The organism is Pseudobacteriovorax antillogorgiicola, assembly GCF_900177345.1.
GTDB classification, from domain to species: domain Bacteria; phylum Bdellovibrionota_B; class Oligoflexia; order Oligoflexales; family Oligoflexaceae; genus Pseudobacteriovorax; species Pseudobacteriovorax antillogorgiicola.
This window is the reverse complement of record NZ_FWZT01000020.1, coordinates 1-57,671: the sequence shown is the minus strand read 5'-3', so window position 1 is coordinate 57,671 and position 57,671 is coordinate 1. Positions and strand designations below refer to the sequence as shown.

Annotated in this window: 51 protein-coding genes and 1 pseudogene (1 of these 52 running past the window's edge); 22 read left to right on the top strand and 30 right to left on the bottom strand. The window is 47.2% G+C overall.

The window, feature by feature from the left end; translation table 11 throughout:
* From B9N89_RS22365 to B9N89_RS22350, 4 genes are all read left to right on the top strand, one after another.
* Window positions 1–271 carry the end of a hypothetical protein gene (locus B9N89_RS22365; protein WP_132322907.1) on the top strand. 524 nt of this gene lie to the left of the window's left edge, so the window shows 271 of its 795 coding nt (coding positions 525–795); its start codon lies off the left edge, out of view; it ends in the stop codon at window positions 269–271.
* Window positions 272–508: 237 nt separating this feature from the next.
* A complete protein-coding gene (locus tag B9N89_RS22360) occupies window positions 509–1,237 on the top strand; it encodes a hypothetical protein (RefSeq protein WP_132322909.1) in 729 nt (242 codons plus the stop codon).
* A complete protein-coding gene (locus B9N89_RS22355) occupies window positions 1,234–1,518 on the top strand; it encodes a hypothetical protein (protein WP_132322911.1) in 285 nt (94 codons plus the stop codon). Before B9N89_RS22360 ends, B9N89_RS22355 begins: the two co-directional genes overlap by 4 nt.
* A 218-nt stretch (window positions 1,519–1,736) precedes the next feature.
* Window positions 1,737–4,112: an ATP-binding protein gene (locus B9N89_RS22350; protein ID WP_132322913.1), complete on the top strand. Its 2,376-nt coding sequence runs from the start codon at window positions 1,737–1,739 to the stop codon at window positions 4,110–4,112.
* 26 nt (window positions 4,113–4,138) lie between these two features.
* On the opposite strand, the gene B9N89_RS22345 is transcribed toward B9N89_RS22350, so the two are convergent.
* A complete protein-coding gene (locus tag B9N89_RS22345) occupies window positions 4,139–4,663 on the bottom strand; it encodes a hypothetical protein (protein WP_132322915.1) in 525 nt (174 codons plus the stop codon).
* 273 nt (window positions 4,664–4,936) lie between these two features.
* On the opposite strand from B9N89_RS22345, the gene B9N89_RS22340 reads away from it, so the two are divergent.
* From B9N89_RS22340 to B9N89_RS22330, 3 genes are all read left to right on the top strand, one after another.
* The gene (locus B9N89_RS22340) at window positions 4,937–7,288 is read left to right on the top strand and encodes a hypothetical protein (protein ID WP_132322917.1); all 2,352 of its coding nucleotides are present in this window, start codon (window positions 4,937–4,939) and stop codon (window positions 7,286–7,288) included.
* A gap of 174 nt (window positions 7,289–7,462) precedes the next feature.
* Window positions 7,463–8,455 (top strand): discoidin domain-containing protein, encoded by a 993-nt coding sequence (locus tag B9N89_RS22335; RefSeq protein WP_132322919.1) that lies wholly within the window; start codon window positions 7,463–7,465, stop codon window positions 8,453–8,455.
* Between the two features lie 2 nt (window positions 8,456–8,457).
* Complete coding sequence (locus B9N89_RS22330; protein WP_143478243.1) at window positions 8,458–9,657, top strand: hypothetical protein; 1,200 nt, start codon at window positions 8,458–8,460, stop codon at window positions 9,655–9,657.
* On the opposite strand, the gene B9N89_RS22325 is transcribed toward B9N89_RS22330, so the two are convergent.
* Window positions 9,596–10,774 (bottom strand): helix-turn-helix domain-containing protein, encoded by a 1,179-nt coding sequence (locus B9N89_RS22325; RefSeq protein ID WP_159455562.1) that lies wholly within the window; start codon window positions 10,772–10,774, stop codon window positions 9,596–9,598. The genes B9N89_RS22330 and B9N89_RS22325 overlap by 62 nt on opposite strands.
* 154 nt (window positions 10,775–10,928) lie before the next feature.
* Window positions 10,929–11,084 carry a hypothetical protein gene (locus B9N89_RS31500; RefSeq protein ID WP_159455561.1) on the bottom strand — a complete coding sequence of 52 codons (156 nt, stop codon included), beginning with the start codon at window positions 11,082–11,084 and terminating at the stop codon, window positions 10,929–10,931.
* Between the two features lie 690 nt (window positions 11,085–11,774).
* Between B9N89_RS31500 and B9N89_RS22320 the strand changes: the two genes are divergently transcribed.
* Together B9N89_RS22320 and B9N89_RS22315 are read left to right on the top strand one after the other, a co-directional pair.
* A complete protein-coding gene (locus B9N89_RS22320; RefSeq protein ID WP_132322925.1) occupies window positions 11,775–12,386 on the top strand; it encodes a hypothetical protein in 612 nt (203 codons plus the stop codon).
* Between the two features lie 161 nt (window positions 12,387–12,547).
* Window positions 12,548–13,969, top strand: coding sequence for a hypothetical protein (locus B9N89_RS22315; protein ID WP_132322927.1), 1,422 nt, complete (start codon window positions 12,548–12,550; stop codon window positions 13,967–13,969).
* Here B9N89_RS22315 and B9N89_RS22310 read toward each other — a convergent pair.
* The 3 genes from B9N89_RS22310 to B9N89_RS22300 form a co-directional block, all read right to left on the bottom strand.
* Window positions 13,960–14,421, bottom strand: coding sequence for a hypothetical protein (locus B9N89_RS22310; protein WP_132322929.1), 462 nt, complete (start codon window positions 14,419–14,421; stop codon window positions 13,960–13,962). The two genes, B9N89_RS22315 and B9N89_RS22310, sit on opposite strands and share 10 nt — an antisense overlap.
* Before the next feature lie 10 nt (window positions 14,422–14,431).
* The gene (locus B9N89_RS22305) at window positions 14,432–15,565 is read right to left on the bottom strand and encodes a hypothetical protein (protein WP_132322931.1); all 1,134 of its coding nucleotides are present in this window, start codon (window positions 15,563–15,565) and stop codon (window positions 14,432–14,434) included.
* 74 nt (window positions 15,566–15,639) lie between these two features.
* Entirely contained in the window at window positions 15,640–16,866 is a 1,227-nt protein-coding gene (locus tag B9N89_RS22300) for a hypothetical protein (protein ID WP_132322933.1), read from the bottom strand.
* Window positions 16,867–16,960: 94 nt separating this feature from the next.
* Here B9N89_RS22300 and B9N89_RS22295 point away from each other — a divergent pair, with 94 nt between their 5' ends.
* Genes B9N89_RS22295 through B9N89_RS22285 form a run of 3 tightly spaced genes read left to right on the top strand, consistent with a single transcriptional unit; the run spans window position 16,961 to window position 20,455 of the window.
* The gene (locus tag B9N89_RS22295; protein ID WP_132322935.1) at window positions 16,961–17,308 is read left to right on the top strand and encodes a hypothetical protein; all 348 of its coding nucleotides are present in this window, start codon (window positions 16,961–16,963) and stop codon (window positions 17,306–17,308) included.
* 57 nt (window positions 17,309–17,365) lie between these two features.
* Entirely contained in the window at window positions 17,366–18,919 is a 1,554-nt protein-coding gene (locus B9N89_RS22290; protein ID WP_132322937.1) for an exo-alpha-sialidase, read from the top strand.
* 12 nt (window positions 18,920–18,931) lie between these two features.
* Window positions 18,932–20,455 carry an alkaline phosphatase gene (locus B9N89_RS22285; RefSeq protein ID WP_132322939.1) on the top strand — a complete coding sequence of 508 codons (1,524 nt, stop codon included), beginning with the start codon at window positions 18,932–18,934 and terminating at the stop codon, window positions 20,453–20,455.
* Between the two features lie 54 nt (window positions 20,456–20,509).
* Here the strand turns inward: B9N89_RS22285 and B9N89_RS22280 are convergent, their stop codons facing one another.
* From B9N89_RS22280 to B9N89_RS22265, 4 genes are read right to left on the bottom strand one after another with little or no spacing between them, the layout of a single operon-like run.
* The gene (locus tag B9N89_RS22280; protein ID WP_200820767.1) at window positions 20,510–21,778 is read right to left on the bottom strand and encodes a TRAP transporter large permease; all 1,269 of its coding nucleotides are present in this window, start codon (window positions 21,776–21,778) and stop codon (window positions 20,510–20,512) included.
* A 9-nt stretch (window positions 21,779–21,787) separates the two neighbouring features.
* Window positions 21,788–22,297 (bottom strand): TRAP transporter small permease, encoded by a 510-nt coding sequence (locus B9N89_RS22275; RefSeq protein ID WP_132322941.1) that lies wholly within the window; start codon window positions 22,295–22,297, stop codon window positions 21,788–21,790.
* Window positions 22,298–22,300: 3 nt separating this feature from the next.
* Window positions 22,301–23,269, bottom strand: coding sequence for a TRAP transporter substrate-binding protein DctP (gene dctP / locus B9N89_RS22270; protein WP_132322943.1), 969 nt, complete (start codon window positions 23,267–23,269; stop codon window positions 22,301–22,303).
* A gap of 12 nt (window positions 23,270–23,281) precedes the next feature.
* On the bottom strand, window positions 23,282–24,241 hold the full coding sequence (locus B9N89_RS22265; RefSeq protein ID WP_132322945.1) for a TRAP transporter TatT component family protein: 960 nt from the start codon (window positions 24,239–24,241) through the stop codon (window positions 23,282–23,284).
* A gap of 386 nt (window positions 24,242–24,627) precedes the next feature.
* On the opposite strand from B9N89_RS22265, the gene B9N89_RS22260 reads away from it, so the two are divergent.
* On the top strand, window positions 24,628–26,367 hold the full coding sequence (locus B9N89_RS22260) for a sensor histidine kinase (RefSeq protein WP_132322947.1): 1,740 nt from the start codon (window positions 24,628–24,630) through the stop codon (window positions 26,365–26,367).
* Here the strand turns inward: B9N89_RS22260 and B9N89_RS22255 are convergent.
* Entirely contained in the window at window positions 26,364–26,936 is a 573-nt protein-coding gene (locus B9N89_RS22255) for a peroxiredoxin (RefSeq protein WP_132322949.1), read from the bottom strand. The genes B9N89_RS22260 and B9N89_RS22255 overlap by 4 nt on opposite strands.
* Before the next feature lie 287 nt (window positions 26,937–27,223).
* Between B9N89_RS22255 and B9N89_RS22250 the strand changes: the two genes are divergently transcribed.
* Window positions 27,224–28,342, top strand: coding sequence for a hypothetical protein (locus B9N89_RS22250; RefSeq protein ID WP_132322951.1), 1,119 nt, complete (start codon window positions 27,224–27,226; stop codon window positions 28,340–28,342).
* Between the two features lie 19 nt (window positions 28,343–28,361).
* Here B9N89_RS22250 and B9N89_RS22245 read toward each other — a convergent pair whose 3' ends face one another.
* From B9N89_RS22245 to B9N89_RS22225, 5 genes are all read right to left on the bottom strand, one after another.
* A complete protein-coding gene (locus B9N89_RS22245; RefSeq protein WP_132322953.1) occupies window positions 28,362–29,564 on the bottom strand; it encodes a fatty acid desaturase family protein in 1,203 nt (400 codons plus the stop codon).
* Between the two features lie 101 nt (window positions 29,565–29,665).
* Complete coding sequence (locus B9N89_RS22240; protein WP_132322955.1) at window positions 29,666–30,946, bottom strand: HTTM domain-containing protein; 1,281 nt, start codon at window positions 30,944–30,946, stop codon at window positions 29,666–29,668.
* A 6-nt stretch (window positions 30,947–30,952) separates the two neighbouring features.
* Window positions 30,953–32,059, bottom strand: a complete 1,107-nt coding sequence (locus B9N89_RS22235) for an imelysin family protein (RefSeq protein WP_132322957.1) — start codon at window positions 32,057–32,059, stop codon at window positions 30,953–30,955.
* On the bottom strand, window positions 32,059–33,456 hold the full coding sequence (locus B9N89_RS22230) for a di-heme oxidoreductase family protein (RefSeq protein ID WP_132323017.1): 1,398 nt from the start codon (window positions 33,454–33,456) through the stop codon (window positions 32,059–32,061). Before B9N89_RS22230 ends, B9N89_RS22235 begins: the two co-directional genes overlap by 1 nt.
* 35 nt (window positions 33,457–33,491) lie before the next feature.
* Window positions 33,492–34,676 (bottom strand): imelysin family protein, encoded by a 1,185-nt coding sequence (locus tag B9N89_RS22225; protein ID WP_132322959.1) that lies wholly within the window; start codon window positions 34,674–34,676, stop codon window positions 33,492–33,494.
* A gap of 336 nt (window positions 34,677–35,012) precedes the next feature.
* Between B9N89_RS22225 and B9N89_RS31495 the strand changes: the two genes are divergently transcribed.
* Together B9N89_RS31495 and B9N89_RS22220 are read left to right on the top strand one after the other, a co-directional pair.
* On the top strand, window positions 35,013–35,183 hold the full coding sequence (locus tag B9N89_RS31495) for a DUF6435 family protein (protein WP_159455560.1): 171 nt from the start codon (window positions 35,013–35,015) through the stop codon (window positions 35,181–35,183).
* A 217-nt stretch (window positions 35,184–35,400) separates the two neighbouring features.
* Window positions 35,401–36,081 carry an START domain-containing protein gene (locus B9N89_RS22220; RefSeq protein ID WP_132322961.1) on the top strand — a complete coding sequence of 227 codons (681 nt, stop codon included), beginning with the start codon at window positions 35,401–35,403 and terminating at the stop codon, window positions 36,079–36,081.
* A 25-nt stretch (window positions 36,082–36,106) separates the two neighbouring features.
* Here the strand turns inward: B9N89_RS22220 and B9N89_RS22215 are convergent, their stop codons facing one another.
* The 7 genes from B9N89_RS22215 to B9N89_RS22185 all read right to left on the bottom strand — a co-directional run bounded on the left by B9N89_RS22215 (window position 36,107) and on the right by B9N89_RS22185 (window position 44,705).
* On the bottom strand, window positions 36,107–36,940 hold the full coding sequence (locus B9N89_RS22215; RefSeq protein WP_132322963.1) for an SDR family NAD(P)-dependent oxidoreductase: 834 nt from the start codon (window positions 36,938–36,940) through the stop codon (window positions 36,107–36,109).
* Between the two features lie 126 nt (window positions 36,941–37,066).
* Window positions 37,067–37,270, bottom strand: coding sequence for a hypothetical protein (locus tag B9N89_RS22210; protein WP_132322965.1), 204 nt, complete (start codon window positions 37,268–37,270; stop codon window positions 37,067–37,069).
* 164 nt (window positions 37,271–37,434) lie between these two features.
* Window positions 37,435–39,978 (bottom strand): ATP-binding protein, encoded by a 2,544-nt coding sequence (locus B9N89_RS22205; protein ID WP_132322967.1) that lies wholly within the window; start codon window positions 39,976–39,978, stop codon window positions 37,435–37,437.
* Window positions 39,979–40,096: 118 nt separating this feature from the next.
* Window positions 40,097–40,783: an inorganic pyrophosphatase gene (locus tag B9N89_RS22200; protein ID WP_132322969.1), complete on the bottom strand. Its 687-nt coding sequence runs from the start codon at window positions 40,781–40,783 to the stop codon at window positions 40,097–40,099.
* Window positions 40,784–40,993: 210 nt separating this feature from the next.
* Entirely contained in the window at window positions 40,994–42,097 is a 1,104-nt protein-coding gene (locus tag B9N89_RS22195) for an ABC transporter ATP-binding protein (protein ID WP_132322971.1), read from the bottom strand.
* The gene (locus B9N89_RS22190; RefSeq protein WP_132322973.1) at window positions 42,094–43,707 is read right to left on the bottom strand and encodes an ABC transporter permease; all 1,614 of its coding nucleotides are present in this window, start codon (window positions 43,705–43,707) and stop codon (window positions 42,094–42,096) included. The genes B9N89_RS22195 and B9N89_RS22190 overlap by 4 nt, the downstream gene beginning before the upstream one ends.
* Window positions 43,704–44,705: an extracellular solute-binding protein gene (locus B9N89_RS22185; RefSeq protein WP_132322975.1), complete on the bottom strand. Its 1,002-nt coding sequence runs from the start codon at window positions 44,703–44,705 to the stop codon at window positions 43,704–43,706. The genes B9N89_RS22190 and B9N89_RS22185 overlap by 4 nt, the downstream gene beginning before the upstream one ends.
* 229 nt (window positions 44,706–44,934) lie before the next feature.
* Here B9N89_RS22185 and B9N89_RS22180 point away from each other — a divergent pair, with 229 nt between their 5' ends.
* The 4 genes from B9N89_RS22180 (at window position 44,935) to B9N89_RS22165 (ending at window position 47,516) form a co-directional block, all read left to right on the top strand.
* A complete protein-coding gene (locus tag B9N89_RS22180) occupies window positions 44,935–45,294 on the top strand; it encodes a GntR family transcriptional regulator (protein WP_132322977.1) in 360 nt (119 codons plus the stop codon).
* Window positions 45,291–45,983: an ATP-binding cassette domain-containing protein gene (locus tag B9N89_RS22175; RefSeq protein WP_132322979.1), complete on the top strand. Its 693-nt coding sequence runs from the start codon at window positions 45,291–45,293 to the stop codon at window positions 45,981–45,983. Before B9N89_RS22180 ends, B9N89_RS22175 begins: the two co-directional genes overlap by 4 nt.
* Entirely contained in the window at window positions 45,980–46,810 is an 831-nt protein-coding gene (locus tag B9N89_RS22170; RefSeq protein WP_132322981.1) for a hypothetical protein, read from the top strand. Before B9N89_RS22175 ends, B9N89_RS22170 begins: the two co-directional genes overlap by 4 nt.
* A gap of 319 nt (window positions 46,811–47,129) precedes the next feature.
* A complete protein-coding gene (locus B9N89_RS22165) occupies window positions 47,130–47,516 on the top strand; it encodes a nuclear transport factor 2 family protein (RefSeq protein WP_132322983.1) in 387 nt (128 codons plus the stop codon).
* A 78-nt stretch (window positions 47,517–47,594) separates the two neighbouring features.
* Here the strand turns inward: B9N89_RS22165 and B9N89_RS22160 are convergent, their stop codons facing one another.
* Window positions 47,595–48,422 carry a substrate-binding periplasmic protein gene (locus tag B9N89_RS22160; RefSeq protein ID WP_132322985.1) on the bottom strand — a complete coding sequence of 276 codons (828 nt, stop codon included), beginning with the start codon at window positions 48,420–48,422 and terminating at the stop codon, window positions 47,595–47,597.
* Window positions 48,423–48,994: 572 nt separating this feature from the next.
* Here B9N89_RS22160 and B9N89_RS22155 point away from each other — a divergent pair.
* Window positions 48,995–51,655 (top strand): 7TM diverse intracellular signaling domain-containing protein, encoded by a 2,661-nt coding sequence (locus B9N89_RS22155; RefSeq protein ID WP_132322987.1) that lies wholly within the window; start codon window positions 48,995–48,997, stop codon window positions 51,653–51,655.
* A 4-nt stretch (window positions 51,656–51,659) separates the two neighbouring features.
* Here B9N89_RS22155 and B9N89_RS22150 read toward each other — a convergent pair whose 3' ends face one another.
* From B9N89_RS22150 to B9N89_RS22130, 5 genes are all read right to left on the bottom strand, one after another.
* A complete protein-coding gene (locus tag B9N89_RS22150; protein WP_159455559.1) occupies window positions 51,660–52,193 on the bottom strand; it encodes an OmpA family protein in 534 nt (177 codons plus the stop codon).
* A gap of 392 nt (window positions 52,194–52,585) precedes the next feature.
* Window positions 52,586–52,783, bottom strand: a complete 198-nt coding sequence (locus tag B9N89_RS22145; RefSeq protein ID WP_132322991.1) for a hypothetical protein — start codon at window positions 52,781–52,783, stop codon at window positions 52,586–52,588.
* An 18-nt stretch (window positions 52,784–52,801) separates the two neighbouring features.
* Window positions 52,802–53,512 (bottom strand): hypothetical protein, encoded by a 711-nt coding sequence (locus B9N89_RS22140; RefSeq protein WP_132322993.1) that lies wholly within the window; start codon window positions 53,510–53,512, stop codon window positions 52,802–52,804.
* A gap of 139 nt (window positions 53,513–53,651) precedes the next feature.
* Complete coding sequence (gene purE / locus B9N89_RS22135; protein WP_132322995.1) at window positions 53,652–54,173, bottom strand: 5-(carboxyamino)imidazole ribonucleotide mutase; 522 nt, start codon at window positions 54,171–54,173, stop codon at window positions 53,652–53,654.
* Between the two features lie 8 nt (window positions 54,174–54,181).
* Entirely contained in the window at window positions 54,182–55,384 is a 1,203-nt protein-coding gene (locus B9N89_RS22130; protein ID WP_132322997.1) for a 5-(carboxyamino)imidazole ribonucleotide synthase, read from the bottom strand.
* 513 nt (window positions 55,385–55,897) lie between these two features.
* On the opposite strand from B9N89_RS22130, the gene B9N89_RS22125 reads away from it, so the two are divergent.
* Window positions 55,898–57,205: a hypothetical protein gene (locus B9N89_RS22125; RefSeq protein ID WP_132322999.1), complete on the top strand. Its 1,308-nt coding sequence runs from the start codon at window positions 55,898–55,900 to the stop codon at window positions 57,203–57,205.
* A 156-nt stretch (window positions 57,206–57,361) separates the two neighbouring features.
* Here B9N89_RS22125 and B9N89_RS32480 read toward each other — a convergent pair.
* A pseudogene (locus B9N89_RS32480) lies at window positions 57,362–57,577 on the bottom strand (alpha/beta hydrolase family protein); the annotation flags it as partial.
* Window positions 57,578–57,671 lie beyond the last annotated feature (94 nt).

The window sequence follows — 57,671 nt, the reverse complement described above, 5'->3', positions numbered from 1 at the left end:
AAGCAGCTTTCCATACTTGAGCTTTCAGTGGAAGAAAGAACTTTGCTTGTCTCTAGAGGAACGCCAGCTACCTGGAGATACAGTAGACCTGAGTTCAACTCAGATATGTCGGCAGCTTATGGATATGAAGACCGATAGTATCAATGAAATCATAGGCGGGCGACAGCAGGGAACTGGCTGTATCCCATACGATGGCGAGATCATGGTATCCGGCGCCGACGTGCTCACCACTGCCTTTGCATTTACGGCCCTCAATACCAAGCGACTCTAAGCTCTCATGGCTGTTGGGCCCGTAGCCAGCAGCCACCTCCTTTCCCGCAAGTTTCACGAAGCAAAGTATGCAAAAGGCCTAACTTTATTCAACAGTTCCCAATAAAATGATTGCCAGTAATCAATCTGATAACATTTTACAAAAAGTTTCCATTTTTGCATTTTATTTCAATGCCTAGAGCGCTTAGTATCACGCTTCTTCGAAAGTTTTTACGTTTGGGTAGAAAGGAATCCAAAGATGCTGATCGACGCCGTGATTCACGCCATTGAGACATATCTTGCCGGGCATCCCAGTCGTAGCCTCCGCAACCTTTCGAGGCGAAGTGGAGTGAGCTATTCGACCATTCGTCGCTTGATGCAGCGGGAGGTGATGCAACCATCTATCGAGAACACGGTGGTTCCGATTCTTAGCGTCTTCATGTCGAGCCAGAACGTTGCTGCTGTCATCAAGGAGTATGGCGGCTCCCTAGCTACAATGTGGGATCAGAACAAGCGCACCTTTCAGCAGTCCCAGGGCATTGACTGGGAAGACATCGATTATCAGATTATTCTCGAAGCCAGGCGTTCCGAAGGAGTCACAAGGGAAGCGATCTGTAGCCGCTACGGTAAACTCATTGGTGCTCCACGGCTAGAGTATCTGCTCGATCAAGGGGTCCTCAGGCTCGACAATGGCAACTACTTCGCCAGCAGTGACTTTGAACTCGATCCTAGCCCCATTAGCATCCTAAAAAAAATTCGTGCCATCGCCAAAAACTTCGATACCCAACACCTTGGCAAGGGCGCATTCTTCGATTACTTTGCCGGTTCAGTATCACAAGATGGCTTAGAAAGAATCCGCACTGCCGCCCGCCGATTTGTAGCTGTTCTAGAGGAAGAGGGTGCGAAGGATGTTTCCCAGGATAACGAAATTATGGTATCAATTGGGTTAGTCGCTGACTTTCTTGAAAATGAGGACAAAGCACCATGACAAGACTACTAACCATTGCCTTGCTATGCCTACCTGCGTTCAGCTACGGCGGCAACGAGCATTCAAGTGGCGGCCTAATGCTTGCCTACCCTGAATACAATGTCACCCTTGAGCTTGACCAACCAGATTTCCGAGAAGCGCTACGGGAAAGTATTCTACAAGAAACCGTCACCATCAACGAAGAGGTTCTCACGGTGGATTCGGTATCCATCTCTGATCAAGTCATCAAGGCGAGACAGGGTGATCAGGCCCTATTGATCCGCACTAAACTAAACGACTAGCCACCTGTTTTTGGAGAAGGGCTGAATCATTTTGCCCTTTTCGAAATCAGTCCCTATCTCCAGCACCCGTCCCCCCTGAGCCGCAGATTCGTCCCAAGTAAGATTTTTAAATCATGATATTTATTTAACTTAGTTGATGATTAGGAAATAAAGCCCATACTTTTCGTTCTTATGCCGAACACTTGCTTTGTCTTGGCCAGAGCAAAGGTTGCAGATAGATGTTTCGATCACAACAAAGCATATCGCAAAAACTCATCACATTTTGTGCCATCGTATCAGTGGTCGGGTTTGGTCTAGTCTTTCTTTCATCACTGATCCAAAACTATCGATCCAACTTAGAGCTAGCCCAGCTGAAGATGATTGAGCAGGTAGATGTCATCGAAGAGCACATCTCAGATCAGATTGAAGGGAAAGCCAAAGATGTTTTATTTCTAGCTCAAATCCCGGCAACGATCCAGATTTCGCAACTAATTGCCAGCAATCGGGAAAATATAGACCGAGACCCACAACTGAGTTATTGGACCCAGCAGCTAGGTACTACATTTGCAGCCATGCTGAAGACCAGGCCCTCTTATCAACAGATTCGCTATATTGGGCTAAATAATAGCGGAAGGGAGGTCGTCCGTGTCGATCGCAACGGCTCGGAATTCAAAGTCATTTCAGGCGACGCACTTCAAGAGAAAGGCGATCGCTACTATTTTAAAGAAGCCCTTAAGATTGAACCCGGCGATGTATATATTTCTCGGATCGATGAGAATTACGAAAATGGTGAGGCCACTGGCGTTTGGACGCTAAGACTGGCAACTCCAGCCTTCCACCAGGGCCAAGCGGTCGGTATCTTGGTTGTAAACAGTGAATTTTCTTCCATCTTCCGCGGCATTGAGCGAGGAGGCATGGGAGCTTTTTCCTATACAATTTCAAACTCTGAAGGCAAGATTCTTTTAGCTAAGGGCCAGGGAAGCTCGTCTCAAAATCAAGACCAAACGCCCTTTAGCAGTTCCCAGTTGCTTAAAAGTTTTGTTCTTGGAGTCGATGAGATTCCAGAAAACAAACTCACCCTGCTTAGTGAACCAGATGCCAGTTTTATTAAGCGACGCTTCAAGCTATCGGCGTTTGATTCAGAAAATTATGTCAACCTGGGAATATTTTTACCTCACAGATTTCTGTTTTCAAGCTTAGGGAACCGCTTGCTTTTACCTGGCATATTTTGGACATGCATCATCATTGGGGCCCTCTATGTTAGTATCCGATTCGCAAAATCAATTACCGATCCGATAGAACGGCTGATCAAGTACATCAAAGACATCTCGCATGGCCATATACCGGACGGCTTGAAGCAGTTTCAAAGTGATCCTGATATTCAAGCACTCGCCACTGCCATTCATGAGATGGCAAAGGAAGTCAAAAATCAGAATATTGAAATTCAAAGAAAGCAAGAGCACGTGCTCAAAATATCTCATTTTAAATCAGAGTTCCTGGCAAATATGAGTCATGAAATCAGAACCCCATTAAACGGCATCATCGGCATGTGTGAAGTGTTAGAGACCAAGATCAGAGATCAATCTGAACCGCGCCGTATTTTGAACGTTATATCATCGAGCAGTGAAACTTTACTGGCGGTGTTAAACGATATTCTCGATTTTTCGAAAATAGAGTCGGGCGAGATATCTATTGATCCTATACCTTGCTCCATTACCAAAACCATCGGTCACCTGGTCGAGTTGCACAACTCCATTGCGTCCGCCAAAGGCGTCCCCATTGAAGTCAAGACGGATTTTGACGAACTCGATATGGCGGTTCTAGATCCGGTGAGAATCCAACAAGTCGTCGGTAATTTGATTTCAAACGGAGTAAAATTCACAGAGAATGGCAAAGTTCTTATTGAAATCACAAAGGTTGGCACAGCCCACCGTGACGAACGGCTTAAAATCGTCGTTAGTGATACAGGTATTGGCATGACACCCGATCAAATTAAAACTGTATTTCAGCCGTTCAAGCAGGCAGAAGGCTCTACCACAAGGCGTTTCGGGGGAACAGGTCTTGGCCTTTCCATCGCAAAGTCTCTCATTGAGTGTATGAATGGGATGATCTATGTAAAAAGTAAATTAGGCCGGGGCTCCCAGTTCTGTGTCGAAATTCCAACCAAATTCAGCCGCGAGAAAGTGCTCCAAAAATCTAAGGCTGACGTTCAACCCATCCAGCGCTACCCCCAACTTAAAGTACTCGTAGCGGAAGACAATGCTGTGAATCAGATCGTGATTGAAACGAAACTCAACGGCTTTGGCATTCAGCCAAGGATCGTCAATAACGGTTTAGAAGCAGTCACCGCCGCTCAAGAAGGCAACTTCGATCTGATACTGATGGACTGCCATATGCCTGTGATGGATGGGTTTCAAGCGACAATAGAAATTCGAAAGACATTCTCCAAAGATGAACTAAACATTTTTGCTCTCACTGCCAGCGTCCTACAAGCTGATATTGAGCGCTGCTTGGAAGCAGGCATGAACGAGGTCTTAGCCAAGCCGATTCGTAAGGAAACCCTAGCCACTCATCTGGCCAAGATTGATCGTCAGCAAAAAGAACAAGCTGCTTAACTTAAAATCTAGAATGGTCATGAAGCTTAGGATGATTCTTTGAGCTGGCTGGACTCATGTTCTTGAGCAGAGGCCTTGCGGTTAGTAGCATTGATACCATATTTTAGATATTCATACTGAGCATTGTAAGAAAGCGAAAGCTCCTGAAAGTAATCGTTTTTCCTAAAGGATAGTGGCGATGTTACCTCGCCTTTGGCAACCGACAGCATATGACGGTTGAGGCGATGCATAGGCCCCGCAACTCGATGACTTAGTACCAAACCAAAGCCCGATAGCAAAAAAAAGTAGAAGACCGACAGTCCGACCAGTAGTTGGTTCATAAAAGACTGTTGTTGGCCTAGAAAAACATAGAAAACATGGCTTTCATCAAGGCCAAGGCTCTTGCCTCGCTCCGCAAACGCCCAGAAGAAGTAGTTGCTCGTCAGAAACACTGTGAGAATCACAGCGAGTGCAATCCCGATGGTATAGGCGATGAATCGAATCTGAAAACCTCGGTTGATTAGGTACTTTCGCCGAAAGAATGAGGTTTCTGGATAATTCTTCTTAGTCATGACCTTCCCCTGTTACTGCAAGCTCCTTAAAGTATAACAGAAAAGCATTTGGTATTCGTAGGTACTCGTGCCACTGTTCCGCTGGAAACCCCTCGCCGACTTATGGTCATGGCTGAAGTAAGCTTTCAGATTCTGCGATCAATCTATTTTCATAGGTAAGAATTCTACTAGATCTTTGTATATATTGCGATTTTCAGGTGAAAGGGAGACATGCTCAGATATAGTTTTCGAACGCCGAACAAGACAATGTGATGGCTCGTCGAGGAAAGAATGGTGAAAAAAATGCATTTGCTAGTGGTTATGCTGATCGCTTGGACTATGGTGTCTTGTAAGGATCAAAGCGTGGAGCCAAGCTCCAAAGACTCTGATGAATCAAGCACGAGTACTAGGCTACAGGAAGCTTGGCAGAACTCCCTTAGTTCCGATGAAAAAGACCTTTTGTCTAGTGCCTTGGAGGGAGTGTCCAAAGACCTCATCAAAGGGGAACTGAACGGGCAAATCATCCCTATTTCTGTGGAAGCAAACCAGCTCCATCTAAGAGAGGGACACGATGATGACATCGTCATCACTTTTAAGCGCCAAGACCTTCTCCACTACCCTTTGATGTTAAGCATGAGGATTCACAAAGACTCGAAAGCAGGCACCGACGATGTGGTGTTGGAGCCAAGTAAAAATATCCTGTTTGGAAAAGACCAGGACCAAGTAGAAATCGTTTTACCCTTGAAAGACGACTATCAGGTCGAAGCTCGTGAGATCTTGCTACTTGAGTTCAAGGCACCGACTTATATGGAGCTAAGCGAAACCTCATTGGCTTTTGTTATTGATGACAACGACCAAGTCGATACACGGCAAGGCTTAGCCTTTGAACTCAAAGCTGACGAGGAAAGTCAAAGTTTTAAGGATCACGGTCCCGAAAACCTTATCGTTCTCTCTGAAGGCGGTAGCCCCCAATTCCAAGCGAGTACCAAGGGACGACAAGGGCGACTAGCCTTCGATGGCAAGGCTGATATACTTACAGTGCTCGATGATTCTGTCTTGAATTCCGCCGATCATTATCTCGCCAAGACGATGATTGTCGGGTTTCATACCGGTGCTGACGTTCAGAGGCGACAGGTCATTTTTGAACAAGGTAGCATCTTACGCGGCATCAATATCTATATTGATCATGGGCAGTTATTCCTAGGTGCCTATAATTTGGCAAATGACGATGCAGGTGCCAGCACCCCGTGGGCACCGACCCATATTCAAACTGGAATTGTTCCGAACGCCGAATACCTAGCTGTGATCGAACTCAATGCCAACGCAAAGACCCTAAGCGCCTGGCTCAATCGCCACGAACTCGGTGCACAACATGGGGTTGGCAAGCTATTCGGCCATCAAGGTGGCATTGGCATTGGGGGGGCCCATCAAGAGATCACGTTCCATGATGGAGCTGCTAAGATAAAAAATGGCTACTTTTTCCAGGGACAAGTCGCCTACATAGCTGCTTACAACCGACTCCTTAATGAAAACGAGCGAGTTAGCATCGAAAATAAGCTCTGGCAAGAGACCATGATTTCGGACAAGAAAAATACTCTATTCACTCACCTTAAGGACGTCACCATCAAGGAGGGTGAGCGTGAGAAGATCGCAATGGAACTGGAACTTCAGTTCCCACCTCGAAAGCCGCTAGTGGTAAGAACCAAGATCGGGGGCCATCCGAGTGCGGAACAGGAAGTTTCCGTTCCAAAAGAAATTCAAATTGCAAAGCATCAGATGCGAGTGCCGTTCTCTATTGAGGTACAAGATAACAGCCGGCCAGAGTTTGAGAAGCATGTCGCCATTGAATTTATGACTGACGAGGGTCTTACACCCATATCAAGCCTCAACTTAAGAATTATCGATGACGAAAGCTTCAAAGAAACCACTCCTGCCGCTCACTGGCTTTCTGTAAGCGACGACGGCCTCGTCAATCATGGTGCAAGTCCCCTGACTCTTAAGCCTAAACCAAAACTTGAGAAACCCCAGCCAGTGATGGATAAGGAGGGCTATCTAGCCCACCTTCAGTTTCAAGGCAATCAAGTTCTTTCATTTCAGGAATCAAAAATCCTCAATCGAGATTCCTACTATCGCACCAAGACTTTGGCCTTTGCCATTAAAACTGGTGAGGATGTCCAAGGGCGGCAGATGATTTACAAGCAGGGTGATCACCTGCGGGGGCTGAATATATACATCCATCAGGGCATGATCTATCTTATGGTCTTCAATCAGAAAAAGCTAAGATATCACAAGGCTTGGGGTAAGCACTACCTCAGCTACCCTATCGAGCCAAACCACAACTACACAGTGGTCTTTGCCTTCGACTCCGATAAAAACCGCCTGTTGGCTTTTATCAATGAGCAATTTATCGAGAATACCCAAGCGGAAATTGGCCCCTTACCACGCCACAAGGGCAGCATCGACCTGGGAGGCTTGACAGGACCCACCAGCTTTCACGACACCGATGCCCTGGTTCCAAGCTTTTTTAAAGGCCGTATATCGGAGATCTTTCACTACAACACCTTTCTGAATGACGAAGAGCTGGATAGCTTGAGCCAGTACCTCATCAATAAGTATCGCCGGGATCGACTCGCTGCCCGCCGCTAGTTGAAGGCCCCATTAGCTGGGCTATTTATGTAGAAAAAGGCTTTCTAATGAGGCCTTATCCTTCTATCTTTACTGAATGAATTGCCTCCCACTAAAGTAATTACCCATTCTAACCGATAGGGACTACAGCCCTATTCGCGCTTACGCTTGCTAAAATATATTGTAGAGGAACACATGAAGCTTCAGCTTGTTGTCGCTCTTATTGCCACCCTATGGATCAGCGGCTGTCAAAACTTCTCCCAGTTCGGTAAGACCGACCGTCAAGAGGCGGTTGAGAAAACCCAGCAGCTTAATAACTCAACCAATCGCCCTTCAGAAGACAATGGCGGCTTGCCTGGATACATGATCCACTGCGACCATACCAAAGTCAGTAATCTTGAAAGCGATATCGACTGCTCACTAGTGCAGAATGGAAACCCCGTTCCTGTTGAGCAGGCATTTGAAAACTGGATCGTCTCCGTTGAAGGCGACTATCAATCGACCTTTGTCAAACGTGATCCAAGAAGTGCAAAGTATTCCTTCGGTTTTACCAATAAACGCCAAAGTGAATCGTTTGCCACAGTCGCTAATGCCTCGACCATGGTTTTTGAGGGAATCCTTCGAGAACAACGGCCACTTTCTCTCAGAGTGCCCATGGCCCAAACCATTCAGGCCGAAGAAACCCTTGGCTTTCGTTACCTAAGGCTCGATATAAGGTCGATTGAACTGTCTGAGTTTGTCAACCCACCACAGACCACAGCCTGCGTTCGATACCTCGAAGCCAAGGAGCAGGGAGTATGGCAGAACAATGTGGTTGAGGGTGATGTGTTCCGCATCGGTAACTATATCGTCACCCCCAACGCAGGTTTTGATGTGGAAGGGGTTCACCTTGCTTTGATCGACGACATTGCCTACTGGGAAACTGAGTTTGCAAGCTTTGGCGTCGCAGAGCCATTCAATAGCGTGAATCAAAATAATTGGTTTAGCCTTGATTTTGGCCAGGAAACAAAGATTGAAGGAATTCGACTCAAGGCTGATATTATCGACTACCCGGTCGGCGAATGCGTCCCGGATGATATCGAGATAAGTGTTTCAAATGATGGCAGAACATGGCGCTCCATCCAGCGTTACATCATCAATCAGCCGAGTCAGCAAGGCCCCTGGATCACCATCGACTGGGGGATATAATCATGGCTTGGCGTTACCAAGATTTCCTATCTATAAAAGATGATGTTCGCCACGAGCTGCAAGGAATACAAGAAGAGCAAGGTGGCGATGCCAAGGTTCATCACTGCCTGGAACTCATCACCCAACTAGAGCATGGTGTTGAGCTAGACCAGCTGCGGCGCTTGGTCTATATTCTTTGTCTCTTAGCTCATCACGTGCGATATGATTGCTTAAGCCCTGAAGAAGTCAAAAGCCTTTTCGATTTGTCATCCACCTTGCTGCAAGTCCACCGAGTTATTCCCGGTAAGGGCAAGCTGTCTGTGGTATACGGCGATATTCACCTATTAAAAAGTCAGCTATATTTGAATGAAGGTGAGTTCTGGCTCTCCACCTGGGAGCAAGAGATCGCCAACCAATCGACCTATCGAGTCGCCCCCGGTGGCGACACCTTCAACGACTACTTGATGGGAATGAAAGCCCTGCGCTTCGGCGATGCCTCTGTAGCCTATGACTATTTCTGTAAGGCTGAAGAGGAGAAAACCAAAAGTTTTTTTGACAACTCGCGCATTGGCCGCGTGCGATGCCTCAGGCTGGCAGCTCGGGCTGATGAGGCTAAGTCCCTGATACAAGATACCTTATCTGACCCATCCATCGACCTATCCGTGCGTCACGAGCTGGAATGGGAGCTGGCGTGTATCAGAATCCAAGAAAAACAGTCTCTCGATGGCATTCGTGATCTCACAAAACTCGATGAAAGCCACCACCAAGCTAGCTACCTCATTGAAATGTTCTTTTGGGCTAGTTCCGTGAGCAGCTACCGGTGGCTCCGCCAAATGGCGAAGATTCGGACACTGGCTCGCAAGAAGGATTTGCAAATCCGCAAAAAAGGTCTGGCTTATAAGATGGCTCTCATTATTGAGGGCGCCTACGATGATACTGTGCCATTGACCATGCGCATGAAAAAGATGGAGTTTATCTTCAAGAACGCTCGTCGCCTCCGCAATGTCGACAAAGAGCTACTGATCTGGCTGTCTCTTTGCCGTTGGCTAGAAAGGCAAAAGATGACTAAAATCGCATCGATGGCTCTTAACGAGTATATGGCCCTTTCCAGAAGGCTTTCTGGCGGAACCTGCGACGATGTCTTAGGAATTGCTCAGGACCTTAAGGATTCATTAGGTCCACACAGCGAAATCGTTCCAGATAAAGAGGAATCCGTTTCCTAGCCCCCAGAGCTTGAAGAGCTTCTAGGCACGACCTTAAGTGGCCTTCAGCCCGCAGCTCATCTGATTTCTTGGTGGCTATTGCTTTGAGAAAGTCAAACTGCGCTAGATCAAAGATCTGAGTTTCATTTGAAACATATTCATCAGCTAGCGTCTTAGCAGTAGAGAAGTCTCCCTGTCTCATAAGAAGTTCCAGAGTTAGGCAGATCGTTAGCTGGTCGCAGTGATTCTGCTTCATCCCTAAAGCCCTTTCAGGCGTTGGCACCTCTAGCAACTCATGGAGTTTCTTCCAATACCGTCGCTCAGAGGTTTCGGCGAAGATCTTCATGGAAGTCTTAATCATTTGCCCAAGCTCCACCCAGTCACCGACATCAAGGGCTAAGAGAAGCCTGAGCTGAAAGTATCGAAAACGCCCTTTAGCATCAGTTGATTCAAGGAAGTATTCGAAAATCTGCTGGAGAATGACCTTACTTTGATAAAAATCTCCGTACTGCCAATAAAGTTCTGCCTGCCACAGAAACACGTTTGGGGAAAGCTCTTCCTCAGACTCAAGGCAGGAATGAATCTCTCTTAGTAGAACCGATAAACTCAAGCCACTTTGAAGTGCCACAAGAGCATCCAATTTTGCCTGTGCACATAGACCCGAACCGTTGTCCTGCTTTGCCAAAGCTTGCGCTATATCAAGGTATTGCTTGGCTTGCTGATGTCTGTCGCAGCATCTTAAATACATGGCAAGTTGTGAAAGATGGTAGGCGAGGTCACGGTGAGGCCTCTCAAAATCTTGGGCAGCGACCCACGACCCTCGAATAAAGTCTGGGGAGCTTTTATCCAGGCAGGTGGCAAAGTCCTCGCTGTTCAGAAACTCTCGATACCATGTTGCAAGTCTGCCTTCTTGAAAGGATTCCATGACGAGCTCAGATTCATCACATTCTAGATAGGCAACGAGAGCCTCAAGATTGCTCCGCTGGATACTTTTAACGTGGCCATTGATCCACCGCGACACTGTTATGCGGGATACTCCAAGATGATAGGCGAGCCAGTCTTTCTTAAGTCCGCGGGTTCGGACGATTTCTTTTAGTGAGCGACTGTTGATTGGAACAGTTTCTTGCTTCACCGTCACACCATCCCCCTTTTTCATCGTGAGACACAATAATGGTAGGTCTTCGTCCTTGATTATTCCCCGCAGAATATTCAGCAGGGAGAATACGATGATGACTTTCCTCCAGGCAAGTTATTTCACATTTTTTTCCGCGAAACAAACTGAGAGAAAAGTCTCATGGGTTTGTCTGTGCCAAAAACCTTCGATGGCCCATGCCATCCAGCATCGAACGACCCAATGTGTCGCCATTTTTGACAAGTACCTGATGCTTAGACTGATTCAGAGAGCCTAGGCTCTCCATTAACCGGCCAGATGATGTCGGCTTTCTCATGCTCTATATGCCTCTATAAGCCTCGATTTTGAATACTTTATATATAAGACCATAAGCCTCATCAAGTCGCTGTCCTTGAGATCCATGGAGCACTTGGCATCATCCTTGATCGAACAAGTTCGACTGTATGTCATTGGCGAAAGCCATGGAATTTCTGCGATGGGCCGTCGTCTTCACATCAGCTTGGCGACTTGTTAAGTCTCGCGCATTGCAAGAGATTTTCTTAGCTCGACCCTATTGCTGGCACGATTCTTACGGATCTGTAAAACTTTCAGCCAGGGCTGTTAACTTCCTAACAGTGTTCAATCCTTGGACACTGGGATCGCCTTTATTTTTAATAGTTTAGCTTTGGCAAGACCATTGCTCTAAGAAAAGTATCGAAGCCGTACTACGGTGGGGACCAAGGGCTTGGCTTCGAATCTTGGTGTGGACCAAGGACTCTCCTTTCAGCCAACGATGGTGGGGACCATGATTATCTTGGTGGGGACCAAGGACTGATCATTCAGCTCACCGGTGGGGACCAACTTTTCCTTAGTAGGGACCAAGGACTGAGTTTTTACGCTGTCGAGACAGAAGCTTGGTGGGGACCAAGGTTTTCTGCACGGACCTCAAAGCACCCGTGTTAAGCGATTTGGTGGGGACCAAGGACTGACACAGCTAAGGGGGCCAAGGACTACTCTGGGGGCGATCATGGAAATTAAGCAGTTAGACAATGAATATCAAAAGTACCTTTTCTTAAGAGAGTACAATCAGCGCGCGAAGATGAATGTTCCAGCCGAATACATCTTTGATTGCCAGGTGTATGGTGCTTTTATTGATGGCCAGATGGTCGGTGGATTCGCATTCGCGTTGGGGCAAGACATGGCTTGGCCTCAAGTTCTTCCCGATTCTCAGAACTTCTTTCATGCCGTTCCTCAAAAATTCTGCCTAGAAATCAATCTCGTGTGGGCCAAAGGCAAGCTTCATGACTCCTATCAGTTGATGATGAAATTTTGGCTGACCGTCACCCACTATGCCGGCTCGATCTCTGATATCGACTATATTACCTTCGCTGTGGATGCTCGGCACGAATACCTTGTTCGCCTTTACGAACGACTTTCCCTGGGACGCATCTACGAGGGGGATGTTCCGAAATACCCTGGACGCCGCGCTGTGGTCTTTTACACCAGTCCATTTCGCTGTAAGTATGCAAAGTACTTTTGCATTCGCGAATTCTTTATTCGCTATAAAAGAAAGCAATGCAAATCCAGAAACCGCGAAGAAGCTCTAGAGACAAGTTTTTTGCCAACAAAGGCATCATAGATCTTTTAGGCAAGATATCCTTCTTTACGTTATTCTTTTCAAGGCTTAGCAAAGGGTTTGCTAAGCCTTACTTTTTGGTTTAGCTACGCCTACCATTGTCTTTTCCCTAAAAGCTCCGATATCAATGGAGCAATCAATGATAAATGCGAGTGCTGATCTCAATGAAAGAACCGGAAGAATCCATTCCCTACAACGATGTGCTTTGCCAGCATGCAAAAAAGTCTATGTTTTGGATCTCATTGCTGGGCTCGATCGGACTTGTATTTATTTCTGTTTTGAATGCACGGATCGACTTTTTGTCATCATTTATATATCTGCCAACCCTGCTCGTGATGTTTGTCACTCTGGTCATGTACCTAAGTTCCAGCTACCGCACCTTTCGCTACTACCGAACCCTTGCCGACATGGTATGCGCCACGGGAGTTCTTGGTGCTACAGCCCTTGTGATGCGAGCTCATGAGATTCAGTTCAACCTATCCACCTCGCCTCTGCAATATTCTCAGATGATCTGCTTTGCTATCTGCTTTCGGCGGCGCACGATTGGTGTGGTGCGCAACACGGTAGTCACCATAGTTTCGATCTTGAGTCTGGCCATCTATGACAGCAATCTGGTCAGTCAGATGTATGTCCACTATGTTGGCGGCTACTTTGCTGGGATGATGATTTATATCATTGCGGAAGACCGGCTCTATAAGGATTACCTTTACCGCCAGACCGTTGATCGCGAGAGACAAGAAAATTCCAGAAAATATCGCTACCTTCATGGGGAGTTAACGAGTAAGTGCCTTCCTCACCAAATTGACCTCATCCTCAAGGGCTTAAGCTACAAAGAGACCATGCCGATCCACAGAATTAAGTTTTGGACAAGTAAGTTCATTCTACAGTCCCCCGACGACATTCTTATCACAAGGAAGCATGAAATATTCGACTCTTACCTTTCAAAACTACAAGATTTTATGAGGAGCCAGTATGAGTTTAAGTATATTCCTATGTCTCGCTTGTCTGACGGCCATGATGTTTTTGAGGTACGTGGCCCTGGCTACATCGCAAAATCGGGCCAGGATAACTATACCCTTACCTACGAATACCCGTTCCCGCTACCGAAGAATGAAAATAAGGGGCAGTTTGTACTAGCCACCGTTTTCAAGCAGCTTAATATTTTTAAGCAGGTGGTTTGCGACCAGATGGAGATGGACAACCTAGTTTTGATTTCAAGCCTCACCTATGGAGTGGGCAAGGGCATCTTCTCTGGGGAGTTATCCAACTATGAAATTGAAGGGGAATGCATCACCTTTTCAGAGACATATTTGGACGCACGGCGAGGCATTCCAGACTTGAACGAGATGATTGCCGAAGGCCATCACGCCATATTAATTCATCCTAGGGTCTATCGAGAGCTCCAGCGTTATGTGCCTGGCTTTCTGGAAAGCCGGGTGAAACCTTACAAGTTTACCCCTCATATCCGCAACGACAATCTGAATGATACAATTTACGTGCTATACGTCCATAAAAACGATAGCAGCGACTACTACCTTGAAGTTCAAAACTGGTTTCGCAGCAACAAATATAGCCATCAAGCCTGATCGTTCATCAACAGTTCCGAAGCTCTATTAAGCGCTTTAGCAACATCCTCCATGGCATCACCTTTCCTGAGAACTGTTTGATATTCGAAATTTCCCTTAGCCATCTCTTCAAGATGCTTGCGAAATGCGATGGCTGGCCCCACGAAGCGATGGGTATACCAAATAGAAACTCCGATGGTGGCGAAAATATAAGTCGCCAGGCTGAAATATATCCAGCCTTGGATGGATGACCAGTACTCTGCAAATATGTTACGTACTTCGTCTGGCGCATCGGTGAGAACCAGGATGGATTGCACTAGATCAGCAAAGTTAGTGTATATAATAATGCCAATCACAAAGGCAAATATCGCTGAAAGCGCAATACAATAGAGACCAATTTTTGTTTGTACTAGCGGCTCAAGCAGCCAGCCACTAAACTTTCTTTTGGTTAATCCTGGTTCTTTTTCAGTCATTACTTCCATCCTAGCGGGTGCTAAAGGTGAATTTTAGATCGCCAAGCATATCTTTGCGTACGGCAAAGGTAAGCCCGGCAACCTCCCAATAAAGGCATTCCACCATCTTTGGATCATTGAGCGTTTGTTTGACAACTTTTAGAGTTCTGAATGCCTTATCTTTTCGAGAATACAAAAACTTAAACTGTATGAAGCCCTTCAGATTATGCTTATCTTCTAACCGTGTTATATAGCACTTCCTCAAGTTCGCATCATTTTCTTGGATCACCTTGCGAAACTTAGGGGCAAATCGATTATTGCGTTTGAGATCGATTTTGTAGAACATCGCAATGGTTTGCTTGACGGTGTATGTAGCCCGAATATCCTGATACTGCCGTTGAGATTGTTGGGATGGCAGGACAATTTTAGGCAGCATTTTCTTGCTCGTCGGTGATTGGAATTCGGTCTTTTCCTGCGCTGGCTTTGCTACACCCTGCGCCTGCTTTGGTGGGATCTGGCCGCCTCGGGGCAGGGGGGTTGCAATAGGCAGAGGTTTTTGCTTGGGCGGATTACGGCTGCTCGGCAGACGGGGGGGCGGCGTCGGGCTTTTCGATTGGCTCGGCAGTGCCTGGGGCTTGATCGATGCTTTCCCTGCCTGGCTCGGCAGCTTGGGAATCGCGATTCCCCCCGTACCATCGGCAGGCTTCACCCCCACCTTGGGGTTTTTCAATACTAGGAGCAATTGCTTATTTTTCCGCTCAATAGCAAACCAACGTCCCCCATTATTTATTTTCCTAGCTCCCAACTGAATAGTATCTTGGGAGGGCCCCTTAAATTGATAGGAACCACGACTGGTGCTAACCGTTAGTTGAGCAATGCGATACTCACCAACAGGCAGGCGCCAGATTTTAACAGCTGCTTTTAGGTCTTTTACAATGTGATAGTCGAGTTTATAGACTTTGAGGCTCGCCGTATGGATCAGCTTAAGCTCTGATTGACCAGCACCCTGCTTGATTAACCCTCGGGAAGGCACTAGCTTGAAGAAAATGCCCCCTTCGTTGAGCTTAAACTCTTCGCCTCTCCAGATAGGAGCAGTAGATTCCTTTAATTGACCTCTGGCAGACCACGACCAGCTGATCAGTACGGCCAGGAACATTCGTAGCAAACGCAACTCCTCTGTGAATATGGTAATTATATCACAGGGTCCTGTGGGGCATTCTTTCCCACAAGAGAGATTGTTTACTCGGCTAGTTCCGTTGTTAAGAGTCCGCGATTCAGCCACTGTGAGAGTTTGGCTCTTGGGTCTTCAAGATGGCGGTCCATAGCGCCGAGTAAATCGCTGTTAAGCTCCACCGGACTTTGAAAAAGACGAAATGCCTCGGCTTCCTGATTGTTAAGATATTGATACCGCCGGCCTTGGACAATTCGATATGGAAACTTTCTGTAAAAGGAAGGCACTGATTCGTCTTTTGGATTCTCTTCCAGAGACACATCAGACATCCAAGCCAGCAATTTACCCAAGGGAAAAACCCACAGGTTCTTGTGCTGAGCCTGAAACTCATACCAGAGTCTATCGATGGGGACCGCGATGCCATCGACATAAGGCTCACGGTCTCGCTCTTTCTGATGAACCTCCGGCACAGCCTCGTAAGTTGCCTTCTCAAAACTCTTGGTTTGTCGAATCGGAAACTTGCTAGCAATTTCGTATAAAGATTCTTGCCTAGCCAAAACGAGATCTGCGGAGGCCACCAGAAACTCCTCTTCTCGGCCAAGCCAGTCGCCCCATAGCTCGCGATAGATGTCCTCGGACCAAGAGCCATCGCGGCCGCTACACGCTGGCAGATCACTGGCCCAGCGATCAAAGATTTTATAGTATTCGTCGACATCAACCCCAAGCTCCGACAAAATCCATTGCGCCAAGGCCGTTTCTATTTGCAAGATAAGGCTTTGCAGGTGATCCCAAAACTCGACCCCGACAGGACCATGACTCATTTCGCAGTAAAAACTTGAGCAGACTGAATTTCGATAATTGTGGATGCCGCACCTGCGCTGCTCGGGTATCAAGAATGGACATAGGACATCGCGCCCCTTGCCAAATAAATCCTCGCTGTTTTGCACCACAGAATCCAGCCAAACAGATGGTGACGCTTGCGTTCCCTCGGGTATGACAAATCGATTTTTGATATTGCTGAGAATTCTGTCTCGCCCTGGACCGAGATTCTTGTCCCTGAGAGCTAGACCCAACATAAAATTTGGAATTCTCGGGTAATAGGTGCAGCAGCGATAATCTTCTCGGAAGCCCTGTTTTTCGATCTGGGGGCAGGCGCTGCAATTGGATTCTTGCTCACGGGGCAAACGAAAGTACTGGAAATCTTCCGGAAGCATGAATTTCCAAAGCCCTGGTAGCGGATGACCTCCGAGTATAAGTGGTTCAAATACTTCAGAATTCTCGCTTATTGACACCATCCAGGACCTCGCGTATAAAATTTCTATTTTTACTTTCCTAAAATTTAAAGGCAAGTACTTAATATATCTACAACCTAGCAAAGCAGGTGACATCATGCCAAACAAGAATATCGAACAGCAACGAGAGCGGCTCAGAGAGATTCAAGAGGTTCTTCGCGCCAATCGAAAAATCTACAAGCCCATGTTTGGACTCATGTTCTGGCAGCTCAGCGATGCTGCTAAACACCTTTCACTAGACGATATACGCAATGAATCTATGACCTTAACTCTAACAGGTGACGACGACGAGGCGCTTGGGGCGCTTTTAGGGATCTATCTGCAAATTTGGGATAGCGCTAAGGATTTTAATGCAGCCAGTCGCTTCATCGCGAGTACACTGGAGCTTAGCGCTGATGAACTCATTCAATCTAAAGTATTGTTCGAGCAGCAAACCTTTCACTAATCTAAGATCCCAGCTAAAATGATGTCTTAGGACCTCTGCAAAAAATCATGAGCTGGGATGCCCTTGGAAAGCCATTTTATTCATTCCCCGGAAGAAGAGCACCCGTACTGCCACTGCCCCTCCCTTTTAAAAGGCCGGCGCGGTGAACTTCATATGGTCTTTTATGCCTACAAAGAAGCAGAGACCAAGCAAGCGATACTTTGCTACGCGGAGACTCGTGATCAGAAGTGGCAGAGCAGCAAAGTTCTTATCAAAGCCCAAAGTGCGTCTCTGGGCAATCCGATACTTTTTGAAAGTCCGCAGAACACCTTCCATATCATTTACAGCTCGATTGACAATGGCTACTGGGATCAGGCTTTTTTGAATTACACCAGCTTTAAGGTTCATCATCCGCTACGTCAGCCTCAGAGGCTGCGCTTGCCCCAAGGCTTCCTGGTTCGACATCCCCCCTTATACCTCAGGGGCCGATGGCTCCTGCCCTTATACGATGAGAGAACCATGACCAGCTTCCTAGCCGAGGCGAGGGAGTCTTTCACCGACTGGAAAATCTGCTATGAGTTTCCTGACCCTGGCATCATCCAAGGACAATTGGTGCCAGCTGCCGATGGCGAACTGCTAATCTTTTTCCGCCCCATTCGGGACAACGATACCATTCACTTTGCCAGATCCCGGGATAGTGGCGATTCGTGGTCAGGCTTGATCGATACGGGCCTCCCCTGCCCCCAGGCCGGAATCTCAGCAGCAGCCCAAGGACATGAGATTTCACTCATTTACAATCACACTAAGGAGCATCAACGCTTTCCCCTGAGCTTGAACCAAAGCATGGACCAAGGCAAAACTTGGCAAGAGCCTTGGCACTTCGACAAGATCCGCTTTGAGCTATCGTACCCCCAATTCTTCTTCGAGGGCTCTGACCTCCAAGGGGTCTATACCTATAACCGGCGTATGATCAAGCATGTAGCATTCAACCCCAAAGAATCTGAAATTAGCGAAGTTAGTATGCAGCGGCAAGGAATCGCTCGATTTAAGCAGATTCACCAAGGCAAAAGCTTGTTTATCATCGCCTCAGGTCCGTCTATACAAGACCTTGACCTATCCCGTTTGGATCGCAGGATGACCATGGGCCTTAATCGCTCGTTTCTCAAGTACCCCAACAGCTATTACCACTGTATGTTTGATCAAAGGCTGTTCGATCAATATCAAGACCAACTCCAGGATCACCGCTGCCTTTTCACTCTTGAAGGCCGGCCCTGGGGCGTTCAGATGGAAAACCGGGGGGCGGAGGGCTTTAGCGATGACTTATCCCAGGGCATCTATACGGGGTACACAATCTCCTACTTTGCTCTACAACTAGCGATTTATATGGGCTTCAATCAGATTTTCTTCCTTGGCTTAGATCTACAGAACACATCCCAGAAAACTCACTTCTTCGGTTTTGATTATCACTCTGCCAACCACAATAACACTGAGTTTCCTAAGATGATCACATCTTTCGAAAAGGCTGCTCAGTATTTAAAAGACAAGCCTGTAAAAGTTTATAACTGTAGCCTACAATCGCAGCTTCACGTATTTGAGAAGATAAGTTTTGATGAAGCCATGAGAATCTCCTAGAGGTCAGATCAGATGAAACGCTTGCTTCTGTGCGCTCTAATTAGCAGCCCCTTGATAGCCAAAAGCCCTAAGAACTTTATCCTCGTCATTGGGGATGGGATGGGTATGCAGCAGATCAAACTCCTTGAGTACTATCTCAATGCCAGCCAGCAGCAGACAAAGAATCAATTCCATCGACTCGATCAAAACGGCAAGCTGTTCTTAACCAGTACCGAAGCCTATGAGGCTATCACGACAGATTCGGCAGCAGCTGCAACCCACTTTGCTATCGGCATGATGAGTCGCCCCGGGATGGTGGGCCTAAAGTACGACGGCACACCCCAGCGCACGCTTCTTGACGATGCCAAGAAACGGGGAATGAGCACAGGCTTTATCAGCAACACCAGAATCACTCATGCCACCCCAGCTGCATTTCTGGCCCACCAAATCAGCCGCAAGATGGATCCAGAAATTGCCAGTGACATTATCCAAAGCGGAGTTGACGTGATGCTTTCTGGTGGCTTCGAAGCATTTCTGCCTAAAACAGTCAACGATCAAACACATAGCACCTATAAACAATATCGAAGGCTTATTCCTAAGGAGAGAGCGGTACAGTCAGCCCGGCTTGATGAAAGAGACCTCATCAGGGAGGCTCAAAATAATGGCATTGCCGTTGTATTCGATCATCCCACGCTTGATGCAGCGAACGCCTTGCCTATCTTAGGGCTTTTTTCACCTCGGAGCATGGATGATGTGATGACCGGGGCGAGCCAGCAGAATCACTCTCCTCGTGCACCAACCATGGATGAGATGACCAGCAAGGCGCTAAGTCTGCTTGCTCGCAATCCTAAAGGCTTTTTTCTCGTCGTAGAATTTGGCCAGATCGATTGGGCCGCCCACTATAACGATCTAGGTTACTTGCTTGAGCAGATGATCATGACCAATACCATACTAAGCAAGCTTATCGATTGGGTTGAAAAGGACAAGGACACCGCACTGTTAGTGACAGCAGACCACGAAACGGGCGGCCTGGGCTTTACTTACAGCAGTCGCAATATCGCGCCTTCGTTTACCTTAAACCAAACCAAATATGAGCCTCGCTATTCCCATGGCCAAGAGACGATGTTGCTCGATTGGAAAAAGCAGAAACGCAAGGGGCTGTCCGTTTTAAAGGAGTTTCTAGCTCTTGACCTGCAAGCAAGAAAAGCAGAGGCTATGAAAAAACTCGTCAACGATTCTTACCCAGTAAAAATTTCCACTGCTGAAGCAACATTACTGGTTAGAACAATCGATTCGTCTGGGCTCAAAGACTACCGCGACATGGAAAGCTATGATCAGTTTCTAGCCAATTACTACAATGGCGAAATCTATCGATTTCTAGGAGTTCTAGCCAGAGTCACCCTTCGCGATTACCCAATTGTCTGGGGCACAGGGACTCACACATCTAATCCCGTGGCGTCTTGGATCTACGGTTTTCCTTCAGCCGGGCAATACTTCAAGGGCATCATGCACGCGACCGAAGTTCATCATGGAATCAGAAAAGTCCTAGATCTTTGAAGAAGCATGCCAGAGGCAAGAAAAGAAAGGCCCTTGAAAGGGCCTTTCTTTGCGCTATTTAAACCAGAATAGGGTGATTGCAGGAATGTAAGTGATGATCACGAGGGCGATGATCAGCAGAATCAGGAACGGAATACTGGCCTTATAGATATCTGTCACAGGCCGCTCGAATCGAAAGCTCGCAATAAAGAGATTCAATCCTACAGGAGGTGTCAGGTAGCCAATTTCCAAGTTGGTCAAGAAAATCACAGCCAGGTGAATGGGATCAACCCCAAACTCCGCAGCTATCGGTGTGATGATGGGCACCACAACCACAATCGCTGAGAAGATATCGAGCATCATTCCCACAAGCAGCAGAAAGACATTCAAGCACAAGAGGAACGTAAGCTGGCTGTCCACATGCTCTTTCATCAGTTCCAAAATCAGCATCGGCACATCTTCGTCAACGATATAATTGACGAAGCCTAGAGCGCAAGCCAGAATCAGAAGGATGGCTCCCACTAGGGTCATGCTATCCTTGGTAATCTTAGGCACATCTCCAGTGAAGCTGAGATCCTTGTACAATACACAGTTCATCAGCAATACATAGGCAGCGGTCACAACCGAGGCCTCCGACGCTGTTGTGAAGCCCCCATAGATCCCTATCAACACGAAAAAGGGTATAGGCAACTCATACCGCGCTCCCCACAGGGCTCCCTTGAACTCATCGATTGAAAATGGCTCACGCGGCGCTCGTTGTTGATTGCCGCGACCCATCCAAATCGCATAAAGGGAAAGGATACCAATCAGTACAAAGCAGGGCACGATGCCTGCGAGAAAAAGCTTATCGATATCAACTTTGCCAACCAAGCCATAGAGAATGATAGGTAGCGACGGAGGAAACAGAAGCCCTAAGGAGCCGGATGCTGTGATGAGCCCTAGTGAAAAGCGGTCTGAGTAACCTTCCTTCGACAGGATCGGAAATAGCAAACCTCCTAGCGCAATGATCGTAACCCCGCTTCCTCCAGTGAATGCGGTGAAGATAGCACAAACCAGCAGACTCACGATAGCAACGCCTCCTGGCATCCATCCAAGGCCCGCTTGGGCGAGGCGCAGTAAGCGATCAGGGGTCTTAGATTCTGCTAAAAGGTAACCAGCAAAGGTAAAGACGGGGATCGCAAGCAGTGTCGGATGGTGAGCCAAGCGCACCATCTCAATGACCACAGCCGAAGTCTCAATCTCGGCAAAATGAAAGGCGGTGAGAGCTAATAAGGAAAAAACCGCAAAGATCGGCGCACCCATCAGCGCCATCAAAACAATTCCCGTAAAGATTATGGTAGCCAATGTGCCTCCTTAGCCCGCTTCGTCTGTTGAAAAGAAACTAGCGACAAGTAGATAGAAGAATCGGTAGGCGATCACCAAAAGCCCGACTGGCACGACAGCAATGAAGACACTACTATGGATACCAAGAAATTCTATCTTACCAAATTCCCACTCCACTAGAACAAGCTGGTAGCCTGCATATGCAGTCCATACAACGGCGAGCAAACAAAAGCTTAGAATCAGACGATCGATTACGGCCTTGATACTCTGGAGGCCAAAAGTGTCTAGCAGACGACCCACAAGATCGATCGCAATGTGGCTACGTGAGCCGGTCGCCACAGCACCACCGAGAAAGGCAGCGATAAATACCAGTTGCCTGGTCATGGGTTCAACCCAAAGTAGAGTGGTATTGAACCATCGAAGGACGATATTGAGTAGTGTGGCCCCAATCATGATCCCCAGCGCAACCATCAATGCGATGGTGCAAAAGCGATCAAGGCCCTCGTCGATGGTACCCATCACGGAGACGATTTTTCTCATGGTCTAGAGCTTTGTATTGAATTTGTTGACAATATCCTGAGACAAAGCCTTTTTGTCCACTAGGCTTTTTAAAACTTCAGATCGAACCTTGTTTAAGCCAGCAATATCTTTCTTAGGCCACTGGATGACTTTTACACCCTGCTTTTTAATCGCTTCAAAAGACGTCAAACCATCCTGGTAGTTGGAGTCGCTGATTTTCTTTTGATACTCAGCTGTGATTTTCTTGATTGCTTTCTGGTCATCGATGCGAATCTTGCGCCAATCTTTGCCTCGCAGAAGGAATCCCTGGAAGTGATAGGAAAAGGGTGGTTCGACAATATAGGAAACTTTTGAATGCCACTGAAGGGCCACGATTCCAAGGGCTGGGGCATAAGATGCATCGATCATACCCGTCGACAAGGATGATAGGACGTCAGGCAAAGCAACGGGCACAGCGACGAGATTGAGAGACTTTGAAAAGGCCTCGGCAAGCTTATCCCCCTGGTAAAGCCAGAGCTTTTGGCCTTTGAGGCCATCCATACTGTCCACTTTATTTTTAGTCACAATATATATTTCGCCGGTCTCATAGATACCGAGGCTCTCGAAGCCGTTTTTTGCCAGTCCTTTTTCAAAATCGTCACGGAATTCAGACAAAACTTTCTGTGAGTGCGCGCGGTCTTTGAAGCTAAAGGGAATCTCCATAACGCGCACATCGCTGTAAACATCAGCCATGGTTTTAGCTGTAAATACTCCAGCATGGTACTGACCAACCCGAATCTTTCGCAAGACATCCGGCTCATCCCCAGCAACACCGCCCCAAACAAACTTGAACTTCACTCGTTTGTTGGTGGCTTTTTTGATCTCCTTGCCCATTTCTTCGAGAAGATTTGCATAGTTTGTTCCCTCTGGAATCATGGTTCCAACTTTGAAAGTCTTCGCTTGCAAAGTCGCCGAGAGTAATAGTGAGAGCATCGTAATAGTAGACAGTTTCATTGATCCAAACCCTTAAAAAAGTTCACCTTCATTTCGAATGATTGCTTGAAATCGCTTTTCAGCCATTGCATTGAATAAGTTTAACATGCTGGACTTTGATTGAAGTGTTTCACCAGGTATAAAATGCTGCTTCGCCCGATCTTTGAACTTCGGAGCAAGCTTTCTCTTGATAGCCTGAAATTCATCTTGCTTTTCAAATGGAATAAGATACCACTCCATATAAACTACAGGAATCAGCAAGTTATCTGGATGTTTTTTCATAGCCTCCTGCATCAGCTTGACAGCCAGCTCTGGCTTTCCGCCTAAGGTTTTTGGCCTCGCTAGGTGAAACACTCCTGTCATGGCGGAACACAAGCCGTTTTGGTAGTTTGGCTTATTGGTACAAACCCATTCAATCAACTGAAAGGCAGAACTGATTTGAGATACCAAGATCATATTGTCTTTGCGAAGGTTCGCCAGGAGGAGCCAAGCTGTTCCGGTAAAAAAAGTCGTTTCTAGGTCGAGCCCATCGCCTTTATCGAGCTTGCTGTTTAAATAGTCTAAAGACCGACCTTTCTTACCTTCTTCCAGCATGGCGAGATAGGACACACCTTGTTCTTCCAGATAGGCGAAGCCATACTCAAGACCCTTTGCCAGGTTAAATAAGGCCCGGCTTTTGTGCTGCACCTCATCCACATCTGCCAGTCGCTCGTGAAGATATTCTGTATCATTCACCACGTAACCGTAAGCAGCATAGCCCTTTGTCAATAAAGCCAGAAGATCTTCATTGCCTGGATCACTGACCAGTAAAATCTCAGCGAGCTGCAAGGAACCCGGTGTGGCAGTTTTAAAAAGATCCCAATTTTTTTCTTCTTGAAGTTTAGGTGAGGCAGAACTCAGGGCGGGAGCTAGTTGGCCTATAGCCAGGCGTTGGATACTACATCCAGACAACAGGCTAGCGAACACGAAACAAAGTAGGACAAGTCTCAACATGAAACACCTCAACTTGAGCGACAGATCAACTTTACGATGATTCTAATCAATCTTGCCGGCGATTACCAGCACCTTATACAATCATTACAGGAGCTTCACGATCTGCCTTCCCGCCCTTTACCCGCCTCAAAGAAGTCTCTGACGAAAGCACTCACGGGCGACTTTGGTATCACAGATGCGTTAATTTATTTCAGCTAGTCCTTTGAAATCTTTGAAGAAATAACGACACCCTAGACAAACGCCCAATAAGAATTACAAGAAAACTGAGGCTGCAAAGTTGCTGAAATAACAGGCAATTCATCATTTATTCACAGCCTAGTGAAAATTACTATGTATGTTCCGACTGGAATAGTATTCGAGTTAACCATTCTGATTGTTGAAGAACTATGAAGCGAGTGTTTCCTCTATTGCTATTACCCGTAATTTTGCTTGCCCTGTGGCTCTTGGCTCCCAAGCCACCACAGGTTCAGCCTGATACATCGTGGTTGCTAGCCTTTGGAGAAAGCTCCTCTCAGTATACATTGAGCCAAAAACTATCCTTGAAGGCCGATGACGAAGTCTTCTTCTTTCGAAGCCGCCACCATCAGTTCAAAGTGTATTGGAATGATATTGTAATACACGAACATCACTCTTTGGAAGGAAAGGGACGTGTAAAGTGGTACATGGTGCGTCTTCCAGCAACACATTCAGATGGTGAGATCAAACTGGAGATTTTAAATGCTCCCAACCCGCAGCAAGTGCCATTCGATTTAAGGATCGATTCCTTCGCAGGATCTTTACAAAAACTGCTCCGTGATGACGGTATACATATTGCCCTAACCTTTCTCTTCGTGCTATCTGGGTTTATGGCTCTAACGCTTTATCTCATTACCAAGCGCAGAGCAGCCTTGATGTTTTCGTTTCTCGCCATCCCCTTGTCAATCTACTTTAGTAGCGCGATCGAAAGTCGCTACTTACTCATTGACAACATTGATTTTTGGCTCAATTTAAAGCTTTTAGCCCTTTTTGCTTTGCCACTGCAACTTGCCATGTTTGGCTTGGAGCTATCCTATCGCCGTCCGTGGACGTTATTCAGCCGCAACGCAGCAGCAGTATTTTTCGCCATCGCCACTGTCACAAGCAGCTTGGGCTTGGTCCAGCTCCAGGCTTTTATCCCCGTCTATCGCGCATTCGTTGCACTAATCATCGTTTACACAGTCGTCAACATGATCGTGCATCGGGAACAGATCAATGCCAACGAATCCCTCTATCAGTTTTCCTACTTGCTATTGCTTGCCAGTATCTCTTTGGGACTCAAAGAAGGGCAAGAGTGTCACCTTGATCTGGTCTGCTGGACCTCGCTAATCTTCCTACTTATTTCTTTGTATTTCGCAATCCATCGCATCATCTTGCGAAATCGGGGCAGAAGTTCGAGCACTTTGGGAATCAAGCTCAACCACCAGTCTTACGAGGAGAAACTCCAAGCACTCGCTCACATGGCTGGTGGCATTGCCCATGAGATCAACAATCCGTTGGCGATTATCTCAGGCTATACGCGGAACTTGAACCGCATCAATGTCGATGAAAGCGACCGCCCGCAATTTGAAAAAATAATTAAACGCATCCAAGGCTCGACGGACAGGATTCACTTTGTGACTGAAAGCTTTCTCCAAATGGCAGCTGGCAATACCTTTGAAGATGGCGACTCGATTCCCTCAGCCGCCGCCATCGAGAATGCCATTCTTCTTTGTCAAAGTCGCATTCTACAAATGTCAATCCAGGTAAAAACCGATATTAACTTGAAGGTACGGACTCGCTGCCCATCGCACCTACTCTCACAGGTGACCTTTATCCTACTAAACAACGCCATCGATGCGGTAGAAAAAACTTTTGAACCTCAGATATCGATCACTTGCACCGCAGCTGATGGGATCATGAGACTGAGTATTTGCGATAATGGGGTTGGGTTTAGTAAGGACGTGAGTGACAGAATTGCAGAGCCTTTTTTCACGACCAAGGATGTTGGCAAAGGCTCAGGGTTAAATCTGAGCCTTGCTATGGCGATTGTCAACCAACACCAGGGTCGACTAAGCTGGTATCGAAAAAATCAGTCCACCTGTTTTCAAGTGGAATTACCGACATCTTAGCCAAGAAAATCCTTCACAGGCTTGGAAACACCCTGCGGCTTCTCGCCTTTTAGATAAGCGAGCATGGTATCGGCATCAGACACCTCGAACGGGTCGTCACCGGCATTATCACAGAACCCTGGTTCAACAAAAACCTTCTCAATCTTGCAGTCGTCTACTAGCATGGAATAGCGCCAGGAGCGAAGGCCGAAGCCAAGATTATCCTTGTTGACTAGCATTCCCATTTTTCTTGTGAATTCGCCATTGCCGTCTGGCAGGAGAAACACATTTTTAGCGCCGATTTGTTTGCCCCACTGGAACATGACAAAGGCATCATTCACCGAAAGGCAGACGATCTCATCCACACCCTGTTTCTTAAAATCTTCGAATAGCTCTTCATAGCGTGGCAGGTGATTGGAAGAGCAAGTCGGTGTGAATGCCCCCGGGAGAGAGAACAGAACTACTTTCTTACCCTTGAAGATGTCGGACGTAGTACGATCTTGCCAACGAAACGGATTGGGTCCATCTACGGATTCGTCACGAACTCGGGTTTTGAAAACAACTTCTGGAACATTTTGCATAACCGTCATGGTAAATCTCCTCTCAACAGGCATTTAGATTGCTTCGAGCCGGTAGAATAGGCAGCTATGACACCGGCTACAGAAACATTAACATGCTATCGTTCTAATGCAAGCTCTGGATCAGAGCGAGCAGCCTCTTCAAAACTGCCTTCCTTGTCACTTTCATTCAACGAAGCTCGTTCAATGACGGGAACACCTTGAGTAAGTCTAAACCTTTCACACAAGGTTTTTGCGGCGTTCGCTTTTTATTTCAGATAGGTTTGGGACTCACTAGGAACGATGAAGGAGAACTTTAAATGAATCTATTTGGCCTACTACTGCCACTTGCCATAAGCTTGCCAACCGCAGCTTATGGAGACTTGATCCCCGATGTTAGACTTGAGGTTGATTTTGGGACTCAAGAAACGGAAACCCAGATGTTTTGGTATGCCTGGCAAGGTGACGAACGAGTGATCACCAAAGACTCTCGCACATTTGACGAGGCCTTTAACTTCCAAGCTCTTACTGTCAGGCTTGATAGCCCTTGCGGTTTCAATTATGTCGAACGCAATGGTGATCTGGATGTTTTTTTCCATAACCTCACCTTAGATGCCCTCTGCGCCTGCACCAAACTGAGCATGAGCTTCGTCGGGCTCCCCCAGGGGGAGTATGATATTCGCTTTGCCTTTTTCGACGAAAAGGCTCAGCTGAACCAAACCCTCAGCATCTATCAAAAAAACGGACCGAATCGCAAGAAAGTCCTCGATACCCAGATCAAGGAAACCGTGCCCACTGGCCCACTGAAGTTGGATCAAATATTTTTCTCAAGCAATGGCAGAGATGCCCCAGCCTTTGAGATTATCACAGGAGCAGCAACGCCGATACTGGTGAATGGTTTTGTGATCACCCTCTATAAGGATAGCGACGAAAACCCGAACCCGAACCCGAACCCGAACCCGGACCCGGACCCGAATCCCGACCCAAATCCTACCCCTGACCCTGAAGAGCCAGAAGGACCAAGCAAAGGCAAGATTAGACCTATCCCCCTCGGCGATGCAGCTTTTGCAATGAAAATTGCCCCCCAGGAAGATCGCTACCTGTGTCTCGTTGAGATGGCCCAGCAAGCTTTCATGGGAGAGTATCAGATGGGAAAAAACTACTGCCGATACGTTAATCGGCAGGGATTGCTCATGGAAGAACTCAATGGCGTTAAACTCATTGAAAGCAAGGCAGAACTGCAATGGAGCGAGGCTCAAGACGATCCATTGACCATTTCCTTCGACAAGCAAGTCCTAACGCCCTGCCTGATTGTGCTAGGAGATGAACGGTTCTCTGGCTACATTCGCTACGATGGAGCCTGTGCCGCAGTTGACTATGTGTACAACGACCCCATCCTATCCTGGACCTACTCGACCTTAAGCTGGCGGGAGTCTTAGGCCCAGGGTTTAGGCTTTCTTACGATGCGGTCCCCATGGGGGCCGTGCGAACCTGCTTTCCTTCCATAGCCATCATCGATTCTTCACCGGTAAAGATGGAGATGAGTTTCTTCAACCTTGTCCAAACCGATTCTTGAATATAAGGAACACCATATTTCTCACAGAGCGCTTTCAGCTCCGGCTGCGCCTTTTGATATTGAAGTAAGGTCATATCGGGCCAGACGTGATGTTCAATTTGATAGTTCAGCCAACCATGAAGAAAATCGTTCAGGTCACCACCGCACTTATAGTTGACTGATCCTACGATTTGGCGGATGAAAAACTCCTGCCGATCCTTCGGGGCTCCTTCGAAGCGATAGAGATCGCTGCCTGTATGATTCGGCACAATTGTGGCAAAGGTATGTAAGTTGGTGATGATCTCAGCCATAACTAGAGTTAAGAAAATGTTGACCGCCGCGGGTATTCCAAACACCAAAAACCCAGCCGGAACCAAACCAAAGTTGATGACTACATAGGGAATATAGGACAGCCGCATCAGCGCCCAACCTTCTTTTGTCCATGGCCAGAAGGTTCGATCACCAAACTGCAAGCGATCGAAGTACGAATCGGCACCATCTTTTTTCTTCGGGCTAAAAAGCTGCTTGATAGTTGATGGTGCATAGTAGGACCATTTCCACTGGGATGCAATAATCGACAATATCGACACCTTCAGCCAACGAGGAGCTTTGATCATCCGTGCAGGCAGAACGTTGTCTTCGAACACGTCAGGATCGAATCGCTCGCCAAGACGGTAGTGATGAAGAACGTTATGCTCCTTCTCCCAAGCGGCTGGATCAATCCAGTCTAACCAATCAAAGAAGCGTCGCCAGCCTTTGGCAAAGGTTTTACTATTGTGAGGCCCTATATCTTCACTTTTGTCGTAGGCTTTATGCAAGACGTGATGAGCTATGGTTGTCCAACGAGTGAACTTTCCTTGACTGATAAGATAAGCAGAAACCGGGTTGGGAATGAGCATTCCTGTTGCGTAGCCTGCGAATGATGAAAGCCGACCCCAGCGGATGATTTTCTTCAAGTGCTTGCGATCATCTGCCCCAAAATCAGCGCGAATCTTGTCTTCGAGCTTTTGTAATTCTTTTGTAAATCCGTCCAAATCAATGTCTGAGAAGCGCTCTTCGAAACGAGTTCGAAGATTCTGGGAGGGCTTTTGTTTTAACCAGACCACGTTTACCTCTTCCTTGTGGATTGCAAGGCCTACACCATATAGGTACTTATTTAGCTAGTATAGTAAAAAAGTTAGGTGACACCAACTGCGGTCTACTAGGCCTATTCGGGAAACGGTAGCACATGATCCCCAGCATGAAGTGAAGATACCAGGAGTAAGTTAACTTCAGAATTCATGTAGGGGTGGCTTCGACGACCATTCAGAGCAACAAACGATTCGGCATAGACTGCTACAAGATTAGGCTGTCTTTGCCCCAGAAAATGAGCGAACTGAACTATCATATCCGCCTGCGTGCTCATGGTCTTTACTTGAACCGGGCTAAGATAATCATGAGGGTAGTACAAACTCTGCTGGCCATCGGCATCTTCTCCGATAAATCGCACCACTCCAGCTTTCTCAATTAGCATCACTTTCCAGCTAAAGCGAAACCCCTGCTCGTGCCACAGAAGGTTGCCCCCATAGAGGTGATGACGAAACGGCAACAAAATCTGCACCAATAGGTACAATGCGATCGGTAAGATTAAGGCTTTGGGAAAATCCCGAATTTGGGATGATCCCTTGAAGCGCAATGTAATCCCAAGTCTCTTGGGCCAATCAGAGGGAAAGAATAGGGATGCATTGCCAATCATCAGCCAAGGAAACATTCCTAGGTTGAAGAGTTTCGCCGTCAAACCATGAAAAACCACAACGGCAAGAAAAGCGGGAACTCTAGTTTTCCTAAAACAAAGGAGGAACGGAACGGTGAGATCAAACAGGGCACCACTCCAGCTTGCTAAGTAGGCGGTTTCTTCATAAGCGAAAAATGGCCCGATGAGTGGGAAGTCCTGATTGGCAGCTAGCCAGATTTTGAGGGGCTGAGCCAGCACCAGCCAATCGTATCCAAGCTTGGCAACTCCGGCAAAGAAGTACACCAGCCCCACCTGAAAGCGAAGGAGCCACAGCCAAGCTTGGTTTATTTGAGAGCCTCGACCAGAACCGATGGGCATGAGTGCTAGGATCACAGCCAGGAGGCTCACCAGATAGTAATGATTAAGATAGGTGGTCTTATCGATCAACTCAATGTAGGTAAACGAGCAGAAGAATAGCAAACAAAACCAGCGGTGAAACCAGCCCAGGGCGATCCCTAAGGCCGAAATTCCAACGATGAGAAAAAGGCACTCCATCCAAGGGCTTGGTAATGCCCTAACCCAAGAGAATCCTTCGTAAAAGAAATGGAAAGTGGGGCTGAGGTAGAACTGGTCAATCCAGCCATAGTAAAACTGTCGAGCCACGGCAAAAACCATCATGAGTCCGAAAAAGATCCGATAGATTACCAATGAGTCTCTGGGGATCTTTTTCGACAGCTGCCGGCATAGGCTTGCCCCTCGCCCACCCGTTTCCATTTAAGATCAATCTCCGTCGTTGTCGCTAAAGGTTGGAGTTACCCCCAGGACTCCAGCAACATCAGCTGCAAATAAGCGAAGAAGCTCTTTTAGGCTCGTGAAGCAGCCTTCAACCAGCGCTGCTTCATCCCCCTGGACCGCGATACTCAGGCTGCCTGTAGTTTGACCTAACGAAGATTCGGCAGCGGTGATCGCTGCAGTCACTTCTTCATACAGCTCGGGAGAGCTTTCTTGAATGATGGCTGCCACGCTGTTGTCTTGAAGACTATCGCCGCCAAGAAATGCCTGCCGGATCGAGCTTAGATTGGTAAGAATCAGGCTTTTACTCAACTGTCCATAAGGAGACTCGACGTCATCAGGTTGGGCAACCCCATTATTCCGCTTGCCTAGGGGTCTTGCCACTTTATCACCTTCAATGAATTGAATCGTGTGAATCATCTGATTCACCATATCGTCTAGTGCTTCGGTTTGTTTTCCATACATGGAGTCTTCCGAGCCAGCGTCAACAAAATCACGACGAAAATTATCACCACTTTCAGCCCAAGAGCTGTGTAATGCAGCCGTATTATCGGCTAAGGTGGCGGTTAAACTCAGCAAATATTGACAGCGGCTTTCGTCGGCAACGAAGGCACTGGCATCAAGATCACGATTGGCTCCGTAGATCATATATTCGATCACTGGCAAGCCTTTTACAAGAGCCCCACCGGCTTTCACGTCGGCTTCACTGAGGGCTCCCGCAGCAATAAAAGTTTCAATATCATTCACGCGAATCGGCCAGGAATGAATCTTTGAGTCGAGCCGCTGGGATTTAATGGGACCGAAATTGTGAACTTCAGTGGTAGCAAATGCGAGGTAAGCAGCCGACCAAGCTGCTTGTGCACCACTATAGGTCTCAGCGCTAGGATTGGTGCAAAGCTCCAACACTGCCGTTTCTAAGGCTTCACCCTTCTGAGCAAGGTCTTCATAGTTTGGCAGGATGATCGAATCGGCGTAGAGTTCTAAAAGGTTTTGACGATCGACGACCGTCTGTGCGGCTGGATCACCCGCCTCCTTGCAACCTTGCCAAAGCACTAAAGAGCCTATGCTTAGGCCGACAAACCAGAAGTATTTCATTACAAAGACTCCAAGAACTTAATCAATTGTTGCCGTTCACTACTGGACATGGCCTTGTAGGCATCACGAGATGATTGCCCCTCGCCACCATGCCATAGAATTGCTTCACTGATGTTTCGTGCCCTACCATCATGGAGCAGACGACTATGACTATTTACAGTTTCGATGAGACCTAAGCCCCAGAGCGGTGGCGTTCGCCATTCACGGCCTGAAGCTAGAAAATCGGGTCGATTGTCGGCCAGTTCCGGCCCCATATCATGTAACAACAGATCTGTGAAAGGGTGGATGGTTTGCCCGGCAAGGCGATCAGAAAAAGGGTTATCTCCTGTTTCAAACTGAGCAACGTGACAGGTATTGCAGTTCGCTTCAAAAAATAAAGCCTTCCCCGCGATGACTTCAGGATCACTTTCGTTCCGTTGTGCCGGAACTGCAAGGGTTGCCGAATAAAAGGTGACATCATCAAGAATAATATCGATTAATTCGGGCTGGCCATCCTCGGAGCCACTGGCAGCAGCCGTACATTCCGCCTGCGCTTCGGCACAATTTTCATTGGTAAATATGCTGGATGTTATGCCGATGTCCCCTAGGAAAGCACCAGCGGTTTGCTGACGAAGGTTCGGCTGGTTTGCCTTCCAACCGAATCGCCCCAGTTTCAAGGCTTCAGCCTCAAAATCCCAGACTTCATTGATACGGCCTGAGATTCCATCACCATCTTGGTCTTCCGGATCAGCCAAATCTCGAATGGCTTGCTCAGGAATGGCTTCTAAAAGCCCTAGACCAATCATACTCGGAGCCACTCTCGGGGAAAAAAGCAGGTCAGCTGGCAAAGCTCCGAAAGCAAGATTGTCGAAACTATATTGTGGTTGCAGGAGTTCGTAGGCCTCACCATCATCGAAGGAGCCTGCTTGAACGAGGTATTCCACCGAAGGAGAACCTTCTGCTGGCACTCCGGGAACAGAGAAGTTCTGTAGCTGTCCGCCATAGTTCGGCACAGGCAATGGCTCTCCATGGCTGCCTTCCCCAGGAATACTTAGCCTCACCAGCATCGTTGTAAATGGCTGGCCTGCCTCTGGAGGTCTGCCACGACCATCTTCCACATGACAGGCTTCACAGGCCCTAGCATTGAACACTGGGCCAAGACCATCTCGTGTGTTGGTAGATGCGGGAGCAATCACCCACACGTCACGAAAAAGAGCACGACCACGATTAAAGCTGCGGGACTCTTCAATAGAAAGCTTCTCCACCTCGCGAGAGAAAGCCCGGGACGTGCTATCATAAACAGTCGCTTGGCCCCCCAGGGGGCCAAGCTGAAAGCTATCGCTAACAAGGGATTCGTTTCCGTCTTCACTCCCGCTCTCTGTGCAAGCTGCTGCAAGCACCGCCAAGGCAAGAGTCATAGGGACAACGACTAACAGTTCTTTCAATTCTCTTCTTACTCCGGTAACTCAACGCTTATTGTTCCAAGGCCTACAGCAGTTGCTGCTGAGACAAGTTTTTCAGCGACCTCCTGAAGCTTGATAACCAGATTGTTAGCCTGTGCATAGCCATCAGAGCTCTCATCCACGATAATCTGATCGAAGGTCAAAGGCAGTGTTTTAGCAAGGGTCACCGCTTCGTCGAGAAGGGTTTTAATCTCCTCGTCAAGATCTGGATCGACTTCTGCCACAAGTGCTGATAAGCCGGTGCCAGTAAGGCTTCCATACTGACCTAAATACACATTTTGCACGCCTAAAGCGTTGTTATAGATATCAGCATTGGTGTTATCTGAAAAGCACGAATGCTCATCCTCCTGGGACTTGTTGGCAAGAGCGACATCAATTCGCTCTCCACCCAGTTCACCTTTTGCCAGAATCCCTATAGAGGTGAACATAGCCTTCAGTGACTCGCTAGTGTCTTGAGCTAGGAAACTTGCATTGCGATAGTTGCTGGCATCTTCGGGAGCCCAATCCGCAACAAGGGTGGTAAGGTCTTCGACCAAAAGCTCAGCTGTTAGCTTGAGATACGTCCCTCGTCGGTCGGCATTCGCCCGTGTTGTGTAGTCTGTATAAGGTCTTGTCCCAGGGCCAGTGGCACTCAGATCTTGGCCCCAAAGCAGAAATTCGATGGCATGGTAACCTGTGGCAATGGCTTTTTCAGCATCAAAACCGCTTCCAGAACTTAAGATATCTCCCTGGCCTCCCTCATTATAGCCAGCGATACTTGCTTTAGAAATTTCAAGAGTTGAATTGATAATACCCGCGTCTTCATCACCGTCAACGTAATCAAGGTAGACCTCATCGAGAGGCCAGGCATTGAGCTGACCCTCGGGGCCATCGCTATCATCAATAGGGCCATCGTAGAATCGATAGGCTTCAGATTGGCCATAGGGATCACGGGACGCGAGCCAAGCTTGCTTCGCCTCTTCCAGACCAGCCTCACTGGGAGCCTCGACAAAGCTATCAACAGCAGATTTCAATGCAGTAGCTGTTTCTAGGGCATCGGTGTAGTTAGCGTAAACAATTGCAGCGTAGTTCTGAACTGCTGCTTCACTGGTCGGCTGAATGGGTTCGTCATCATCGGTACAGGAACCAAGAAGCGTACTAGAGAGCAATAGAGCGCTCATGAGCCTATATTTCATCGACTTATTCTCCAATTTTTCGTTTTATACAAGAGTCTATCGGCTGGGTCTCAACTGATCTTGAGAACAATTATCACTTTCATTTGCAAGTCACAAGCATATATCCAAGAATTTTAAAAATAGATTGATAAGCTCCTTCGCGCCCTGCAACTGCGGGCTCAGATAAGAGGTTATAGAGTTTCGCCCGTGACACCTTGTCACCCAATGTGGCGCCTCGTTTCGAATCAGTCGCACTTTGTGGCATTCCCCTGTTTTTTGACCCATGTAAAGTGAAAAGGTATTGAGGAATGGAAAGGCAATTCCGAAGAATGAATGAACAGGTTAGGAGAGCCCTTCATGTTTGGTTTTTTAAAAGTCGACCCTGAGAAGAAGATTAAGAACCAGATTCAGAAGCTATACGAGCAAGCCGTGCTCTATCAGCGAAATGGTAAGCTCCGGGAGTATTCAGAAGTGATGGCTGAAATTGACTCCCTAGAGAGAAAGCTAGATCGTGAGCAACTAAATTGAGCGCGGGCTAATATTAGCCCGTTTCAATTCAGCCTCCCGGTATGGCTTCCGACTCCCCTTTCCCACCAATTTTAGCGTGATTCATATGTTAACCGCCTGTTTAAGGGGTCCCTAAGCTGTTGATTACGCTGTCAGCAATGTAATTAATTAATTTGCATCATGGCATCTCCGAAGCTCTCGCTATGTCTAGGGCAAAGAATGATTGGAGCATGACGCTATGAAAATTAGTAAAATCCTGGGAACCACCCTAACGACACTGAGCCTTCTAACGTTTCCCGCATTTGGTAAGGGTTGGGAAAAAGTCGACCGCGACGACGGCGTTGATGTATTCCGCAAGGAGATCCCTGGCAGTTCGCTGGTTGCCTTCAAAGGGGTTAAGGTAATGAACCAGCCTATCACCAAAGTATCCCAGGTGCTACTCGACAAGAACGGCAAATCACGACTCGAATGGGTCGACATGGTAATCGACTTCAAGTTTTTAGAACAGGGCAAGTATAAGGCGATCGCCTACTCTTCTTATAAGGTACCTTGGCCGCTCCTCAACAGAGACTACGTTACACAATTTGATTTGAAGATTGACAATATTGCCAACCAAGTGATTGTTTCGCTAAAATCGGTGGAGCATCCCGATGCTCCTGAAACCATCGGTGTCAGAGCCAATCTCATCGATAGTCGCTACGTCCTTACTCCACTACCTAATGGCAAGACCAGGGTATCTGTAGAAATCCAAACCGATCCTATGGGTTACATCCCCTCTTGGTTAGTCAACCTGATTCAAAAGTCCTGGCCATCCAAAACACTCAACGCGATGGAAAAGCAAGCAGCTAAGGCCAAGACCCCTCACAATGAGATCATAGCGAATGAGCTACGAAGCCTTAAACAGATATCTATGAAGTAGTAACAAGTATTTATGGGAACCATCATCAGTGGGCGGTTTCAGCGCCTCGCATCCTTCGAACACCCCGCCCGAACTTTTCATTAGCTCGGAAAAATTTCTTCGGTAAGAATCGAAACACCCGATAGGCGAGACGAGCCTTCTTTGGCAAAACGATAAGGCTTTTGTTAGCACGAATCCCAGCCATAGCCTCTGTGATGAACTCATCGAGTGAGATCGCTCCACCTGCGTTAGCCACCACTTTTTTCAGGGCATGGGGGCCAACATTATAAGCTGCAGAATCCTTAAGGATATTGGTTTTGACAAAGGCTGGGCATAGAACGTTGACCTTGATTCCATAGGCAGCGGCTTCCGCCCGAAGACCCAAGGTAAGGCCCACCACGGCATGCTTACTCATTCCGTAGGGCACCGCACCAGGCATGGGTATCAATCCAGCTAGGGACGCGGTATTGACGATTTGTCCCGACCCTTGCTTGATCATAATAGGATAGACCTCTTGGATGCCATAGATCACGCTCTTGATATTGACATCGATCATTCGCTCCCAAGTTTCTAGGGGAACATCGCAAACGCTTCCAATCATGCCGATCCCGGCATTATTCATCATCACATCAATACGACCAAAGCGCTCCATCACAGCGGTCACCAAGTCTTTGATACTCTGATGAGATGCAACGTCGACCTGCATGAATTCAGCCACTAGATTTTGCTCTTTAAAGCCTCTCTTGGTTGCCTGTAGGCCTGACTCATTGATGTCAGCCAGCACAACCTTGGCTCCTTCGCGGGCCATAGCCTCCCCTAGTTTAAGGCCTAACCCTGAAGCTCCCCCCGTAATTACCACCACCTGATCCCGATAGCTCATGGCGCCTCCAGTTGTTTGGTAAGGATTTGATAGGTGGGCATTCTAGACGGGAGCTACCTTCATAGCAAGCTGATAAACCAGCGGTCAAACTAGAGGGCCAAAAGTCTAAATTTGCGAAGTGACAGACTAAAACTTAGTGCTTTGGCGACGCCGTTGCTCGATGATATCTTTTTCTTGGATCTCTTTTTGTTTCATGTAATCTTCAAGCGACTGGCCTGTGGTCGAGCGGGTATTGCGAATGATGGTCAGAACCCGATCGAGAAGATGAGGGTCGTGGATAATCGCCGCTTTAAGGGATTCCAGTATGTTGTGATTTTTTTCTTTCGTCATCACAGCCTCCTCTTTCAATGGACTCGACATATAGCATCATTATGCCAGAAGCTCTTTCCCACTAGATCGGCAATTTAAGCCAGCAAACTGAATTTTTTCGATTGACCTACCCAGCTCTGCGAAGCATTCCGTCATACTGGATGTTTCCATGATTTTTTAGATGGTTAGGACGCCTTTTTCGAGGCAAGATGAGCCCGGGACTGACTGATATCCTCATCAATACGGTCGAGAAAGAAGCGCCAGCGCTCTAGGTTGAGTTGCCCTTTGTCATGCCGAAGGAGTAACTCGGCCTGGAGAAACATTTCAGCTATACTATCAAAGCCCATATTGAGAGACATTCCCTTCATGGAATGGCAAAGTGATAACTCACGATCGATCTGTGAGGCTTCAATCGCCCTTTTTAATTCAGCCATCTGCTCCCGAGAGCTCGATTCGTACTGGTCAATCATCTCGCAGTAGAAGTTAATATCGCCATCGAAACGATCTTCAAGAATTCTCAAAGTTGAATCAGAGGCCTCGTCATAGTCTTTAAGATGATGAACGTTGTTGGAGCCTTCGCCACTGCGGTGGACGCCCTTTTCGATGGCCTTAAACATCGTAATTTTTTTCACAGGTTTGGCAATGTAATCGTTCATACCCGCAGCAATGCATGCCTCGCGGTCTCCCGCCATCGCATTCGCCGTCATGGCGATGATATAGGGACGCTGATCTTCGGAAACTGTTTGGATGATTTCTCTTGTCGCAGTATAGCCATCCATCACTGGCATTTGGCAATCCATAAAGCAAATATCATAGCGCTCGCGGCTTGCCATGTCCAACGCTTCCTGGCCATTGCGAGCCACCTGGATGTCCGCCTCAAGTCCATCTAAATGGTGAATCGCGACCTTTATGTTCAGATCGTTGTCATCAACCACCAAGATCCGCAGATTATCGGGAAGAGATACTTCAAAGTGGGCCTCCCCCTGAACCACGTGATGACCATGTTCCAGATCTAATTCAAAGGTAAAATGGGCTCCTTGCCCAATCGCACTTTTCACCCAGATCGAACCACCCATAGCCTCCAAAACACCACGACAGATGGCAAGCCCGAGGCCGGTCCCTTGAAAACGACGGGTGGAAGAAGCGTCCACCTGACTGAACGACTTGAATAGATGCTTCTGATCAGCTTCGCCAATTCCTATTCCGCTATCTTTCACATGGATTCGCACCCGTGAATGACCCTCTTCATGATTCATCAACTCAGCATAGAGTTGCACTGAACCCCGTTCCGTAAACTTCACCGCGTTGCTTAGTAAGTTGACTACCACCTGTCGGAGCCGATTTTCATCACTCTTGACAAACTGCGGGACCCCTGAGCCAATATCGATGTCGAGATCGATCCCTTTGAGGGAAGCCTCCTGAAAGAACATCGAAAAACAGGTCTCCAAGGTATTATGGAAGTCAAAGCTATGCTTTGTTAGATCGAGGTTTCCTGCTTCCAGGCGCGAAAAGTCTAGAATATCATTGATGAGAGTGATCAGAGTTTCACCGCAGATCTGCATCCCTTTAACGGCATCCTTTTGCTTACGATCAAGCTCACTTTCCATAAGGATTTCGCTGAAGCCGATGATACCATTCAAAGGTGTGCGGATCTCATGAGACATATTAGCGAGAAACGCTGACTTTGTATCAGCAGCTCGAAGTGCCTCACGCTCCGCTTGAATCAAGCGTTGCTCCACTTTCTTCACTTCCGTCAAGTCGTGCCAGTTCATAAGCAAGACAGGCTCGCCGTGAAGCTCCGCCAGCGACATGAGGATTTGCAGTGGGATCGTTTGCTCGCCAACCTGTACCCGTCCTTCCTGGCTAATAAACCCCTTAACCTTAATCTCTGTGAATATTTGCTCGTAGTGTTCGATAGGGTTTCGTACCGGACCATCACCAGACCCCATACTCACTTGGTGCAGGAGCTTGGCCATGCGCCCCCCTTGGGTACAACGCAACATTCTTGAAGCCGCATCGTTAAACTCAATAAGGCCCAACTTGGAAATCAGAAAGTGAGGGTCTTGGGAGTGGGTGAAGAGCACCTTAAAGCGTTCCTTATCCTGAATCTTCTGTTCAAGTTCCTCTTGAGAGGCGGTGTTTGCCTTATCATTGAGATAGGTCAGTATCCAAGTGGTAACAACCATTACAGAAATGATCACACATTTTCTTAGAATGAAGTGACTTTCCACGGACGCGCTAGCGGCTTCGTGAATACCTAAAGTGAAATAGAGGACCCACACTTCGGCCAAAGCAAGAATCATTGTGACAAAGCCCAGACGAAAGCCAAGGAACCAAGTAGAGCCCAAGGTTATCAATACTAACCAAAGAAGGTGGTTCTCCATAAAGGATGCACCACTGAGAATCGGCAATGGTACCACAAACAAGCCAAAGCCGGATATTACACAGCTGCTAAATGTCAGGCTACGGGTAAGTCGTAGGATGAGTGGAACACAAAATAGGATGCCAGCAGCCAAGGCAGACACCCAAAAATTCCAACTATCAAAGCCCACACGGAAACCGACAAGGGTGGCAATCGCGCTCATTAGCAAACCGATGGTGAATGAACTCATGACTACAAAACGGCCCCGGCGCTTTCGAACGGAGTCCCCTGATATCGATTCGGGAATAAACGCATCGACGAATGCCAGCCAGCGGGTTCTCCAAGTATTTGCAAATCCTTGAGCCATGAAACTCCCCACGGTTGTACCTATCGGGATCGGCACTGTAGGAGGCGGCAGAAGTGATTTTTAGGTAAGAAAAAAGACCTTAAAAAGGTCTTTTATATTTAATATTTACAGCATCATTTTAGTCAGCATTAAAAATCACATCCAAACCGACAAAGCCGTACTTATCCTGGTAGTCCTCACAACCAAGAGCGATGATGGTTTCCGCCTCTTTTCGGCTGTAGGTATGTGTGATTTCGATCTTCTGATTCTCGGATGAACCCGGAATCTCCTTATATGTAAGAAAGTAGTGACGCAGGCTGTTGATCACCGACTCAGGGCAAGCAGAGACATCTTCCCACATGCTGTAAATAGGGTCGTCTTTTAAAACTGCGATGATCTTATCGTCGACTTCGCCGTCATCAAGCATCCTAAAGCCACCGATGGGCACAGCTTTGAGAAGAAGGTCACCATGGGTGATTGGCTTCTCAGTGAGCACGCAGAGATCAAGAGGATCGCTGTCACCGACCAAATCCGTACGACCAAGCAAGTCGTTGGTGTATTTGGCTAGCTTTTCTCCGGAGTAAGTTCTCGGAATGAAGCCATAAAGAGACGGGACGATATTTGAAAACTTTTGTGGACGATCCACCATTAGGTAGCCGCTATCCTTATCAATTTCGTATTTAACGCGATCCGTTGGGACAATTTCAATATAGGCGTTGACCAGGGACTCATCGCCCTTGGGCCTAGCCTCCAGGCCGTGCCAGGGGTGGGGCTTGAAAACCTTCGAGATGTATTTCAGCAGCTTTTCTGCATCAACGGTCGTCATCTGTATCTTACCTTTTTATTAACAATTCAAGTCATTGAGTGGTTTCAACCACGATTCAAGAGGCCAATTATTAATGGCTTTGGCTATAGAAATCAAGGTGATCCGTAAAATTCTTTGCTTGCAACGCTCATCCGATGACTCGAACAAGATCTTCGGTTCGAGAAATATATTTCTTACTTACTTTGCCATGCCAATTCTAGGGATTCCACCTCAGCCATGCCTCTTGGGCATTGTACTCTCGTCCACTTGTTCCACCAAAGCCTCATCTTCCCGTAAGATAACAGCGTGCTTCATATCCAATCGAATCCCGATTTTGCCACCGATCTCATGCTTCTCGTGGTGACTTGAGGTGAAGCAGTGAATCAACTGCCCGCTAGGCAGCCTTAAATGGTATACCAGAAACATGCCGCGAAACGATACCTGCTCCACCGTAGCGATGGGTGCAATCTGATCGTCGTGAATGATGTCATCTGGCCTTAAAAGTACTGTAATATTCTTGCCTTTTAAAGTCTTTAGGTCCTCTTTACAGACCACTTCTCCCAGTTCCGTGAGAACACAACCATCATGAGAGACTTTTGCTGGCAGAAACGCGCTCATTCCTAAGAAGCTCGCGACCTCGCGACTTTGGGGCTTGTGATAAAGGTCATAGGATGACCCCCATTGCAGTATCTTTCCGCCCGACATCACTCCGATTTCGTCCGCTATGTCAAAAGCTTCATCCTGGTTATGAGTCACCAGCAGCGCTGTCACACCAAAATGTTCCAGCAAGGTTTTAAGTTCGTGCTTCATGCGCTCGCGCAGGTTGGAATCCAAATTGGAAAAAGGTTCATCCAGCAAGAGCAGATCGGGTTCTGGGGCGAGTGCCCTAGCCAAGGCTACACGTTGTTGCTGTCCGCCCGAAAGCTCACTAGGATATTTATGAGCATGGGCTGTAAGGTCCACCGAAGCCAGCAGCTTATCGACCTTTTCCACCTGATCCGCTTTCGACATGTGACGGATTCCAAAGCCAATATTTTCAGCAACCGTGAGATGAGGAAACAGTGCATAATCCTGAAATACGACGCCAATACGCCTTTTTTCGGGAGGAATGAACCGGGAATCGCTGCTGACAATGCGCTGATTGAGTGTGATACAGCCACCCAAAACCGGCTCAAATCCTGCTATGCAACGCAACAATGTTGTTTTGCCACAGCCGCTTGCTCCGAGCAAACAGCCGACCATGCCCTCTGTTAGCTCTAAGTTGATCTGGTTGAGGGTGGCTTGCGAGCCGTACCGATGAATTAAGTCCTCTACCTTCAAAACCACGCGACTCATGACGCCGTCTCCCGCTTAAATAGTGATACTGGGATAAGCCCCAAAAGCACCAAAATTAACGATGGCAATGCCGCCGCTTGCCACTCCCCTTCACTGATCAATTCGAAGATCTTTACGGAAAGGGTATCCCAGCCAAAGGGTCTCGTCATCAGCGTCAAGGGCATCTCCTTGATCACATCGATAAAAACTAGCACCATGGCACCAAGAATAGCTCGCCATATGAGGGGCAAATGAATCAAGCGGATTTGTTGGCTGCCGTAAACGCCAAAATTGATCGCCGCTTCATCGATTCGCGGGCTAATCCGCTCCTGCGCCGATTGGATTGCGGTGTGGCCGACTGCTAAAAACCTGATACTAAGCCCGACAACCATCGTGACCATGCCACCGGTCAGCATCAACCCAGGGTCATGACCTGTTAGTCCTTCAATAAAATCAGCAGCTACATTATCAAGCCGAACAAGTGGCAGAAAAACCCCGATAGCCAATACAGACCCAGGCAAGGCATAGCCGAGAATCGCCAGCCGGTTGGCTAGCATGACCTTACCGATAGGAAAGAATCGCTGAGCGAAAACCAAAACTACCGCACTAATAGCAACTGAAGCAGCAGTGATAGCTCCCACCAGGAACGAGTTCGTGCTGATATCTAAAAGATTAGCCCAGGAGGGAAAACCTTCCTCCACAGCCCAAACGAGCATCTGCACCACAGGTAATAAAAACGCCACCAAAAATAGTCCCCATAAGCCAGCTGCGACGAGGTAAGCATGGGATCGCTTGCGAAAGGGCATGGCCTTCCGAACGCCGTTGGCGCTCACAAACTTCTGACCCTTACGGCTCAAATAATCCATCATAAACACAAAGAAAACGATGGCGAGCAAAAGAGATGAAAGCTGAGCCGCAGTTTCTGGGGAGAAGAAGCCAAACCAAGACTTGTAGATGGCCGTAGTGAAGGTATCAACGCCAAAGATCGAAACGGTTCCAAAGTCTGCGAGGGTTTCCATCCCGACCAAGGCCAGGCTGCCAAAAATCCAAGGGCGAGCCATAGGCACCGCCAATTGCCAAAAAATCTTATTGATAGGCATGCCTAGAGATCGCCCCGCTTCGATAACCCGCCCACCCTGGCTATCAAATGCCTGACGACTCATCAGATAAACGTACGGATAAAGAGATACCGTAAGAATCCAAGCAGCACCTGGCAAGGAGCGTATTTCGAAGATTTGGCCATCGATACCGATACTGCGCAACGCGGTGTGAAACGGACCGGAGTAATCCCAGAACCCAAGATTGATAAACCCGTTTACATAAGCTGGAATTGCTAAGGGCAGGATTAGGGCTGGCCGTAGCCACCGCCGACCTGGAACTTGGTATAGGCTCAAAAACCAAGCGGACCCGACTCCAATGATAAAAGTGAGGGATAAGGTCCCTAGGAGCAGGCAAAAGGAATTGCCTAAAAGATCAAGCAGCAGATGCTCACGCAAATGCTGCCAATGTTCGCTGATCGGCAAAAGCCATGAAGCCAAGACCGCAAGGATCGGGCTCATGGCAAGCAAGGCGATGCCATAACTGGCATAACGCCACAGCGAAGATGATTTTGAGAAACGATAAAACTTCAACGATAGCCTGCGCGATCCATAAGTTTGACCGCCTTACTTTGCAGTTCTCCAGCCTTAGACACATTGATCAAGCTAGGATCGTAGGACCCCCACTTCTGGACCAAGTCTGCTGCTGGTACATTTGCCATCACAGGAAATTCAAAGTTCAACTCTGCAAACATTTTTTGAGCCTCAGCCCCTGACAACCACTCCATCAGTTTGATCGCCTCTGCCTTGTTGGAAGCATGCTTGGTGACACCTGCACCTGAGATGTTAACATGGACTCCACCATCTTTCTTAGCTGGCCAGAACAGTTTTACTGGGAACTTGGGGTCCTTGCTTTCCAGGCGAGCAAAGTAGTAACTATTGACGATGCCTACATCGCACTGCCCTGCCGCAATTGCTTCTAGGACGGCGGTATCATTAGGAAATACCTTGGTTGCAAGGTTGCTTACCCAACCTTTGACGATAGCTTCGGTCTTTTTCTCTCCGTGAGAGGCTATAAACATAGCCACCAAAGACTGGTTATAGACTTTCTTTGATGTCCTCAGGCAAAGCTTGCCTTTCCATTTTGGATCGGCAAGGTCCTCGTAATTGGTCAGACTTTCAGGCTTCACACGTTTGGTACTGTAGGCAATGGTTCGGGCTCTTACTGACAGACCAAACCACTGGTTTTCTGGATCTCTTAGATGGGCTGGAATATGACTCTCCAAGGTCTTGCTTGCCACCCCTTGAAGAATTCCTTGGTCGGCAGCACTCCAAAGATTTCCCGCATCCACAGTGAAGAGCAAGTCAGCCTTGGTGCGTTTGCCTTCGCCCTTGATGCGTTCCATCAAGGCTCCTGCCTTGTCGGTAATATATGTGATCTTGACGCCAGTCTTCTTTTCATAGGCTTCAAACAGGGGCTTCACCAGATGCTCTTTACGAGCGGTATAGATGACAACCTCTTTTTTTGCAGCATGGGCGAGAGCCGAAAAACCCAACCCGACGGTGATGATACTAGCAGCTATTCGTTTCACGCAGGACCTCTACTTAGTTATGAGACTCATTTTCAATATCGGTTATGCTAGGGCAATTACCACTTGAAAGAAACGGGAAATTGATAATTAGTCTCATTTTAGGATTATTACAAGTATATTGTCAGGTTGCCTGATACCACTGGCTTTTAAGGAAATTCAACTCAAGACTTTACAATAGCGTACCGATTGTCTAGTGTACTAGCTGACTAGATCACTACTAAGGTGGATCATGTGGATTATAGATCATAAAAGTGGGCCTGTTTACAAACAGTTAGCCGATCAAGTGGTAGCCAAGCTTGCCAGCGGCGAGATGAAGCCGGGGGATCGCCTGCCCTCCACCCGCGATCTGGCCCGCGATGCGATGGTCAATCCGAACACTGTGGTGAGTGCCTACAACGAACTCGAAGCCCGCAAGATTATAGAAAAGCGACGGGGTCTTGGCTCCTACATCCGTGATGACGCTGATGTCGGGCGCCTACGACTCAACTTATTGGTTAAATACAGCAACGACTTCCTAAGAAAAGTCGAAAGCCTCGGACTCACCGCGGAACAAGCGGTGATGCAACTTAAGAATATGAGGAATTTATGATCGCCCAGTTTGAAAATGTCACAAAGATCTACCGGGGGGAGGCAGGGCTCAAATCGGCCACATTCTGCCTCAACCAGGGAGATGTTGTGGGGCTTTTCGGCCTTAATGGCTCTGGAAAGACCACAACTCTAAAACTACTGTCAGGGCTGCTTCACCCCGACCGGGGACAGATCCGTATCGAGGGCCAAGACCCGCGGAAGGCAAGGGACTCAATTTCTTACCTTGGGGACAAAGCTTCGTTTCATCAATGGATGACTCCTCAGCATGTGGAAGATTTCATGGCTGGCCTATACCACCAGTTTGACCGTGAGCGCTTTAGGACCATGATTCATACTTTAACGGTGCCCAATAGCCCTATTGGCCAGATGTCTAAGGGACAAAGCCAGCGTTTGCGGCTGGTTGCTACCATGGCTAGAAAAGCGCGGCTCTACCTTCTCGATGAGCCCCTATCCGGAATCGATTTGGTCTCCCGTGAAATGATCATTAAGGAGCTGATTGCTACTTGGGATCAGGAATCGGTGATCCTGCTATCGACCCACGAGATCCGCGAGGTGGAAACCTTTTTCGATCGCGGCATCTACCTCAAGGATGGTCAGATGGTTGGCAATTTTCGTGGTGAGGATTTGAGGGCCCAAGGTAGTGGCTTCACCGACGAATTCATTAAGATCAATGGAGGCTCCCAGGTATGACCCAGCTTTTCTATACACTCTTATGGCTGGAAGCCAGGCGTTTGCGCATTCATATCACCCTACTACTGATCGCATTTGGTCTCTTGCTCCTCTGGCTCGGCATCGACTTCGGGACATTTTCAAACTTTGAGTACCAATTTGAATCCAGTGGTGACGGCAGCGGCTTCATGGACTCGCTCAACAGCTTATCGATGGAAACTCTGATAGCGGCTCTTGGTATCGTCGTTCCCTCATTTTCTTGCTTAGCTTTCGGCAGCTTGTTGCTCATGATAGCCCCTTTTAGAAGCCCACAAGAGTGGCAGCAAGGGCACTTTCAGATGCTCAAGATGTCCAGCTGGAGCCAGTATCACATTCAATGTGCGCGGTTTCTGATTTACCTGCTCTTGGCATTGGTCTTCTTTGTGCCAGTGATCGCAACCGGTGCCATGGCCCTTGCCAGCGACGATACAATCAATATTCCCTATGTAACCCAAGACTTTATTATTCTTGGCGCTTTTACCGTGCTCTCCTCGTTGCCCTTGACCATGGCCGTAGGTATGGTGATTGATGCGACAAGGACAGCCTATTATCTGCGTGGCATTCACTTTCTCGTGACATTTATTCAGTTCGCTGGCTGGGTTGCGCTCCTTAACCTTGGGCAAAAGAGCATCGCTGCCCTTAATGTCGCGGTTCTGCCACCAATTCAACTTAAAAGTCATCAGATACTACCGCCAGGCACTTGGGAAGGACCCACCCAGCTCTATTGGGAGCCAATGATCATTTCGTGGATCATTGCTTGGGGCTTCGCAGTACTGAGTGGACGAATTCAAGAGGAGGCGGAAGCATAATGGGAATCGGCGATATCTTTGTTTTGATCATGAGCGGCTTAAGCATCTGGAAGATTTGGGATGGGACCAGTAGTCTGACCGCTCGTCTAATGATGTTTGGCTTTTTAGGCTTTATCTTGAGCAGCCTCTATCTTTAACTGATCTGTGAGACTTTCGGGTCTCACGTTCACCAATCAGCGCCACGCACAACGAATCGCCGAGGAAGCCGCAGAATTGGATGCCTCAGCCGAGTCATGCAGGCCATGACGCAAATGGTTAAATTCGATGTAAAAAAGCTAGAAGTTGCTTATCATAGCTAAGCCGCATGGAGGGGTAACCTTTGGCTCAAGACTTATCTCAAAATAAAGAAAACGCGCAGGCATTTTACGACCTGATGTTCAACAAGTGCCGTCCAAGGGAAGCTATCGAAACCTATGTCGGGGATAGCTATATTCAACACAACCCAGATGTTGGAGACGGGAAGGAAGCATTTATCGATTACTTTGAAAAAATGGCTGTCGAGTACCCTAACAAAAAAGTGGAGTTTAAGCGCGTCCTAGCCGAGGGCGACCATGTTGTTCTTCACTGCCATCAGACTTGGCCTGGAGACAAAGACTACGCTGGGATCGATATTTTTAGATTTGATAGCAATGGAAAAATCGTGGAGCACTGGGATGTTCTACAAGTTATTCCCGATCACTCAAGTAACTCAAATACCATGTTTTAATGGCTCCAAAAGGCCTGACCGAAAACTAAAAGCCAGGTGGATCGGTCAAGAAATACCAACGACAAAGCCTTGATTAATTCAGTTATCAAAATTTTTGAAATCAAGTGACCAATGATCCTTCATCCACTCACATGTCCACTTCTCATATAAATTTATCTCAGATTCTTCAATGTACTTAGGGAATAGACCTTTCTCTTTTAATTTTTTCAATCCCCTATTCAAAGCCTCTTTGAAATTTTCGCTTTTTGATCTATTTTTAGGAAAAATAACGCCAAGACCATCAACCTTTAGAGGTTTATTGTGAAAGACTATCTTTTTTCTTTGTTCCTTTGAAAGCTTCTCTCGGATTAGGCAAATACCAACCTCTTTGGCAACGGGAAAAAGATCGATCCTTTTGAGGACCAGCCTTTTCATATTCTGTTCATCACTTGAGGAAATTTCGGCTTTTATAAGTCCTTTATCGATCATTTCCTGTAGTGCCTTCGTATACGCAAAGCTCCGTGTTAATCCAAGAACGTAAGGTTTTAAATCATTCATCTCCGACCAGTCAAATAAGGTAGCTTTGTGGTGAAAGATCATCTGTTCTTGCTCCAAAACATCATCAGAAAAATAGAATAGCTTTTTTCTCTTATCTGTTCGCGCCCAGCCGATTGATCCATCATGTATCCCTCGCTTAACGTCATTGTAAGCGCGTGCCCATGGTTTGAAGCTGATCTGGGCTCTATACCCTTCAAGTTCAAATGCTTTGGTTACTATCCTTGCAAAGACGCCTTGGAAGTCAAATTCACTTGAAAGGTACGGACACCATTCACCAGTAACCAGTGATACTTCCCCTTTGGGGTAACTTGGTTTCGAGTAAAGGGTTGCGCTGATCAATACTAAAAAGCTAAATTTTATGACTAACATGTTTCTTCTCAATGATATCTATACATGTTTTATATTGAGGTATAGTAAATGGGAAGGTAAAATTTTAATTTTCGAGACGATAAGCTGACAGATAAGCCCTGACGTGTAAATTCTCTGTTCAAGAACCCTTTCGGGTCTGGCATCTCAAATTCATCGTAGTAAAGTAGGAAGCGAAGTGGGTGAATTCTCTAGGCGTCCCATGATCATCTAAATTTATTATAATTTTAGATACTGATCGTTACATTTATCGGTCAATCGCCTAAGTTTACAAAGCTAATCTAACGTTCCTTTTCAATATGCTGCGAAGATCAATGGTCTTCACCCTTACTGTTTTGGATGATTTCAGCAACTATCGAGATCGTTCATCCACGGTCTCATCAAGAACCACGAACCCACTTTAACAGCGATACAAAACCTCATTTACTCTGTAAAATGAGGTTTTTTTATCCAGCCATAACGCGAAGATTGGGATTTTCAGACACTTTCATAGAGAAAATTCCCCGTTGAAAGTTAGGTCTTGAAGCGATCCTCCGATACCCCGGAGGTCAGACGTTTTTTTGGCGAGGATCTTTATGATACGTATTACCGGAATCATTCTTGGCATTTTCCTTTGTGGATTCGAAGCCTATGCCTTTCGCCACGGGCCAAGTTCCGCAGGCATGCAAAATGCTGCGGAAGAGCTGCAAAAGGTCCGCGTCATTAATGAATCATGGCAGGCCTATTGGGGTGACTTTTACGAACCTCAGGATTTACGATCCCTTGAAACGCGAAAGCCTGACGGCTGGGTAAAGCTTGACAATCTCAACCCCGCTAGCGCTCCTAGCAACCCCGAAGGCCTTCGTCACGGAACCTTCCGCACCCAACTTGCAGTGGATCCCAAGGCAGGTCCCTATGGGGTGTATATTCCGGTCCTTCGTGGAGCATCCAAGGTTTGGATTAATGACAAGTTGTACATATCAGAAGGCGTTCCTGGAAGCTCAGCAGATGCAGAAACTCCTAAGATGAAGGTGAATGTTATCAAGATCGCCCCTGAGTCCAGCATCCTCGACATTGTAGTCCACCATTCCAGCTATAACTTTTTCCTCATGGGCAACTACATGCCCATGAAGTATGGGCCCTATGATAAGATCGATGAGTGGCGCGATGGTGCTATTCTGCGTGATGTATTCGTCTTAAGTTCAGTCTTAATTATGGCGTTTTACCATTTCGCCCTCTACCTCCTTCGAACCCAGCGCAAAGAGCCCCTATTCTTCGGTATATTTTGTATGGCATTGATGGTCATCACCAGTGTTCGTGGTGAAGGCACCCTACTGTTTCACTTTTTTGAAAACCCCAACACAATCCTTTTCTATCGATTTGACTTTATTGCCTTTCCGGTTGCTGTGGGAGTCATGTTCTATTACTGTCGCCTTCTCTACCCCGAGCAAATTTGGGCATGGCTTGTTAAAACTATTCTGTCGTTCTCTGCCATATTTTTTGCGGTAGTCGCGTTTGCTCCGACATACTATGCAGAGCTAGCTCTGATGCCTTATCAGCTAAGCGCTGTTCTTGGCGGCTTCACACTCCTCTTTTTACTCGGCAAAGCCGTTCGAAAGAAAGAGGAGGGTTCCTTGCTTTTCTGCCTCGGTTTCGCTGCGATTCTAGTTGGCTCCATCAACGACATTCTCAGCATTCAAGGGGTGATCGACACCATTGTGATCTCTCACATGTCTCTTTTCACGTTTATCTTGCTACAATCAATTCTCCTATCAAAGCGATTCTCTAAAGCATTTGCCATGCTTGAGGTTGCTAGAGCGGAGATACGCGAACTGAATGCCGGCCTCGAAAAGAAGGTTGAAGATCGTACTAAAACCATTCGGATGATCTTAGATCACGTTCAATCAGGTTTCCTACTTGTGGACCAAACCCTATCGATCCAACCGGGCTTCACCAAGTCATGCTCCGTGATTCTTGGTCAAGACGTTAAGGCGGGAACAAACTTTTTAAGCCTTTTCGATATCAATGACCGCGACCGTGTGAACATGCAGATGAGTATGGAGCAGGTTTTTGACGATATCTTTCCCGAAGAGGTTAGCATCGGTCAGATCAAGAACCGCCAGCCGATTGGTGACCGTCAAATTCTCCTACAAATGGCTGTGATTCGTGATGAGAACGATCAGGTGAAATGGCTTCTTATCACCGTGAACGACGCCACCCATACGGTAAAAATGGAAAAAGAAGCCAAACTCAGCCAAACCCTTCTTAAGATCCTTCAGTCTCAAGTGAACTTTAAGTCCTTGCTGCGCGAGTCTCTCCGGGATCTAGAGCAAGCTAAAAACTTGGTCGACCAAGAAGGCCAAAAAGATATCCGAATCTTATTGCACACTCTCAAAGGCAACTTTGCTGCCTATGGCCTAGACGACATCGCCCACCAAATCCACAAGATGGAAGATAGTCCGACCTTAACCGCGGATCATCTCGACGAACTGATAGCCAGTATCCATCAATTTCTGGAAGCCCATAGCGATATTCTTCATATTGACCCAGGTAGTCTCGATGAAAAGGTCTACCGATTATTTGATAATGACTTCTCTACGCTCCAAGAGCAACTGGAAGCTAACGGTGCATCCCAAGCCTTGCTCAACCTTTGCAGCTCTTGGATTGACAAAGCTAAGAAGGTTTCGTTCTCCGATCTGGTAGGTCCAATCAACAAAAATACCTTACGGATTGCCAAACAAGTGGGCAAGGATATCGAGTTCGTTATGGAAGGAGGCGAAGAGCCAATAGATCCCGAGCGCCTGCAATATGTGGTACACAGCTTGATTCACTTGATACGCAACAGCATCGACCATGGGATTGAGGAGGCCTACGAGCGGGGCGATAAAAGTGAAACGGGACATATTAGAATCAAGGTTTGGCGGGAAAGTAATCGATTCCATATCGATGTTGGTGATGATGGCCGCGGCATCGACCCGGAGATTATCAAGAAAGTTGCCATGAGCAAGGATCTGATCAATGAAGAGCAGGCTGCCGAGATGAGTCGCGAGGACATTCTTAAATTGATTTTCAGGCCAGGCTTTTCCACCCGTGACGAGGTTTCAGCACTTTCAGGGCGAGGAGTTGGCATGTCTGCCCTTGAAGAAGCCGTGCTAGAACTTGGTGGTAAGATCAATATTGAAACAGAGAAGGGAGCGGGCACCACCTTCCATATTTCGGTGCCCGAAGAGACTGGTGCCATGGAGATGGCTGCTTAGCCCTTTAGTTTCGGCGACCATAAGTCTGCATATCGTAATGAAGGAAAAACTCAGCGCGGCGAGGAGCGCGCTTTTTGCCTTTCACTTTCGCGTAGTACTCAGCTTCTCCAAGCCACTCCAAATGGAGCCGACTGGCATCAATACTAGCCTTCACAAAGTATCGCTTGACCGCCAATGCTCGTTTCCGAGACAGCGCACGATTGTAAAGAAACGAACCGGTTGGGTCAGCGTGGGTTCTGACAATAATTCGCGCAAGGGGGTCCACCATCATGCCTCTGATGATGCGATCCAAGACTTGCTTTGATTTGTCGCTAACGGACGCACTGTTCACTTCGAACTGAATGTACAGATTACTTGGGTTATAAGGTTGGTATCGGCTTTCGATGCCATACTCTGGCACTTCGCTTTCATCAAGCAAAGCAGCCTGATCATCAAACTCAGACTCCTCGTTTACCATCGGTAAAGGTTCAATTTGCGCCTCACCATGAACGAGGAAACAACCCTGAAGCAGGGCGAAGGCCAAAAGGCAGATTCTCATATATTCCTCCAAAGGCATTTCCTACCTTCACTATCGGCGATCCTCAAATTCGACTCCACTTTTCTTCGAACGATGGGGATTATAAAAGTATATTCAGCCACTTAGCGATCACGCAGATATGGGAATTAAATCAAAATCAGCCGTCAAAGGCAGAATTCGTCATGGGAATTATTACTTCGATGGAGTACTCCGTTTCAATGAAATCTTGCTCATATTATTGAAGTTTATGGTGCTGAAATGTAAACAAGTTTTTGGATGCTTCGCCCTCAAGGCTGACCACATTGAGCCGGTGGTTGATCCTGAAGTTGGGTTCGTTTCCATTGGTGAATATGCAGAACGCCTGTTTTGTTCAGCTGACAATTACCAAATGCTTTGCAAGCCATGTCATGATTTTAAATCGAAGAAAGAAAATGCTCTGCGTCGAAGGCTCCCACCCATACAAACACGAAGGCAAATGCATGATCATCAGCCATAGCAGCCATAAACTGAGTATTGAAGTCTATTCCTAGGATTCCTAGCAAGCCTATGACCATTAGAGTGTAGCCAATAATTTTACCTGGAATAATAAACTTGGTTCTAAAATCTTTCATTAGCTATTTCCTTCTCTATTATATAGGAAAGCAAGTTTTGATTTCGGCGCAACCGCCGCTACCAGTACTATCCGGCCAATCACGAACTTCGGACCATCCATTTCGCATTCTAAATTCAGTTTCTCGAACATATGGTTCAGTGTAGTCAACCTTAGGACCGGGTATTGTCGGTCCATCTCCACCGCTGCCACTGTTAGACTTATTCTTTTTCTTTTTTCGCACCCTCTCAAGCTCCTGCTTATATACCTCTTTTTTCACAACATCGATACAGCCAATTGATGCTGCTAAACAAGAGATAGCTGCCCCGACTGGGTTCACCGTTATTATGCTCCAAACACACCCAGCACCACCAATTGCACACAGAACCGCGCTTTTATTGGATTCCCATTCTTCCATACTATCAAGTATTAGTTGTTCTTCAGTTTTACTCTCTTGCTCCTTAAACTCCTGAGATGAAACTAGTTTGTACCTAACCAAGCCAATTGAAATATCATTTCTATCATAAGCTAACTTTGCAGAAGTCGCTTTTTTATGAAGTTCAGGTGGAACATAAACATCGATTTTCCCAAAGTACGAGTTGCCTTCAATGACTGAAATAATACAGTCCGTTGCATCGTCAAAGCATACCTTGGTGCGCGTTACATTTGCTATATTGAGAGTGAAAATACTCGCATTAATTGACCGAAGATCAGTGGCATTGGATACGACAAGTCCACTATCAGTTTGCATTATGTAATGCTCAGGATAACCCAGGACTCGGTGGTAGCGGCGGTAATCGTGGTCAAGATGGAATTGCTGATGATTACATGGACCTATAGCAAGCCATGCCTCCCTCCCAATTTTCTTGGGGGGAGGCGCTTTTAAAAAATCAGGAATTCTCTGGGTAGGACACAACCTTAGCCAAGGACGCCTCTCTCATTTCTGCCTTGAGTTGCTGTAACTTGTCTCCTAGGGCTTGGTCGCACTCAGCTCCTCCAAATCCACAGATCTGTGCAGCCAGAAGCCCAGCGTTGTAGGCTCCCCCAATGGCGACCGTGGCAACGGGAACTCCTTTGGGCATCTGAACGATGGACCATAAGGCATCTTCACCTTGCTTATAACCAATGGGCACAGGAACCCCAATCACTGGCAGCGGCGTATGAGCTGCTACCATCCCAGGCAAGTGAGCAGCCCCACCAGCACCAGCAATGATTACTTGAATGCCGCGACTTCTTGCACCTTCGGCAAACTGAGCCATCTCTTGCGGGGTTCGGTGAGCTGAGACCACCTTCAGTTCAAAGGCAATGTCCAGTGACGACAAGGCGTCGGCAGCCTGCCTCATCACTGGAAAATCTGAATCGCTCCCCATGATAATGGCGACTCTTGGCTTAGGGGATGATGGTGAAGTCATGTTTTTTCCTACTTATCTTTAAAGTGTTGCTGCCATTGCTCTAGGCTCTTATCAATATCTACCAATCTTTTTTCCAACTCGCCTTTGTTGACGCCGCTGACGTTGATATGCCCCATTTTTCGCATGGGACGTAGCTGCTTTTTACCGTACCAGTAGCTTGTCGCTGCGGCCACTTGGATCTTGGGCTCTTGAGCCGGACCGCGATAAGCGGGGCCGCCCAAAACGTTGATCATACCCCAATAGCCTTCCACCTTGCTCGATCCCAAGCTTTGGCCCACGCAGGCACGAACATGATTTTCAAATTGCGAACAAACCGCCGCATCTGATGTGTAATGCCCTGAGTTGTGGACTCGTGGGGCGAATTCATTGACAAGTAGATCCTGGGATTTTGTAAAGAAAAACTCTAGCGCAAAGCTACCAACGAGGCCTAGGTGCTCCGCTACCTTGCGACAAGAGGCTTCTGCTGCCTCTGAAATCTCTCTTGAGACACCCCATTCTGATGCTGGAACCTTCACAGTATGACAGACACCCTGTTTTTGTTGGGTCTCCACCAAAGGATAGAAGGTCATGTTACCAGCTCCGTCACGACAGGCTACCATCGCTAACTCGCGCTCGTAAGGGACAAAGGCCTCCGCATAGACCACACTGCCCTTCCCGATGGCTTTCTCACAAAAAATAAGAGCTGCCTTGTGAGCAGCTCCATGACAATCCTCTGGATGTGGGACGACGTGAACACCGATTCCATCGTAGCCCTCCCGAGCCCACTTTAAGACAAAGCCTCCCGAAAACTCGGCTACGGCCGCATCCACAAAGCTTGCGACCGCCTCATAGGAATCGCTCGGGATAGCCGCCGAGGTAGCGATACTTAAGGAATTAAATAGCTGTTTTTGCTGCCATTTATCAGCTCCTACGTCCATCGCCCGGAGATCCGGTGCGAAGACCGTGGGTTCCCCTTCGGCGATACTGGCAAGCAGTGCCGTGTCAATAAACTCACTCTCGAACATCACTACATCCACGTCTTTCAGAAATACTGTCAGCCGTTGACGATCATCGAGTGGGCCAATAAGCACTCGATCTGCATCTGCGCAAGCGGGATCATCTTCATGTTTGGCGTAAATATGGACTGGGTAACCTAAGGAACGAGCAGACTGGGTGAGCAATAGGGCAAGTTGGCCACTGCCTAAAATTCCAAGCCTTGGATTCTGAGTCATGGTACTCCCTAACTGAGTTAGAGCCTTGCGGCAAAAACAGGCGGTTGATGCCCATCTCTATACGTATCTCAGCGCAGGGATTCAAGTAGTAATTAGAAGTTTTTCCCTGGGGCCGTTGACTCGCGGTTTTCAGAAATCATCATTTCACTGGCCCGCATTAGTTTTCAGGCTGGTAAATAGCAGCCCCTGCGATAAAAAAGCCCTTGGTTTTGTGAATAACCTTACTTTTTGTATGGATACCCTTAGTACCGGCGTTCATCGGCCTGACCAGGCAAAGTTACACACCAAACCTGCAACTTATTTCTTTTCGATAATCACCTGTTTTTAATTATCAATTAAGCCTCTTTAAAAAGCGAGACAAGCTCTTCCGAAACTAACGTCACACGAATTTGATTCTAGCGAGTTTTATCTAGTGACTTCGATATGATTTAGTATCACGTTTGCTTGATTTAAGTGTGAATATCATGACGATCACTATCTACTCATTCAATCGCCAACGGAAGAGGGTATTCAATGCAGAAAGAACGGAGAGAAAGTTGGAATATAGAGGGGATCAGGAATGCCAAAGAAAGTATCAGTCAAGAGCTTCTGCCATTCTTGAAGAATGAGTGGTATAAGCAGGCCGTTGAGCACTGTCTGTGTAAAATATTACCTCTCGAAGGAAATCTGCACTGTGATTTGAAAATAGTGTGCTACATAATTAGCACCTTGAATCTTATATCACTTTCAAAAGAAACCACATCCGAATTCAAGACTCTCGTGGGGAAGCTAGAGAAGATTGCAGAAGCGCTACTGAGTAAGAACAATGTTAAGCCCGGTAGGTCAAGGCTCAGCTTTTTGTATGGGGAATTGAAGCAAGGCGTTGCTGCAGTTGTCAAAAAAGATGGACATACTTGGGAAGCTTTATGGGAGTCAAGCCTGGGACTATTCCTTTCCCGTGGCTGCGCACATCCCATACTTCCTTTTCAGCATATCAACTTTGCTTTGCAAACCATTGATAGGGGCTTTCCTACCAGGGTTATGGAGCTTATCGATGAAATGAGCACTGGGCTTGAATCAGAAAGTGATCGGAGCTACCTGGAGCTAATTCGTATCAAAGCTCTTAGGCTTTCGGGGCATCATGGTCAATGCGAAGAGCTTATCAATGCCCAGATTAAAAAGCATGGTGAAAGCCCCCGGCTACTATGGGAATGGCACTACACTCAGGCTATCCTTACGGGAGAATCTAAAGACCTGCACCGATTCCTGTTTGGCAAAGGCAAGAAAAATATCGAGTATCTTGAAGCCTATATGAAATATGCATTCTGGATCAAAGCCCAACCAAGAAAGTCATATTTAAAGCTATGCCCGAAAGTTTCGACGCTCAAGCGACTTCTGAAGTCAGAGACGAACAATGTACGGTTTAAGAAACTTTTCAAAGTTCTTAGTGCCATTGAAGATGCCTATGACACCAACGTACCGATGGTAAAGCGAATCGATAAAATTGGCCGGGTGATGGCTGTTATCGAGACTCTAGAGGCTGAATATCGAATCTTGTCTCTAGCAGCAATCCTACGTTTTTTGAACCAACGACAAAAACAAATGGCTTCGTTATTTCATGGTGAATACAAATCCCATTCCCTGAAGCTAAGTGAGGGCCGAGATTCAGATGTACTGAACCTATTTGGTAGTTCGAGCGACCTAGAAGTCATAAAGCCATTCTATGATAGCCTTCATAGCATTCCAGAAAAAGAAACAACGTTAGCAAGAGCCAACCCGTCCCATACCTATCTATTCAAGCCTCTTGGGAATCGGGATATTATATGGACGGAAGCTTCGTAGTAGCAGCTCCCCGTTGCGACCAGCGATGCTTTAAACGTCAAGCTTGATCCTTTGGGGAGGGATCAAGCTTTGAAACATTAACTGAGCTTTGGTTTTGACAGGGCTAAATTTTTGGCTTAGCACTATCAAAACGGTGACTTTGGCTATTCGTGAGCACTATAAACAGCGCTTTAAAAAGCCTTCCATAGTACTGTAGAAATCAAATTTATTTTCTTCATTGCGGAAACCATGCCCCTCGTTTTCCTTGACCATATATTCGACTTCAATGCCTCGTTTTTTCAAGGCTTCGACCATCTGATCAGATTCTGATTTTTTGACTCGGGGGTCCTTAGCCCCTTGGGCGATAAATAGTGAAGCCTTTATTTTATCAACCCTAATCCGAAATAAAATACTACTTGACAGGCATTGAGTTATTGGCTGATTTGATAATCGTCAATTCGACACTCATCACCCATTTTCCCAAATT

Excerpts from the sequence above, each read along its gene's own strand:
- B9N89_RS22360 (WP_132322909.1), top strand. The coding sequence starts at position 509 with ATGCTGATCGACGCCGTGATTCACGCCATTGAGACATATCTTGCCGGG.
- B9N89_RS22355 (WP_132322911.1), top strand. The coding sequence starts at position 1,234 with ATGACAAGACTACTAACCATTGCCTTGCTATGCCTACCTGCGTTCAGC.
- B9N89_RS22350 (WP_132322913.1), top strand. The coding sequence starts at position 1,737 with ATGTTTCGATCACAACAAAGCATATCGCAAAAACTCATCACATTTTGT.
- B9N89_RS22345 (WP_132322915.1), bottom strand. The coding sequence starts at position 4,663 with ATGACTAAGAAGAATTATCCAGAAACCTCATTCTTTCGGCGAAAGTAC.
- B9N89_RS22335 (WP_132322919.1), top strand. The coding sequence starts at position 7,463 with ATGAAGCTTCAGCTTGTTGTCGCTCTTATTGCCACCCTATGGATCAGC.
- B9N89_RS22330 (WP_143478243.1), top strand. The coding sequence starts at position 8,458 with ATGGCTTGGCGTTACCAAGATTTCCTATCTATAAAAGATGATGTTCGC.
- B9N89_RS31500 (WP_159455561.1), bottom strand. The coding sequence starts at position 11,084 with ATGAGAAAGCCGACATCATCTGGCCGGTTAATGGAGAGCCTAGGCTCT.
- B9N89_RS22320 (WP_132322925.1), top strand. The coding sequence starts at position 11,775 with ATGGAAATTAAGCAGTTAGACAATGAATATCAAAAGTACCTTTTCTTA.
- B9N89_RS22315 (WP_132322927.1), top strand. The coding sequence starts at position 12,548 with ATGAAAGAACCGGAAGAATCCATTCCCTACAACGATGTGCTTTGCCAG.
- B9N89_RS22310 (WP_132322929.1), bottom strand. The coding sequence starts at position 14,421 with ATGACTGAAAAAGAACCAGGATTAACCAAAAGAAAGTTTAGTGGCTGG.
- B9N89_RS22300 (WP_132322933.1), bottom strand. The coding sequence starts at position 16,866 with ATGGTGTCAATAAGCGAGAATTCTGAAGTATTTGAACCACTTATACTC.
- B9N89_RS22295 (WP_132322935.1), top strand. The coding sequence starts at position 16,961 with ATGCCAAACAAGAATATCGAACAGCAACGAGAGCGGCTCAGAGAGATT.
- B9N89_RS22290 (WP_132322937.1), top strand. The coding sequence starts at position 17,366 with ATGCCCTTGGAAAGCCATTTTATTCATTCCCCGGAAGAAGAGCACCCG.
- B9N89_RS22285 (WP_132322939.1), top strand. The coding sequence starts at position 18,932 with ATGAAACGCTTGCTTCTGTGCGCTCTAATTAGCAGCCCCTTGATAGCC.
- B9N89_RS22275 (WP_132322941.1), bottom strand. The coding sequence starts at position 22,297 with ATGAGAAAAATCGTCTCCGTGATGGGTACCATCGACGAGGGCCTTGAT.
- dctP (WP_132322943.1), bottom strand. The coding sequence starts at position 23,269 with ATGAAACTGTCTACTATTACGATGCTCTCACTATTACTCTCGGCGACT.
- B9N89_RS22265 (WP_132322945.1), bottom strand. The coding sequence starts at position 24,241 with ATGTTGAGACTTGTCCTACTTTGTTTCGTGTTCGCTAGCCTGTTGTCT.
- B9N89_RS22260 (WP_132322947.1), top strand. The coding sequence starts at position 24,628 with ATGAAGCGAGTGTTTCCTCTATTGCTATTACCCGTAATTTTGCTTGCC.
- B9N89_RS22255 (WP_132322949.1), bottom strand. The coding sequence starts at position 26,936 with ATGACGGTTATGCAAAATGTTCCAGAAGTTGTTTTCAAAACCCGAGTT.
- B9N89_RS22250 (WP_132322951.1), top strand. The coding sequence starts at position 27,224 with ATGAATCTATTTGGCCTACTACTGCCACTTGCCATAAGCTTGCCAACC.
- B9N89_RS22240 (WP_132322955.1), bottom strand. The coding sequence starts at position 30,946 with ATGGAAACGGGTGGGCGAGGGGCAAGCCTATGCCGGCAGCTGTCGAAA.
- B9N89_RS22235 (WP_132322957.1), bottom strand. The coding sequence starts at position 32,059 with ATGAAATACTTCTGGTTTGTCGGCCTAAGCATAGGCTCTTTAGTGCTT.
- B9N89_RS22230 (WP_132323017.1), bottom strand. The coding sequence starts at position 33,456 with ATGACTCTTGCCTTGGCGGTGCTTGCAGCAGCTTGCACAGAGAGCGGG.
- B9N89_RS22225 (WP_132322959.1), bottom strand. The coding sequence starts at position 34,676 with ATGAAATATAGGCTCATGAGCGCTCTATTGCTCTCTAGTACGCTTCTT.
- B9N89_RS31495 (WP_159455560.1), top strand. The coding sequence starts at position 35,013 with ATGTTTGGTTTTTTAAAAGTCGACCCTGAGAAGAAGATTAAGAACCAG.
- B9N89_RS22220 (WP_132322961.1), top strand. The coding sequence starts at position 35,401 with ATGAAAATTAGTAAAATCCTGGGAACCACCCTAACGACACTGAGCCTT.
- B9N89_RS22215 (WP_132322963.1), bottom strand. The coding sequence starts at position 36,940 with ATGAGCTATCGGGATCAGGTGGTGGTAATTACGGGGGGAGCTTCAGGG.
- B9N89_RS22210 (WP_132322965.1), bottom strand. The coding sequence starts at position 37,270 with ATGACGAAAGAAAAAAATCACAACATACTGGAATCCCTTAAAGCGGCG.
- B9N89_RS22205 (WP_132322967.1), bottom strand. The coding sequence starts at position 39,978 with ATGGCTCAAGGATTTGCAAATACTTGGAGAACCCGCTGGCTGGCATTC.
- B9N89_RS22200 (WP_132322969.1), bottom strand. The coding sequence starts at position 40,783 with ATGACGACCGTTGATGCAGAAAAGCTGCTGAAATACATCTCGAAGGTT.
- B9N89_RS22195 (WP_132322971.1), bottom strand. The coding sequence starts at position 42,097 with ATGAGTCGCGTGGTTTTGAAGGTAGAGGACTTAATTCATCGGTACGGC.
- B9N89_RS22180 (WP_132322977.1), top strand. The coding sequence starts at position 44,935 with ATGTGGATTATAGATCATAAAAGTGGGCCTGTTTACAAACAGTTAGCC.
- B9N89_RS22175 (WP_132322979.1), top strand. The coding sequence starts at position 45,291 with ATGATCGCCCAGTTTGAAAATGTCACAAAGATCTACCGGGGGGAGGCA.
- B9N89_RS22170 (WP_132322981.1), top strand. The coding sequence starts at position 45,980 with ATGACCCAGCTTTTCTATACACTCTTATGGCTGGAAGCCAGGCGTTTG.
- B9N89_RS22160 (WP_132322985.1), bottom strand. The coding sequence starts at position 48,422 with ATGTTAGTCATAAAATTTAGCTTTTTAGTATTGATCAGCGCAACCCTT.
- B9N89_RS22155 (WP_132322987.1), top strand. The coding sequence starts at position 48,995 with ATGATACGTATTACCGGAATCATTCTTGGCATTTTCCTTTGTGGATTC.
- B9N89_RS22150 (WP_159455559.1), bottom strand. The coding sequence starts at position 52,193 with ATGAGAATCTGCCTTTTGGCCTTCGCCCTGCTTCAGGGTTGTTTCCTC.
- B9N89_RS22145 (WP_132322991.1), bottom strand. The coding sequence starts at position 52,783 with ATGAAAGATTTTAGAACCAAGTTTATTATTCCAGGTAAAATTATTGGC.
- B9N89_RS22140 (WP_132322993.1), bottom strand. The coding sequence starts at position 53,512 with ATGCAAACTGATAGTGGACTTGTCGTATCCAATGCCACTGATCTTCGG.
- purE (WP_132322995.1), bottom strand. The coding sequence starts at position 54,173 with ATGACTTCACCATCATCCCCTAAGCCAAGAGTCGCCATTATCATGGGG.
- B9N89_RS22130 (WP_132322997.1), bottom strand. The coding sequence starts at position 55,384 with ATGACTCAGAATCCAAGGCTTGGAATTTTAGGCAGTGGCCAACTTGCC.
- B9N89_RS22125 (WP_132322999.1), top strand. The coding sequence starts at position 55,898 with ATGCAGAAAGAACGGAGAGAAAGTTGGAATATAGAGGGGATCAGGAAT.